Here is a 56,513-nt window from a genome sequence, read left to right on the forward strand (position 1 = left end):
TGGAAACCCACGGTCACGCCGAAACCGGTGATCAGGTAGGCGACCACGGCCATGGTGGCGTCGAGCGCCGTAAGGCCCCAGCCCCAGGCGATCGGCACTGCGACGACCAACGCGACGAACGGGAGGACCATGAAGGTCCACAGCGTGATCAGCGAGGAGGTGGACCTCGGGGCGTCGAACACCATGGGCTTCGGTTGACGCGGAACGGGCGCCGGCCTGACGGGGGTTCTTGTATCTGTACTCATGCGAGGGCTCCTCGGCGCGTCTCGTCGGCCTTGCCGTCGTCGCGCGGACGAGCGGTGCCGGACGGGGGGTAGCTAGCGAAAGACTGAACGAGCCGCGGAGTCTGGGCGGCCGGCCGCCGTGGACGCATCCGCACGGCGGGGCAATGGGCACATACCCCCGATCGGGCGGAGAAAACCCGCTCGTCGCGGGCTGCGTCGGTTAATCGTCACTCGGCGCCCTGACCGAGCTGGGCTCGATCGGGTGTACGGTCAAAGAGGTGGCCCGCACGATCGTTCGATACGAGCGCTGGGCCATGCTCTTGCGCGACCGATATTCGCGTGGCCGCTCAGCCATTTAGTTCATCCGAGGGAACCCGCTGAGCCGATTGTGAATGGCAGGGGCGAATCGTTCGGAGATTCTGCTTCACCGAAGCAACGGAGTATTTTGATGACGAGCCCGACGACTGTTGTCGACGACCGAAAGACCCTGTCCGGCAAGGAAGAGACCTGCGACGTGTGCGCGCACGAAACGGCGGCGCACGACCCCATCTCTCGTCGCTACTGCGCCGCCACGCTCGCGAACGCGCTGACCCGCCTCTGCATCTGTACCTGACCGGGCACCCGGCGGCTCACCGTTCGAACGGCCGCGGGATCAGCGTGTCCTGATCGAACCCGTCGACCGGCGCCGGGTCCCGGCCCGGCCGCCACAGGTAGAGCTGCTTCTCTGACGTGAACACCATCGTGTCGCCGTCCCAGAGCGGAGCCCGGTCCGGCACGGGACCACGCTTCCACACGGCGTCCGTGAGGTTCTCGCCCACGGTGAGCAGCACACCGTAGGGGGCGTCGGCCGGTCCGGCGGCGTCACCGAAGTACCGGCCGCTCGGGGAGAGCGACCAGCGCTCCAAGTCCAGACGCAGGTCCAGGTCGCACCGCTGCTGCGCCGGCTCCGAGGCCGGAGCCACCGAGTAGGTCAGGCAACCGGTCCGGGCCGACTGATCCCCGGTCGTCCGCACCTGTTCCAGCACGTACGCGTCGTTCAGCACGGACCCGGCCACGGCGGCCACGCCGTCCGGCCAGGTCGTTTCGCCACCGCCCCACGGGACGAATCCGAAGCTCGGTGCGGTGTAGCCGTCCTGCCCGAGCGTCCCCGTTGCGGGACGGCGCAGCACCACCTCGTCGCCGATGAGGAGATACGGCTGGGCGTCGGCCGGGACCTCGCTGATCGTTCTGCGCGCCGTGACGAGCCGGTCGTTCCGCAGCTCAGCCCGGACGAGCGACGCACCGGCTCGCCACACGACGCGGGTGCCGGTGTCGTCGACGACGTAGGTCCGCACCTCGTCGGCCACCACCTCGGTCGACGCGTCCGGCCTGATCCAGGTGAGCGTGCCGAACTGCAGACTGAGGAAGCCGCCCCGGAACTCGGTGACGGTGGCGTCGGTGATGTTCTCCCGCACGGTGATCGTGGTGTCGGGGGTCCGGATCTGCTGGCCGTCCTTGACCGCGAGATCGATCGGCCCGCCGTGGCCGCCCTGGGTGACGCCGACCGGCTCGATGCCGGACACGAACGGCGCGAGCAGCACCCCCGTGAGCACGATCGCGACGATCACCGCGACACCGGTCAAGCCGCTCCGGAGGGAATCAGTGGTCACCCGGCATTTCTACTTGCTCGGTTCAACCAGACGGTGGGCAGGCGGCCTGACCGGCCGCCCGAACGGCAGACGGAGGGACGGCGGCGCTGGCAGGCTGTCCACTCTGAGAAACGCTACGGGTGAGGTGACGCGGTGACGGCACGGCGCCGTGCCTGGTTGATCGCGGCATTCGTCGGTGTGCTGCTGCTCGCCGTCACAGCCGTCGGCGTGCTGTACCTCCGCGACGAGCCGATTCCCCGCCTCGCTCGTGCGTCGGCCGCGGCGCCGACGGCCTTCACTCCCTACGAGACCCGGTTCGAGCCCGACTGGCTCCCCCGCGGGTTCGCGCTGGAGCACCGCTGGTCGCAGACCACCCAGCAGGGCTACCTCGCGCAGCGCAGAGGCGACCACGAGTGGGAGCGGATCCAGATCCAGCTCGGCCCGCGCAACGGCACGCTGCTCGGTTTCCGTGCGCCGCGACAGCCCACCTGGAAAGGACTCGCGATCCCTGGTACGGCGTACCTGCTCTGGGAGTGGGCCCCCGGTGCACCGGCATTGGTCGAGGTGGGAAACCGGAAGGACGCCAGGGAGGTCGCACAACGGGTCGCCGCGTCCCTGCGGATCACCGGCCCGCAGCCGGTCCGGTACCCATTCACCGTGCGGCAGCCCGCCGGGTACACGGTGGAGATCACCAGCACGTTCCACGAGACCGGCGGGGAGGTCAGGTCCAGCGTGGGCTTCGGCCCCGGCGACCCGGACATCGACATCGGGGTGCTGGTCTACCCGTCCGAACCGCCGCTCATGTCCGCGAACACGACGGTGCGCGGACTTCCGGCCCGGATCTACCTCGCCGATCAATCCGCATCGGTCAATGTCCAACTCGCCCACGCCGTCGCCCAGGTGAATTGCCACCACCCGGACCAGCCCGCGGCCGATCTGCGTGCCGCGTGTGTTGCGACGGCCGAGACCGTTCGCCTGGTGGGTGACCCCCGCGACCCCGCGACCTGGCGCACGCCGCCGGTGCACCGCTGACCGGCCCTGGCAGGTGCGCGCCGGCCCTGCCGCCGTTCCCGTTGGAGACACCGCCGAGACTGACGCCTTACCGGGCGGTGGTCCTCCCGCGCTGGCCTGTCGTGATCGCAACGCCGACCCACGAGGCTGCGATGGTGACGGCAACCGCAGCCTGGACGAGGGGCGTGTACGCCTCCGGGAACCAGACGCCCTCGATGTAGTGGTCGAGGAACCCACCCGGCGCTAGATGCGGCCAGCTGCCGCGGGCACGCAACGCGTTCTCCAGCCGGGTGAGCGGGCAGGGGATGGAGACCATCAGCGTTGTGACGGCCCAGAGGACGGCCGGCACGTGCAGGGCGAGCACCCGCGGCCACCGCAAGGCCAGGCACCCGCCGAAAACGAGCAGCCCCAGGAAGGCGAAGTGCGCCACCATGACCACGCACGCCAGAACCCGGAACCCCATGATTCGACGTTAGCGGTGTCACCCGACCACCGGATCATTGCGAGCCAGGCACCGGCAACGGCCTACCCCGGGGCCTGCTGGGCTGGAATGCCCGTCAAGCGCCCGAACGCGAGGATCCGGCAGGCCGCAGTTGCCGGGTCATTCGCAAGATCATCTGATGGACCACCACGCCTACGGCAGCATTCATCGTGGCGAGCGCGGACGCACCGAGCAGCCCCACCTCGATGCTCATCACGTCGGTAGCGACGAGCACGACTGGCCAACCAACAGCAGCGGCCATGAGTGACGAGCGCCACCAACGTCCGAAAACCAAGCCAAGCAAAATCAGTGTCGGGATCACGGCGAGCCTTACCGCGGAAGTTGTACTAAACACTCAAAATGTACCGCGAGAACACCGCCACAGGGCTGTCCTCATCACACGAATTCACAGCTCAACAAGCCGAAAGGCCGCCGACTGATGTCGGCGGCCCACCCACAACTGGGCGAATATTGCGCGTATGCCCGATTGTGGAGCTGAGGGGACTCGAACCCCTGACCCCCACACTGCCAGTGTGGTGCGCTACCAGCTGCGCCACAGCCCCGTCCGGCCCGTTCCGGACCGACTGCTGAATAGTACACAACCAGCGGGCCAGACCCGCATCCGCCCTCGGCCGCTCGGCCGGCGAGCGACTAGTTCAGCTGCGGATCCGCCGGATAGAACGCCAGCGCCGCCAGCATCCCACCCTGCCGCCGCAACACCATCGACCACAGGTCTTCCGGCTGCGGCACGAACGCATCCCCCGGCAGCGCGTCCAGGACCAGCCACGCGCCCTGCGAGATCTCCGACTCCAGCTGGTCGGCGTCCCACCCGGCGTACCCGGCGAAGACTCGTAGCCGGTCCAGCGACCCGTCGAACGCGTCCGGGCTGGTTGACAGGTCCACGGTGCCGACGACCCCCTCGACGCGACTGAAGCCGTCCGGGGTGGTGCCGGGCCGCACCCTGGCCAGGCAGATCGCGGCCTCTGGCTGCACCGGACCGCCCTCGAAGACCACCTGTGGCTGTGCCGCGAAGTCCTGCCAGCCGTCGAGCACGTCCTCGACCTGCACCTCGGTGGCGCGGTTGAGCACCACACCGAGCGCTCCGCTGGGTTCGTGAGCGATCAGCAGCACGACCGAACGCTCGAAGTTCGGATCCTTCAACGAAGGAGAGGCAACCAGAAGGCGCCCCGTCAGGTCTTCCGCCGGCATGCCGGTGATCATGCCGAACCACCCCCGCCATCGTTCGCGCTAGTCGCCCTGGAGCGCCCGACGGAGCATGTCACTTCGCGCGCCCGCGCGCGAGCATCTCGTCACACACGTGACCAGTGCTAGCCCCTGTCCGGTCAATCGTCGATCTCTGGCTAGCCAGCCTGCGGGCAAGAAAAACGCCGACCCTCCGTTGGGAGGGCCGGCGACGCTATGTGACTTACTTCTTGAACACGTCCTTCACGCTCTTCGCGGCGTCCTTCAGGTGCTCGCCGGCCTGCTTCACCTTCGACTCCGACCGGTCCGCAGCACCTTCTGCCTGCAGACTCTCGTCGCCCGTGGCTCCGCCCCAGCGTTCCTTCGCAGTGCCCTTCAACTCCTGGGCCTTGTTCTCGGCCTTGTCGTCGAAGCTCATCTCGGACTCCCTTCCGATGACTGATGGTTAGGTACCCCGCGGCCACTGGGCTACACATCCGCCCCCCGTAAGGTCAGCCACATGCCGGTGCGTACCGGCGCTGGATGCTCACTACGGAGGACGCTTCATGACCACCGTGCGGCCGGACGTCGCCGTGATCGGAGGCTCCGGCCTCTACGCGCTGCTGGACGACGTCGATGAAGTGAGCGTGCAGACGCCCTACGGCGCACCCAGCGACCCGATCACGATCGGCACCGTCGAGGGCCGTGCGGTCGCGTTCCTTCCCCGCCACGGGCGTGACCACCGCTTCCCGCCGCACAAGATCCCCTACCGGGCCAACATCTGGGCCCTGCGGTCGCTGGGCGTCCGCCAGATCCTCGCGCCGTGCGCCGTCGGTGGGCTGCGACCGGAACTCGGCCCCGGCACGTTCGTGGTTCCCGACCAGCTGGTCGACCGTACGTCCGGCCGCCCGCAGACGTTCCACGACGTCGGCGCGGTGCACGTCTCGTTCGCTGACCCGTACTGCCCGACCGGGCGTGCGGCCGTGCTGAAGACCGCCGCGGCGACCGACGTCGCGCCGGTCGACGGCGGGACGATGGTCGTCGTCGAAGGGCCGCGGTTCTCCACCCGCGCCGAGTCGCGCTGGTTCACCGCGCAGGGCTGGTCGGTGGTGAACATGACCGGCCACCCCGAGGCAGTGCTCGCTCGCGAACTGGCCGTCTGCTACACGGCGGTGGCCCTGGTCACCGATCTGGACGCCGGGGTCGACGCCGGCGAGGAGGTCACGCAGGAGGAGGTGTTCCGCGTCTTCGCCGAGAACACCGATCGGATGCGCACGTTGATCCTGCGCACCGCCGCCGCGCTCCCCACCGAGCGGGAGTGCGCCTGCGAGCACGCCTTGGACGGCATCAACATCACGTTCGAGCTGCCGTAAGCCTCATTTGGACTCGCTGGCCGGAGTCGAACCGGCGTCTCCTTCGAGGTACTCCAAGGGCTCTGTCCACTGAGCTACAGCGAGAGGTCCGCCCAGTGTCTCGCATCGAGTGCGTTCTGTATGCACTCTGAGTGCAACTGGCCCTCAGCCGTCGGCAAACACGTCTTCTTTTCGGACGCCCGAGAGCAGGGCCATGGCCGCAGGCACCACCCGCACACCGCGCCGTCACCACCGTCGACCCGAACGTGCAACGAACGCCGCCGAGCACTCCGGACACGCACGACCACCTCCGTGGCTACTCCGCCCTACTCGCCACAGTTGTAGACGCCCCCACCGACAGGAACTACGCCGGATCCACCGGGGCGGGTGGACGCTTGCTCTCGAAGTCGGTGATGAACCGGCTGAGTAGTCCGACAAGCTGACGGACGTCGTCGGCGGGCCAGTCGCAGAGGACCGTGGCGAGATGCTCGTCCCGGCGCCGCCGCAGCACGTCGATCGCCTCGCGTCCGGCGGACGTGGGCACCAGCACGCAGGCCCGCCCGTCCGCCGGGTCGGGTTGACGCTCGACCAGGCCCCGGTCGACGAGCTGAGCGACCTGCCTGCTGACCGTCGACGGGTCGGCGTGCACGGCCTCGGCGAGCGCACCGGCCCGCTGGGGACGCTCGGCGAGCTGGAAGAGGAGCCCGTACGCGGCGGTGGCCGCTTCACCGACGCTGAGCGTCTGCTGGGCTTTGTGCCGCACCATCGCCCGGCCGAAGCGGGCGAGCTGGCGTCCCAGCTCGGTGACCGTCTCGTCGGGATGACACGACGTGGGGGCGGTGGACGGCGGCGCCGTCGCAACGACAGCGCTGGAGTCAGCCATGGCGGAATGCGTCTCCTCGGGCAAAAGCTTGCTTGGTACAACTGTAGTGGTGCAGTAGGCCGTCCGCTATGAAACTCGATGACACGCAGAAGCCCCGGCCGCGAGGGCCGGGGCTTCGTGGCGTGGAGGTGGCGGGAATCGAACCCGCGTCCACCGTCGCCTCAACAGGTCTTCTCCGGGCGCAGTTCGCTATGTCTCTACTCGGCCCCACCGGTCACGCGAACAAGCCGGTGCGACGAGCCCAGCCACTGTGAGATGTCCTAGCTGGCCCCGATAGCCGGGCCAGCAAGTAAGCCCTCTAGCTGATGCCAGGGTCCGGGCCGAAGGCACTCCCGGTCTGACAGAGTCGCTCTTACTTAGGCAGCAAGAGCGAGCTCGCGCTGATTAACATCGGCGCTTAATTGGTTGCAACGCATGGTTTACGAGCTCATCGTTGCCTTCCTCGGCCCGCTTCTCCTGTCTCAACGTCCGGTGTCGAGACCAATCACCCCCTGGTCGGTGTTCCTTCCATCCAGTCTAGCGTCGGCCCTTCAGGTTGCGCCCATAGGCACGGGCGATCTCCCGGTTGGCGTCCCGCTTGGCCATGTCCTGCCGTTTGTCCCACGCCTTCTTACCGCGCGCGAGCGCCAGCTCGACCTTGGCCCGACCGTCGGAGAAGTAGAGCGACAGCGGGACGAGCGTCAGCCCGCCCTCCTTGATCTTGCCGATCAGCTTCTCGATCTCCGCCCGGTGCAGCAGCAGCTTCCGGACTCGGCGCGGCGCGTGGTTGGTCCAGGTACCGGCCACATACTCCGGGATGTGGACACCGTGCAGGTAGACCTCACCGTCGTCGACCAGCCCGAACCCGTCGACGAGTGAGGCACGGCCGGCGCGCAGCGACTTCACCTCGGTGCCGGTCAGCACGATGCCGGCTTCCCAGGTGTCGAGCACGGTGTAGTCGTGCCGAGCCTTGCGGTTGGACGCGATGACCTTGCGTCCGGTCTCCCGCGGCATCGACCCTCCTGCCATTCGAAACGATCACGGGCCGACCGAGTGCGGCCCGGAGATCAATCCTACGGCGGACGAGAACTCGATTACGCGTCAGAGATAACCGAGGGGGTTGACCGGGTTGCCGTCCAGCCGCACCTCGAAGTGCAGGTGGTTGCCGGTCGACGCGCCGGTCGTCCCGACCCGGCCGATCACCTCGCCGCGGCTAACCCGCTGCCCGGTCCACACGAGGATCTTCGACTGGTGGGCGTAGCACGTGGACAGGCCGGCGCCGTTGGACAGGTCGCCGTGGTAGATGCAGGTGTAGTTGCCGTAGCCGCCGTTCCAGCCGGCCCGCGCGACGACCCCGGAACCCGCGGCCCGGATCGCGGCGCCCGCCGGTGCCGCGAAGTCGGTTCCGGCGTGCAGCTGCGAGCGGTGGTAGTACGGGTCGTACCGCCAGCCGAAGTCACTGGACTTCCAACCCGAGACCGGCATCCACAGCTGACCGGGGCGGCTCATCCGGGGACGGTGGCTGCGCGTCCGCGTCGGCCCTCCCCGCTCCCGCCGGGCCGTGGCGCGCAGCGCCTGGCCGATCCGGTACGACTCGGCTTGCGCCTCGGCGTATCGCGCCTCGCTCGCCCGCTGCTCCTGCCCGGCCACCCGGACGGCGTTCCGCCGCTGCGCCACCAGGCCGACCATCTCGGCCTGCGCCGCGTGCGCGGCGCTCTGCTCGGCGCGCGCGGCGGCGAGTGCCCGGCGGGCCTGTGTCCTGGCGACGTCGGCCTGACGCTTCTGCTCGGCGACGTTCGCCCGCTGCTCGGCCACGTCCTGCCGACGCCGTTCGACGAGATCGACGGCGCGCTGCTGACCACCGACCAGCCGAGTCGTGTAGTTCAGCCGATCGAGCAGCTCGTCCGGGCCGCCGACCGCTCCGAGCGCGGACAGCACCATGTAGGACCGCCCCTCATACGTCGAGCGGACGTACGTACCGAGGTCGTCACGTGCTTCCTCCACAGCGGCCTGTGCGGCGTCGAAGCGCTGCTGGGCGATTCGCAGCGCGTGGGCGGCCCGCGCCGACCGGCGCTCGGCCGCCGCCGCACGCACTTGCGACGCGGCGACCCGCCCCTGCGCGGACGCCACCCGGACCTGCGCTCCGGGAAGACGCTGGGAGGCGTCCAGAAACGCCGTCGTCGCCGACCGCGCCCTAGCGGTCGCGGTCTCCATGATCGCCGCGGCCCGGTGCAGCTCGCGTCGGGCTTCGGCCTGATCGGCCGGTGACGGCCCGTTCCGCGCCTGTACAACCGGTAGGTGGACGAGGAGCGCTGCTCCCACCGCGAGCACCATGCTCACCGCATACAAACGGCCACGCCTCACCGGCATCCGAACCCCCCGCGCGCCACTGCTGACGACCGGGCATACGGTACGGCTCGTCCGTTTAGTTCACAAAAGTCACTGCTCTACCGGCGCGTCACACCTTCACGTAGAACCGGAGCGTCGTCCAACCGGTGATGCCCGCGGTGAGCACCGCGACCAGGGCCAGCAGCGGCGCGGTCACCGCGATCTCGCTCCACCCGATCGTCGGGACGACGCTGTTCTGACCGAGCGCCTCCAGCGCGTCGTCGATCACGATCAGCTTCGCGATCGCCAGACCGATCGAGGCCAGAATCGCACCGATTAGGCCGGCCACCGCGGCCTCCAGGACGAACGGCAGGCGGACGTACCAGTTCGAGGCACCGACGAGCTTCATGATGCTGACCTCACGCCGCCGGCTGTAGGCCGCGACCTGGATCGTGTTACCGATCAGCAGCACCGCGGCGACACCCGAGACGAGCGAGACGACCAGCGAGAGGTTCTTGACCGCGTCGATCGCGTCGAAGAGCCTGCCGACGAGTTCCTGCTGGGTGGAGACGACGTCCACGCCGGGCTCGTCCTTATAGGCAGTGTCGATCGCGCCCGCGTTGGACGGGTCCGTCAGCTTGATCCGGAACGACTCCGGCAGCGACTCCGGCTTGGTGTTCTCCACCAGGTCGGGCGAGTCCGCGAACAGCTCCTTGAACCGCTCGTAGGCCTCTTCCTTGCTCTCGTACGTGACCGATTGGATCTCCGGGTCGTCCTCCAGCTTCTGCTGGAGTGCGTCCTTCTGTTCGGTCGTGACCGCGGTCTCGAGGAAGATCGAGACCTCGACCTGCGCGTAGAGCAGGTCCTTCGTCTTGTTGACCTCCGTGTACAACAATCCACCCGCGCCGAGCAGCGCCAGCGAGATCGCCGTGGTGAGGATCAGGGCGACCGTCATCGTGACGTTGCGCCACAGGCCAGTCGCAGCTTCGGTCAGGACGAACTTGGCACGCATGGATTCCTCAGGAGGATGGAGACCGCAGCGGGACGCGACGACCGCTGCCGGTAGGAGTCGGGGGCTTCAGCGGTAGGTAGCGGCCGCGCTCATCCGTACACACCGCGCGCCTGGTCACGGATGACTCGGCCGCGGTCGAGCTCGACCACGCGTCGGCGCATCTGGTTGACGATGTTCGAGTCGTGCGTGGCCATGACGACGGTGGTGCCGGTGCGGTTGATCCGGTCCAGCAGACGCATGATCTCGATCGAGGTGTCCGGGTCGAGGTTTCCGGTCGGCTCGTCGGCCAGCAGGACCAGCGGCCGGTTGACGAACGCCCGCGCGACCGCGACTCGCTGCTGCTCACCACCGGAGAGCTCGTGCGGGTAGCGGTTTTCCTTGCCCTCCAGGCCGACGAGGCTCAGCACCTCGGGCACGACCCGGCGGATCACCGAGCGGGTCTTCCCGATGACCTCGAGGGCGAACGCGACGTTCTCCGCGGCGGTCTTGTTCGGGAGCAGCCGGAAGTCCTGGAAGACGCAGCCGACGCTGCGCCGGAGCTGCGGCACCTTCCACGGGCGGATCGTGGCGACGTCCCGGCCGGCAACCAGCACCTTGCCGTTGGTCGGCGTCTCCTCTTTGAGGAGCAACCGGATGAACGTGGACTTCCCCGAACCCGACGGCCCGATGAAGAAGACGAACTCGCCCTTCTCGACGTTGACGTTCACGTCGTCGAGGGCAGGGCGACGCGACTTCGGGTACGTCTTGGTCACGCGGTCGAGGGTGATCACGGGGGCCGAGTCTAGCCACACCCACCTGGCGGGCAGGCTGGGCTACACAGCTCTCCTACGGTCTTGTTCAGAGTCGGGCAGCAGGCCAGGTCCTCCTGCGGCCGGATCCGCAGGTGGCGCCGCCGAGCGGCGTCCGCAGACCTCACAATCTCGTGTCCGGACGCGCCACCGTGACGGGGCATCCGGTGTGGGACAGGTGTGGCGGGACGGGGGCGTTCGGCTGTCCGGATGAATGCGCGCCGTCACTCTGCGCGGCGACCCGGCCGTCTCACACTCCGGACATTGCCACTGTCCTGTCATCGACGGCGCAACCCCGTCGTGTGCGGGTGTCCGCTTCGCCCCGCCGTGTCGACCTCGGAATAACGCTTCCCGGCAGTTCGGCGTGTCGAGAATTCTTAATGTGGCGATAAGAATCGGCTAGTGATAGCGATAGGTTCGCCGCTCGGTGCCGCGTCAGTGGCGTCCAGGAATCGCGTCGGACAAGCAGTTGGCCCGGCCGCATCAGGGCGGCCGGGCCAACTATTTCTCGCGCTATCGGTCGTGCTATTCACGATCAGGCTTGCGCCTGATCAGCTGCCCGGCTGAGGAACTCCGGGCCGTTCGGTCAGGCCCGCTTACGACGCCGGGTGACGACCACCATGGCGACACCGAGGCCGAGCACCAGGGCAGCGGCGGCGATGAGGCCACCGAGGCTGGCACCGGTCACCGGCAGGCTGTCCTCGCTGTCCGCGGCCGGCGAGACGCTCGGGGAAGCGTCACCACCCGGGGCAACGCTGGCGCTCACGCTCGGCGAGGCAGTCGGCTCAGCGCCGTCCTCGCAGGTGGCGAGGTCGAGGCTCTTCTCAGCCAGCTTCTGGTCGCGAACCGCGACAGCAACCTTGATCTTGGAGAACTCGAGCTCGCCTTCCTCGGAGACCTTGCCGACCGAGCCGGCGTCCTCCTTGTCGAGGTCCGCGGGCAGCGTCAGCTTCTCGCCGGCGTCGACCCGGAACTCCTCGGTCAGCGGCTTGTCGTCGTCGAGCTTGATGAAGACCCGGAACTTGACCGTCTTGTCGGTCGGGTTGACCAGCTCGATCGAGAAGGCTTCGCAGCTCAGGACGATCGAGGCGGACGGCTTGTCCGGGGCGGGCGTCTCGGACGGCTTCACGTCACCACAGGTGCCGGGCAGCGGGACGTCGACCCACTCCTCGTGCACGAGCGGCGTCTTGCCGTCCTCCTTGAAGGCCGGCTTGCCGTCCTTGTCGAGGAAGACGCCCTTGACGTAGATCTTCGCGACGTCGCGGCCGTCCTTGTCCTTGATGCCGCGGCTGCCCTTGGGCAGCTTCTGAGTGCCCTTGATCGACTCGCCGGCCTTGATCTCGTCAGCGATTTCGGTCTCGCTGCCGGTGGGCTCGAACGAGACAGTCAGCTTCTCGTCGTGCTCCTCGTCAAGGTTCTGCACCGTCCACTCGACGACGTACCGGCCGTCGACACACTCGGCGGTGCCCTTGACGTAGTTCTCGTGTGCGTTCGCCGGGGCGGCGGTCAGCGCCACCGCACCCATGGTCACCAGACCGGTCACCATCGTCGCGGCAAGGCCACGGCGAAGCGCACCGCGTAAGCCTCGGGCCATCTCAAGCACTTCCATTCCCTCGGTGGACATCAAAAGAACATCTGGGAACGACAAAGGACACGCCGCCGACGGCGTCCGCACATGGCGGACCCATTACGTCGTGCCCCCTAGTAGCCGCGATTCCCGATCCGACTCGCCGACCACTAGCCGGGAGGAACAGGCATTCGCTGCTGGTGCCAGACCATACGTTAACAATGCGATGTCACGCCATAGCTGTGCGAATGTTGTGAGCGAGATTTAAGAGGCGCGACGTGAGCATGGTTAAGGTGAGTACGACAACCATTAGGTCCTCGTTAGCAACCCTGGTCTCCTCACGTCACTCCAGCAGCCTCCGGTTTCGGCCGTTTACTGCAGGTCAAGGCCCCATTCGGTGGTCACGGAGCGCGTCCGCGGCCCGGCTTGGCGGGCCGGTCCGGGGGCCGCGCCCAACCTGCACGGAGATGCGGAAAGGTTGAGGCCCCCTGGCCGATCGGTGGATGTCCTACCCCCGGCACGAAAGGCCGCGGGCCGCCCTCCGGGGTGGAGAGCGGCCCGCAGCCGGGGGACGGCGTCCAGGTCAGGAGACGCCGGCCTCCTGCTGCTTGCGCCAGCGGATGCCCGCCTCGATGAACCCGTCGATGTCGCCGTCGAACACCGCCTGAGGGTTACCAACCTCGTGGTCGGTCCGGAGGTCTTTGACCATCTGGTACGGGTGCACGACGTACGAGCGCATCTGGTTACCCCAGGAATTGCCGCCGTCGCCGCGCAACGCGTCCATCTCGGCCTTCTGCTCCACGCGTCGCCGCTCGAGCAGCCGGGCCTGGAGCACCCGCATCGCGGCCGCCCGGTTCTGGATCTGGGACTTCTCGTTCTGGCAGGACACCACGATCCCGGTCGGCAGGTGGGTGATCCGCACCGCCGAGTCGGTCGTGTTGACGCTCTGGCCACCCGGGCCGGAGGAGCGGAAGACGTCGATCCGGATGTCGTTCTCCGGGATGTCGACGTGGTCGTTCTGCTCGACGACCGGCAGCACCTCCACGCCGGCGAACGACGTCTGGCGCCGGCCCTGGTTGTCGTAAGGGCTGATCCGGACGAGACGGTGCGTGCCCTGTTCGACCGAGAGCGTGCCGTAGGCGTACGGCGCTCTGACCGTGAACGTCGCGGACTTGATCCCGGCCTCTTCGGCGTACGACGTGTCGTAGACCTCGGTGCTGTAGTGGTGGCGCTCCGCCCAGCGGAGGTACATCCGCAGCAGCATCTCGGCGAAGTCGGCCGCGTCGACGCCGCCGGCCTCGGCGCGGATCGTGATCAGCGCCTCGCGTGGGTCATAGTCGCCGGAGAGGAGCGTGCGGACCTCGAGCTCCTCGATCGTGGTCCGGAGCGAGGTCAGCTCGGTGGCGACCTCCTGGACCGAGCCCTGGTCGTCCTCGGCCTCGGCCATCTCCAGCAGCAGCTGGGCGTCGTCGAGGCGTTGACGCAGGCCACCGACCTTGTTCAGCTCGCCCTGGACGAACGAGAGGCGCGAGGTCACCTGCTGCGCCCGCTCCTGGTCGTCCCAGAGGTCAGGCGCAGCGGCCGCCTCATTCAGCTCGGCGAGTTCACGCCGGAGCTTGTCGAGGTCGAGCACGCTCTCGACCGATGTCAGGGTCGTGTCGAGAGCCTTGAGCTCTTCGTGTAGGTCGACGGCAGCCACAGCAACCCAGCCTACGCGGTCAGGTGCCCTGCCCGCTTCACCGCCGCGTGCTCAGCCGCTCGTTACCGCGGCATGCGGCGACCTCGTTCCCGGCCGTGCGCGGCTCCCACCCCAATCGGCCCAGTCAGCCGCATGCGGCGACCTCGTTCCCGGCCGTGCGCGGCTCCCACCCCCGGCAGCCGCGCGCGGCCGGGAACGACCGGCCACCGTGGGATCAGCTCAAACCGGGTGCGCTGTCGAGCCACTTCAGGATCGACCGCTGGTACTGGATCGCGAACTCCAGCGTCGCCACCTGGAATGCGTCGTCCCGCTTCTTGACCTCCTTGAGCTCCTCCCGAAGCTCCGCCAACCGGTTGGTGTGCTCTTCCCGGCGCTCCGTGTACAGCTCCTGGAGCTGTTGCGGCTTGTGCAGCGACCCGAACGCCGCCCGCAGCATGAGCGGGTTACGTAGCTGGTCACGCCCCGCGTCCTCGCTCAGCCACTTCGCGAACACGCGCTTACCGGACGCGGTGATCGCATAGGGCTGAGAGGAGCGGGGGCCGGGTCTTCCGAGCCGAACGAACCCTCTCTCGGCCAGAACCGGCAACTCGCGGTATACCTGGCTCCGAGTAGTGGTCCAGAACGGACCCAATCTGTTCTCCGCAGTGGCCATGAGCTGGCCACCTGTCATCGGACCCTCGTGGAGCAGCCCGAGCAGGGCCGCCGCTGTCGCATTGAGACCTTTCTCCGCCATGCTAGCCACGGTGACACGATTCGGGCGGTCGCGCCATACGCCACGCCTTCCAAAGTGGAACCCATCACAAGTCGGACAGTTCGCAGGTCATCGGGGGCGCGGGCCATCCCCGGGAGCAAGCGCGGGGAAGCGTCGAGAAGAGCCGGTCACGGTCCGATCAGGCCCTCCAGCGTACCCGCGATGAGCTCACCGCAACCCGCTCCAAGCCGTCCGGTATACCGAACAGTCGTCCGAACGGGAGGACGACCGTACGCGTACAGACCAGCGTGATCTGATCATTTTGTACGCCCAGCTCCACGAAAACCCCCTCGTTCTGTATACCCGCGAGGTAGACCTGCAGCTCAGCGGCCGCATCGTCGTAGTGGAGCGGCGCCTGATCGGACGGAACCGGGCCCGTCGTGTACGCCCCGGCGTCGGCTGCGCCACCGGCCACCGCGAGCGCGGCACTGTCGCACCAGGCCTGGAGATCGCGCTGGGCGAGGAACGCGCTGGAGGCGGTCGTCGCGCCGGCGATCAGCAGGAGCGCGATCGCGACACACAGCAGGATCAGCGGCAGCGTGCTGCCCGCATCGCGCCGTGCGGACGCCGCCCGCCTCATCGCTGGCTTCATCGCTCGCCTCGCAGGTCGTCCAGCCGCACGACGTAGCGCGCCTCGACGGTGTTGCGGCCCGCGTCCAGCAGCGTGGGCACGCCCGGCAACCGATAGGTCGTTCGGACGCACAGCTCGTACCGGGAGCCTGCGGTGAGCGGCGGCGCCTCGCTCACCGGGCTAACAGTCGAGTCGACGGTGAGGCCGTCGGCAACCAGCGGTCCCTCGCAGCTCGCGCCGATCGGGCCCCAGTGCAGTTCGGCGTCGCCGGAGAGGCCCTGGTCGGCGAGCGCGAGCCGCACCGCGTAGGTCGCGCGGGCGGATGCGGTGGAGGGGTCGTCGGCCGTCGCGTAGGCGCGGCCGGCCTCGCGGGCGGCCTGGGTCACCGCGAACGCGTGGCGCTGGGCCTCGGACAGCGCGAGCACCACGTAGAGCAGCGGGGCCAGGAGCAGCACCCCGGCGAACACGAACTCGACGATCGCCGCGCCGCTCTCCCCCACCGGCCGCCGGCGCGACCCGGCCGGAGCGCGCGCCCGGCGGGAGTGCGACGGCGTCATGGCGGGGCGCCTTCCTCGACCGCACGGGCGGTGACGTGGAGCGGCAGCGCGTCGCCGATCGGGGCGAAGAACACCGGCAGCGCGCCGACGCACTCCACGCCGGCGAGCCGCAGGCCGCCCTCGCCGATCTCCTCCCGTCCCACGCAGGTGACCCGGGACGCGACGTCCCGGCCCGCGCCTCGGCGCAGCGTGAGCTCTGCCCGCGCGGCGCCCTGGTCGGAGCCGACGTCGGCGTTCGCGGCGAATCGCGCGCCCTCCGCCGCGCTCGCCGCGACGACGTTGCGCACGTAGAGGTAGACCGCTACCTGCAGCACGCCGAGCAACAGCATCAGCAGGACGACGCTGACCAGAGCGAACTCCACGGCGGCGGAGCCACGCTCACCAACGGGCGGCCGCACCGCTCACCGCCCGGTGTCGGAGACCACCTGTTCCAGCGCGCTCTGGACGGCCACCACGATCGCGTCCCGGAACACCGCGAACACCGCCGCGACCAGGCCCGCCGTCATGACCGTCACCATCACCCAGCCGGGAACGTCACCGGCGTCACCGCGAGGCCGCGCCACCCGGCTGAGCAAGAAGCAAATCGGCACCATGGGACGCCCCTCCGTGCGCTCGACATGGAATCCCAGGCCCCACAACGAGCGTAGAGACGCCCCCGGCCCCGGCGGGCACATCCGGCAAAACTGTGGATAACCGCAGGTTCGCCCAACGTGACATCCGGCCACACGAACACCCGCCCGGTACGTAACCGGGCGGGCGGTGGCGCGTTGGCTACTGCAGTTCCGACGGCCGCGCGACGCCGTTCTCGTCCAGGATCGCGCGCAGGGCGTCGGCGAGCCGGTCCGGCGGGATCTCGTCGTCCGGGCTCATCGGGCGGTCGGAGTGGCGGAAGCTGCGCTCCCATCCGTGGCGCCCGTCCGCGAACACCAGGACGCCGTCCTCGTCACCTTCCACCTGGGTAGCCCAGTAGCGGTCTTCCTGCTGACCGGTGAGCTGGCGCATGAACGACCCGAGCTTGCGGGACGTCCCCGGGCTTCCCGCCTCGCCCATCGCGGCGAGAAACGCGTCGACCAGGCGCGCCCGCTCGGCACGCTCCGCCTCGAAGCCGGGCTCGGCCTCGGCGAACCCGTGCTCTTCCTTCCGGACGTCGACCATGAAACCGGCCTCCTTCTCGTCGTCCCTGGTCTCCTGCCCGGACAGCCCGCGCCGAAACCTGGCGGCGGCTGCTCACACGACGGGCTCCACCCCGTGCCGCCAATCAGGCACAAGACGGATACACCGCAAAACGGCTAGAGCTAACGAACGGCGAGAGCCAGCATCAGGCCGATCGCACCGGCGCCGAGTCCGGCCAGCAGGCTCGCCAGCACGTTGGCCAGCGCCAGGAAGTGGGAGCCGCGGTCCGCCAGCCGCCAGGTCTCGTAGCTGAACGTCGAATACGTCGTCAGGGCTCCGCAGAACCCGGTACCGAGCAGGGCGGTCACCGCCGTGGACGCCGGCAGGCCCGCGAGGAAACCCAGCAGCGCCGACCCGACCATGTTGACGATGAACGTGCCCCACGGGAACTCGGAGTCGTGACGGGCCTGCACGGCCCGGTCGGTGAGGTAACGCAGCGGCGCGCCGACGGCGGCGCCGAGCGCGACCAGGAGAACCGTCACGGGCGCGCGGTGCGCCGGAGGGCGACGACCCGCGAGGTGGCCGTCACCCCGATCCACACCGCGACCAGCGCACCGACCACGGTCGCGAGGAAGTACGCGAACGCGGTGCCGACCGCACCAGCGGTAGCCGCGTGCCCGACGTCGACGACGTAGGTGGAGAACGTGGTGAATCCGCCGAGCACTCCGACGCCAAGGAACGGACGCAGCAGCCGCTGATTCGGGTACACCTCGGTGACCAGCACCATCAGGACGCCGATCAGCAGGCACCCCGAGACGTTCGTGATCAGCGTGGCCCACGCGAACTCGTCCGAGCGGTGCGGCCAGGCGGTGGCCAGCCCGTACCGGGCGAGCGCGCCGAGGACTCCCCCCGCCGAGACAGCGGCGAGAACCGGCCAGAGGCTCTTCTCCCCACCCACACCTGCACCGTAGCTGCCGCCGTCGATCACCTGCTCAGCAGGCTGATCGCCACCAGGCCCGGGTAGAGCGCGAACAGCACGGTGACCGGGAGGACGCCGAACACCACCGGCACCATCATCGCGATCTCCCGGCGGCCGCCGGACTCCAGCAGGGACCGCTTGCCGGCCTCCCGGGCGTCCGCTGCCTGGGCCCGGAGCACCTCGGCGAGCGGGGTGCCGCGGTCGAGCGCGACCACCAGGCCGTCCACGAACCGGACCAGCGGCTCCCAGGCGGAGCGAGCGGCCAACCCGTCGAGCGCGGTGACCAGGCCGACGCCCGACCGGCTCTCGTCGAGCACGCGGGTCAGCTCGCGGCCCAGCTCCCCGCCGCTGACCTGGGCGACCCGACGCAGCGCCGCGGCCGGCGCCTCGCCCGCGGTGACCGCCAGCGCGAGCAGCTCGGCGATCACCGGCAGCTCGGCCCGCAGCGCTTCGGTTCGGCGGCGGATCCGTACCGCGAGCCACCGGTCCCGGCCGAGGACGCCTGCCAGCGCGCCGACCAGCGCGAGCACCAGGGCGCCCGGCAGCCCGCCGAACGCTCCGCCCAGCGCGGCACCGACGACCGAACCGACGCCCGCCCAGCGCACCTGATCGGCGCGGAACGCGGGCACCGAGTCGTCCAGGCCCGCCGCCACCAGCCGCCGCTGGAGCGACGCGCCACCGCCGAGCACCCGGTCCAGCCGCTCCGCAAGCACCTCCACCACCGCCCGCCCCGCCGCCGCCCAGCCCGCATCCCGCCGGTTAGCCGCCGACCAGCCCGCATCGCGGCGGCCGACCGCCGACCGACCCGCCGCCGAGCCGCCCGGATCCGAGCGGCCACCCGGCCCGGCCGGGTCCCGGCGACCTGCCGGCGACGCCGCGCTCGTCACCACGGCTCGACTCACTTCGGCGCGGCCGAGGTAGGGCGCCAGCCGGTCGTCCAGCCGCGGACGCCGTGCCGGCGGCCCGCCCCACGTCACCAGCGCCAGTCCGAGCGCGAACACCAGCCCGAGCAGCCCGCCGACGCCGCTCACGTCAGCACCCGCCGCTCGGTCGGCAACCGCCCGATCCGGAGCATCAGCCGATAGGCGACCAGCGTCGTCGCGCCTCCGAGCGCCAGCAGCAGCCGCCCGGAGAACGTGTCGAACACCCGCAACGACGTGGACTGCATCGCCAGCAGGAGCAGCACCAGCCAGGGAGCGGCCACCGCGAGCCGCGCCGCGTTGACCGTCCAGCCCTGCCGCGCCTCCAACTCGGCCCGGATCCGCGCGTCCTCCCGCAGGAAACCGGACAGCGCCCGGAGCAGGTGCCCCAGGTCGGTGCCCCCGACCTCACGGGCGACCCGGAGCGCCTCGCAGATCCGGTCGGCCACCGGGTCGGACAGCTCCGACTTCAGGCGGTCGAGGCAGACCAGGAAGTTCCCGGTCGCCCGGTAGTCGGCCGCGAACCGGGCGAACGCCGGCCGCAGCGGCGCCGGGCCGCGCTCGGCGATCGCACCGACGGCCTCCGGCAACGACATCCCGGCCCGGATCGCGGAGGCCAGGTTGTCGACGACGTCGGGCCACGCGTCCCGGAGCTCGCGGGCGCGCGTCGTCCGCAGACGCCGCACCAGCGCACTCGGCGCCAGGAACCCGAACACGGCAAAACACACCCCCACCGAGCTGCTGCCGACGACCGTGTACGTCACGCCCAGCGCCACCAGCGCCGCACCCACCTGCGCGCCGAGCAACTGCGCCGGGCGGACGCCAGGTAGTCCGGCGGCGTTCAGCAGCGCCACCCGGCCGGGCGGACGGTAAGACCAGCGACGATGCCCGCGCGCAGAGCGTCCGCGAAGCAGAAGTAGTAAGCCGCAGCCGAACGCGAACCCCAGGACCGCACCCATGTCAGACCGCCATCAGGGCGGGCAGGTCGACGCCGACGCGGCTGTACCGGTCGCCGTGCGGCGGGAAACCGTCGGCGCGGACCAACTCTCCGCCGGACGTCGCGAAGATCGCTGCGGTTTCGACGCTGCCGTGTCCGCCGACCGCGACCACTTCCCGTACGCGGCGGTGCCCCGCCGCGGTGAGCTCCAGGTGGACGACGAGGTCGACGCAGGTCGCCACAGTCGGGACGACGAACGAGGGGTGCACGTTCGTACCGGCCAGCAGCGGCAGCGTGCACAGCTTCGTCACCGCCTGCCGAGCCGAGTTCGCGTGGACCGAGCACAGTCCGGGCAGGCCGGCGTTGAGCGCGATCAGCAGGTCGAGGGCTTCGGCCTGGCGGACCTCGCCGACGATCAGGCGGTCCGGACGCATCCGCAGCGCCTCGGTGACCAGGCGGCGCAGCGGGATCTCGCCGGTGCCCTCCAGGTTCGGCTGGCGGGTCTGCAGCGGGACCCAGTCGGGGTGGTGGCGCAGCTGGAGTTCGAACACTTCCTCGCAGCTGATCACCCGCTCGGTGGTCGGGATCGCGCCCGCGAGGCAGTTCAGCAGCGTGGTCTTGCCGGACTGGGTGCCGCCGCTGACGATCACGTTCAGACCGGCGACGACCGAGGCTTCGAGGAACCGAGCGGAGTGCGGTGTCAGCGTTCCGAGCGGTACCAGCTCGGACAGGGAGTGCGCGCGGGCGACGAACTTGCGGATGTTCACCGCCCAGTGCTCCCGGGTCACGTCCGGGATGACCACGTGAAGGCGCGAACCGTCCGGGAGCATCGCGTCGACGAACGGCGTGGACAGGTCGACGCGGCGGCCGGTGCGCTCCAGCGCCCGCAGGACCAGTTCCTCGACCTGGCCCGGCGCGAGGATCGTGGTGGTCAGCTCCGACCGTCCGCTGCGGGCCACGAAGACCCGGCCCGGACCGTTGACCCAGATCTCCTCGACCGTCGGATCGTCGAGGAAGCGTTGCAGCGGCCCGAATCCCGCGACCGCGTCGAGCACCACCCGCCGGACGTCGCGCGGGTCCGCCAGCGCCTCGGCGGCTCCGGCAGCCACCCGATCGGCCTGCGCGGCCAGCACCTCATCGATCAGCCCGCCGACGGCGGCCGGGTCCCCCATCGGGTCGACCCCGCGACGGCGCACCAGTTCACGTACTTCCCGGTCGATCTCGTCGGCGCTGGACACCCCACCTCCCGGCTCCCGCTCCTACCTCGACGGTAGCGAGCAGAACACCGGGAGTGACGGGGTTGTGGATAACTCCCGCGGGGCCGGTCGAAAGAATTCAGTCGATCGGGCTGCCGATCTCCGGGTCGTCCGCGCCGGGCGACACCATCGGCGGCATCGTCTCGTCCGGCGGCGTCATCGACTCGCCGGGCGTGGGCAGGTCGGGAAGCGTCGTGGGCGGCGTGCCCTGCGGGTCGCCCGGGATCGCGTCGTCCGGGCGGCTGGGCGTCGCGCTCGGCGTGCGGGTCGTGCTCGGCTTCGGCGTCGGCTTCGCCGACTCCACCACCGGCTTGGGGTCGGCCTCGTTGTTCGACGAGTCGAGGACGCCGGACCAGGCCACACCGGCGCCGACCGCCACCACCGCGACGAGACAGGCGACGATCAGGCTGACGATCAGCGGCCAGCGGCGCTTCTTCTCCTGCCGCGGCGGGATCGTGCCGGGAGGGAACGCCCAGCGCGGCGGGGACAGCGTGTCGTCGAACGACGGCGGCGGGCCGCCAGGAGCACCCCCGCCAGGAGCACCCCCGCCGGGACCGCCCGGACCGCCCGGACCGCCCGGACCGCCCGGACCGCCCGGGCCGCCCGGGCCGCCAGGCCCGCCGGGACCGGACGCTGCCGGGAAGATCGCGGTGGGCGGAGTCGTGGGCTGCGGAGTGGTGGGCTGCGGCGTGAAGTCGAGGTTCGCCGGCGGATTCTCGTGGCCCGAGGGGCCCGGGGAACCCGAAGGGCCGGAGCCACCCGCGCTCGCCACGATCGCGCCTGCGCCCACCCCGACCGGCACCGGCGCGGCGATCGTCAGCGTAGGGCTGGGGTGGCGGGCCGAGCGTGCGGTGAGCTCGTCGGGCGACGAGGAGGCGGCCAGCACACCCGGACGCGGCGTTGCGGGGAGCACCGAGGTGACCCGCTCGTCCGGCTCGACGGCGCCGTCCACCGACTCGACGACCGCCACCACCTGGAAGTGCGGTGTTCCCTCTGGCGCTGGTGTCGCGGCGGGGAGGCCGGCGAGCACCGGGGCCGCCGCGCGCAGGTCGGCGGCGAGCGACTCCGCGGCCGGGCGGCGCATCGGGTCACGGTGCAGGCAGGAGGTCAGCACACGACGGACGGCGTCCGGCACCGCGTCGGTCCAGATCGGGCGGGCCTTGACGTGCCGCTGCATCACTTCGGCGGACGAACCGCCGCGGTACGGCGTCGTGCCGGTGAGCAGTTCGTAGAGCAGGATGCCCAGCCCGTAGACGTCGCTGGCCGGGATCGAGGCGTGTCCCTGGACGACCTCGGGCGCGATGTACTCCGGAGTGCCGTAGCTCATCCGCGCCGGGCCGTGCACCAGCCGGGACACGCCGAAGTCGGCCAGCCGCACCGGACCGCCGTCGGCCGGGACCAGCACGTTCGCGGGTTTCACGTCCGCATGGACGACCCCGGCCGCGTGCGCGGCGGCCAGCGCGTCCGCGATCGTGGCCGCCATCAGCACCGCGGACGTCGGCGCGAGCGCACCGGCGATCGCGAGCGTGTGCCGGAGGTCGGCGCCGTCGACCAGGTCCATCACCAGGCTGATCTGGTCACCCTCGACGACCAGGTCACGCATCCGGACGACGGCCGGGTGGTCGATCGAGGTCAGGACCCGCCGCTCGCGGAGGAACCGGTCGACGACGTCAGCGTCGCTGGCTAACTCGGCCCGGATCTGCTTCGCGGCGACTTCCTCGCCGGTCTTGACGACGCGAGCGCGCCACACCGACCCGGTCGCGCCGCCGGAGATCTTCTCCACCAGCTCGTATCGGCTGCCAAGAGGCGTGGTCACGGCGGTCATCCCTTCGGTACGGGACGCTGGTCAGGGCGTCCGTTTACCGAGTATGCAAACCGGCCGCACTACCGGTCTCCCGGATTCGTGCCACATCCCTGCCGACAGTCAGCCACCCGACATGTGCGGGTACCGATGATCGGTCGGCGGGGCGAACGTCTCCTTGATCGTGCGCGGGGACACCCAGCGCAGCAGGTTCAGGATCGACCCCGCTTTGTCATTGGTACCAGACGCCCGCGCGCCACCGAACGGCTGCTGGCCCACCACCGCTCCGGTCGGCTTGTCGTTGAGGTAGAAGTTCCCGGCCGCGAACCGCAGCCGTTCGGTGGCGCGGACCAGCGCGGCGCGATCCCGCCCGAACACCGCGCCGGTCAGCGCGTACGGCGCGCTGTCAGCGGCCAGGTCCAGCACAGCGTCGAAACCGGCGTCGTCGTAAACGTGGACGCCGAGCAGCGGGCCGAAGTACTCGGTCCGGAACAGCTCGTGGGTCGGGTCGGTCCCGACCACCACCGTCGGCCGGACGAACCACCCGACGCTGTCGTCGGTGCCGCCACCCGCCAGGATCGAACACGACGGGTCGGCTTCGAGCTTCGCAAGCACGTCCCGCAGCCGATCGAACGCGCGTCGGTCGATCACCGCGCCGCCGAAGTGCCGGAAGTCGCGGACGTCGCCGTACTCCAGCTCCTCGACCGTCGTCGCCAGCCGGTCGCGGAGACCGCCCTCCCAGAGCGACCGCGGCAGGTAGGCCCGGGACGCCGCCGAGCACTTCTGCCCCTGGTACTCGAACGCACCCCGGACCAGCGCGGTGTGCAACGCGTCCGGATCGGCAGAGGGATGGGCGACGACGAAGTCCTTGCCGCCGGTCTCGCCCACCAGCCGCGGATACCCGGCGTAGCGGTCGAGGTTCCGCCCCACGCCCTCCCAGAGGTACCGGAACGTCCGGGTCGAGCCGGTGAAGTGGATCCCGGCCAGGTTCCGATCGCTCAACGCGACCTCGGAGACCGCGGCGCCGTCGCCGGTCACCAGGTTGATCACGCCCGGCGGCACACCCGCCTCCTCCAGCACCCGCATGAAGAAGTGCGCCGAGAGCTGCTGGGTCGGTGACGGCTTCCAGAGGACGGTGTTGCCCATCAGCGCTGGTGCGGTCGGCAGGTTGCCCGCGATCGCGGTGAAGTTGAACGGCGTGATCGCGAGGACGAACCCTTCCAGCGGACGATGGTCGAAGCGATTCCACGCGCCGCCGCCCGAGTTCGGCTGCTCGGCCAGGATCCGCTCGCCGAAGTGCACGTTGAACCGGAGGAAGTCGATCAGCTCACAGGCGGAGTCGATCTCCGCCTGGGCGACGGTCTTCGACTGACCGAGCATCGTCGCCGCGTTCAGAACGTCTCGCCATTTGCCCGCCACGAGGTCGGCCGCCCGGAGAAAAATCGCAGCCCGATCGGCGTACGACATCGCCTGCCAGGCCGGTGCCGCCTGGGCCGCAGCGGCGATCGCGTCCGTGACATCCGTGCGCGTAGCCTGCCGCAAGGTCCCGAGGAGGTGGGCATGGGCGTGCGGCTGAATCACCGGCACTTCGTCGCCACCACCCCAGCGGGCCTCGCCGCCGATCGTCTGGGTGAGGTCTTCGCGCTGGTCAGCGAGCTGATCCAGGGCCGACTGCAAGCTTCGACGCTCGGCACTTCCGGGGGCGTAGGTCCGGACCGGCTCGTTCACCGGCTCGGGTACCCGGGTGACACCGTCCATCTACGGTCACCTCCGGCTCGTCCAGTGGCGCAAACTCCACTGTATCGGGCTGTTTCCTCACAGTGCCGCTCGTATCCAGCGGCTTTGGGGATCAACCCTCGGTGGGGCAGACTGCCGGGTGCCCGCTCGTGCTACCTAAGATGCGCCTGAAGACCGTGTCCGCTCCTGCTCAGAAAGGAGTCGACGTGGAGTCCGGCCCCGCGCCCGCCCACCCGCTCACCGAACCCGGTCGAACTACCGTCCAGTTACTCGTCGCATCCTCGGCGGTGCTCGCGCTCGTGCAGCTCGTCGCCGCTACGTCAGTCGACGTCTACAACGGCGAGAGAGCAGGTTGGTGGGTCGCGATCCAGGGCGCGACCGTCGCGTTCGCCGCGGCTTTCGCCGGCGCGGCCGCCAGCGCGAACGGAGCCTGGTGGCGCCGCACCCAGCAGAAGGCCGGCAGCACCACGCCCGGCAGCCTCGGCACCGGTGTCGCCGCGGCCAGCGTCGCCGGTGCGGTGTTCTCGATGCTGTGCTGGGCGTCCACGTCCCTCGGCAGTGCGACGTACCCGATGGTCGTCGCGGTGTTCGTCGCCGCGCTGCTCGGTGGGGTGTTCGGTGGCGTCCGGGCGGGTGGCGCCGTGCTCGGCGGGCTCGTCGCGACGTTCGCCGCAACGCTCGTGAACCTCTCCGCGCAGGCGCTGATCGCGCTGTTCTCGCTCGCGCCGGACAACGACCCGGAGCGCGGGACGCCGCTCGTGGTCAGCGCGATCGACTGGGGCATCTCGTCCGCGGTCGGTGCGGTGATCGGCGTGTGGTGGCTGTCGCGGCGGCGCCAGCGCACCTGGTGGTCGCACTGGATGATCGTCGGGCTCTTCCCGCTCGCGCTGGTGGTCATCGGTGACCTCGCCGAGCTGCTCGCCTGGCTGATGGTCGACGACCCGGCCAAGGGCGACGCGCTGGCCCAGGCCGCGCCGGGGCACGGCGTCCAGCTGTTGGTGATGGGCGTGGTCGGTGGTTTGACCGCGTATATTGCCGGTCGGTCCCTGCGGGCCCACCCGGAGTGGCTGGCCCGCACTTCCAAAAGCACTGCGGGGGACGCCGTCCCGGCGGCCACCGCGGGCAATCCGGCCACGATCCCCGCGCCCCGCCCGGCCCCGGCTCCCACCCCGCCGCCCCAGCCCGCGTCCGAGGGCGCGGGGTCGGAGACCGCGACCGTGCCGCTGCCCACCGTCCCCCGTGACGTCGATCCGGCCGACCGGCCGACGGTGCCGATCCCGACCCAGCCCGCTCCCCCGACCCCGCCGGACGCGCCCCGGGCGAGCGCCGACACGCCACCGGCGCCGCCGGCCCGCAGCAGCAACGGCGTGATCCGCACCAACCTGACCGCGCTGATCCCGACCCAGAGCCAGCGGCAGGACACCCCCACCCAGAACTGAGAAGCGGATCGGTCCAGCTATAACAGGACCGATCCGCGTTTCATTCGCCGCCGAACAGCGTTCAGCGGGCGGGGAACGCCTCCAACAGAGCCGGCAGTTCCTGTACCGCGTACCACTCCAGCTCGTGGTCATCGGTGCCGTCGACCGTGAACTGGGCGTCCTCGTCGCCGAGGTCCGCGGCCATGATCACCTTCACGGCCGCGGCCACGTCCGGCTCCGCCTCGGCACCGTCGACGTGGACGGAGGCGAGCCGGTCGAGCGGGATCACCGCCGTGCTCCGCACCACCGCACGGTCGAGGTCCGGGTGCAGCGTCACCTCACGGTCGGGCACGTCCGCCGACAGCACCACGCGACGCCGCGGCGCCAGCGGATCGGCGTCCAGCAGACGCAACGCCGCCCGCGCGGCTTGCGTGAAGGCCGCGTATTCGAGAACCTCTTCGTCGTCGTCCAGGTACCACTCCCGCAGCGCGGGGGTCACCGCGAACGCCGTGAGCGGCGCCGGCCCCAGCTCCTTGTCGGCCTCGACCTGGTGGAGCATCGCCAACGTCGCCGGCAGGTAGATCCGCATCCCACTCCCTCCGGTCCGGCCTGGTGCCGTGACCGCACAAAGTGTCCTCTACGCGCCCGGCGATCGCGCGTGCGGCGGCAGCTCAGCTTCGGAAGTGTGTGGTCAGCGCCTGCAGCTGCTGGGCCATCCGGGTCAGGTCGGCCACCGCGACCTGCGACTGCGAGATCCCCTCGGTGGTGATCTGGGTCGCAGTCGCCAGCCCGGCGATGTTCGCCGCGATGCCACCGGCGCCGTCAGCGGCCGCCGACACGCTCCGGTTCATCTCGCTGGTGGTCGCGGTCTGCTCCTCCACCGCGCCGGCGATCGTCGATTGGAAGTCGTTGATCTGCGTGATCACCGCGCTGATCTCACCGATCGCCTGAATCGCGGCCTCGGTGTCGGCCTGGATCGCGCCGACCCGGGTGCCGATGTCCTCGGTGGCCCGCGCGGTCTCCTGCGCGAGTTCCTTCACCTCGTTGGCGACGACCGCGAACCCCTTGCCTGACTCGCCTGCCCGGGCCGCTTCGATCGTCGCGTTGAGCGCCAGCAGGTTGGTCTGCTCGGCGATGCTCGTGATGACCTTGACCACCGACGCGATCTCGGTCGAGGACTGGCCCAGCTTGCCGATCTGCGCGGTGGTCGTCTGCGCGACGCCGACGGCCTGGCTCGCCACCCGCGCCGCCTCGGTTGCGTTGTGGGCGATCTCTCGGATCGACAGCCCCATCTCCTCGGTGCCGCGCGCCACGGTCTGGACGTTGTCCGACACCTGCGCCGCTGCCTCGGCGGCACCCTGGGCCTGGCCCGACGCGTCCCGCGCCGACGCCTCGATCGTGCTGGAGGTCGACGACATCTGCTCGGCCGCGGCGGCCACCTGGAACGCCGAGTCGGACACCGACGCGATGACGTTGCGGACCTCGGTCTGCGCTTCGTCCAGCGCCCGTGCCATCTGGCCGACCTCGTCGTTGGACGCGACCTTCGCCCGCACCGTGAGGTCACCGGCCGCCATCGCCCGGAGCGCCCGCCGGACGCTCTGCAGCGGCTTGGTGATCGACAGGACGACGAACCGAGCCAGCAGGCAGAGCAGCAGCGCGGTCACCGCTGCCGTCGTCCAGAGCACGTAGTTCGCCTGCCGTCGGCTGCTCGCGGCGGCGTCCTCCTCCGCGCTGATCGTCCGCGCGAACAGCGTCCGCTCGTTCTGCAGGACCGCGCTGGTCAGGTAGTTGTCGACCGCGATCTGGGCCCAGGAGGTCTTGGCGCCCGCCGGGTCGACCGCCGCGCCCTTGACGAACCGCGTCACGACGGCCGTGTAGTCGGTGTACGCCGTCTTGATCCGCGCCACCGCACTCGCCAACGACTTCGGGAGTTCGACGCCTTCCAGCCGGGCGAGCAGATCGTCCGCCGCGGTGACCTGATCGGCGAGGATCGACTGCTGCGTCGCGGGATCGCTCCGGACGACGCTCTGCAGTGCGCTGCTCTTGAGCTCGGTCGCCTGGCGATCGAGCTGCAGTACCAGCGCGCTGGCCTCGTTGATGTCCTGCAGCCGCGTCGAGGTGTTCTCCGCTGTCCGGTTGCTCACGCTGGTGACGACCAGACACGTGGCGAGCGCGACGAGGCTCGCTCCGACCAGGACGCCCAGCTTGATCCGGACCGGGAGGTCGAAGAACCGGCCGAACACCGACCGGCGCGCCGGCGCGCTCTCCGGAGCGGCTGCGCTCATGAGGTGCTCCTTCAGGCCGCCAGTTGGTCAGCGGTGTAGTAGCCGCCGTCGACGAGAATCCGTTGGTAGTTCGACTTGTCGACATTCACCGGCTGGAGGAGGAACGTCGGGACGGTCTTGACGCCGTTGTTGTACTGCTTGGTGTCGTTCACCTCGGGGGTCCCGCCGGTGAGCAGCGAGTTCGTCATCTGGACGGCGACCTTCGCCAGCTCGCGGGTGTCCTTGTAGACGGTCTGGTCCTGCTGGCCGTTGACGATCAGCTTCACCGAGTCGAGTTCGGCGTCCTGGCCGGTGAGCACGGGAAGGTTCGAGCCGGAGTAACCCGCGGCCTTCACCGCCTCGAGGATGCCGCGGCTGATGCCGTCGTACGGCGAGAGCACCGCCTGGAGCCGGGCGGACCCGTAGTAGGCGGCGAGAATCCGGGTCATGCGCTGCTTCGCCACGGCGGCGTCCCAGCGCTGGGTCGCGACCTGGGCGAACGCGGTCTGCCCGCTGCGGACGACGAGCCGGCCGCTGCTGATGTACGGACGCAGCACGCTCATCGCGCCGTTGAAGAAGAACGTCGCGTTGTTGTCGTCCGCCGAGCCCGCGAACAGCTCGATGTTGAACGGCCCGCGTCCGCTCTTGAGCCCGAGCGCGGTGACCAGATACGTGCCCTGGAGGACGCCGACGCGGTAGTTGTCGAACGTCGCGTAGTAGTCGATGTTCTCGGTGTCGCGGATCAACCGGTCGTAGGAGATGACCGGAATGTCGGCGTCGGCGGCCTTGGCGAGCACGTCTTTGAGTGCGGTGCCGTTGATCGCGCCGATGACCAGCGCCTTGTCACCGCGCTCGACCATCGCGTCGATCTGCTCGATTTGTTTGTCGACGTCGTCGTCGGCGTATTGCAGGTCGGTGCGGTAGCCCAGCAGCGTGAACTGGCGCACCATGTTCTCGCCGTCGCCGACCCACCGCTCCGATTCCTTGGTCGGCATGGCCAGGCCGATCATGCCCCGGTCCGGGGCGCTGATCGAGTCGGCCGCCGAGTCGGAACAGCCGGCGACGACGAGCAGCGCGGCGACGAGCAGCGGCACGGCCCGATGAGGCAACAACGCCATACGGCACGGATCGGCCGCCGTTCGACGCACCTGAGTGCTTCGGAGAGTTCTACCCCGCGATGTCGTACGGCACGGCACGCAGGCGACGCGGCGCCGACTCCGGACGGAGCGCTGCCCACGACGTCCGCAGCGAGGTTTCCAGCACGGTCGACCGTCGCCGACCGTCCATCAAATTGGAACCGAGGACCGACAGGTCCTCCGGGCCGGGACCGAGCAGCGTGACCCGCGTGCCGGAGGCACGCAGCTGCTCCGCCTCCCGGAGCAGCTGCCGGGTGAGCACCCGGCGGACCCGCCGCTCCAGCCGCCCGGCGAACGTCGTGGGGGCGTCGTAGGCGAACGAGGCCATCGGCGTCAGGACGTAGACCTCGTCGAGGTCGCAGCCGGCCAGCAGGTCGACCGACGCGGTGGAGCAGGTGCCGCCGTCGACGTACCGGCGGCCGCCGATCTCGATCGGGGCGAACCAGCCGGGCACAGCGCAGGACGCGCTGACCGCGTCCGCGAGCGAGGCGTTCGGCGCGCCGTCGCGGCCGAACACGACCCGCTGACCGGTCTGGTAATCCATCGCCACGACCCACGGCTGCGGCCGCTCCGGCCACTCGTCGCACGGCAGCACCGAGCCGATCAGGCGCCGGACCCCGGTGTGGGCCGCGCGGCCGCGCGGCACCAGCCCGGACAGCGCCACGATCGGCGACATCGACAGCGGACGCCGCGCCGCCTGCCAGAGCAGCCCCGGCGAGCCCAGCGCGAACGCGGGCAGCGGGGGTCTCGGCCCGGCGCCGTCGATGTCCTCGTCGTAGTCGACCACCGGGTCGCCGTGAGCGGCCGCCCCCTGGTGGTGCCGGACGATCGACTCCACCGGCATCCCGCAGGCCAGTAACGACGCCAGTATCGATCCCGCTGACGTCCCGACCAGCGCGTCCACCGATCGGCAGTCGAAGCCCTCGGCGCGCTCCAGCGCCGCTAACGCCCCGGTGGCCCAGGCGAACCCGAGTACTCCGCCGGCGCCGATCACCAAGCCACGTCGCGTCATACCTTCGCCTCCGTCAGCTCGTCGATGGACTCCGCCAGCAGGCCGGCGAGCACATCGAGGTCCGGCACCGCGTCCCAGTCGGCGTTCAGGCCGTAGTAGACCTGCCCGTCGTAGGACGTCACCCCGATCGCGAGCGTCTGCCCGGCCGCGAGCGGCACGAACGGATAGATCTCGCGGAGTCGGGCACCGGCCACGAACAGCGGACGCTGTGGGCCGGGAGCGTTCGTGACGACCAGGTTGAACAGCCGGCGGGACAGGCCGGAGGCCGCCCGTGCCGCCATCGCGTTCAGGGTCGCCGGTGCGAAGCCGGAGAGCCGGACCAGAGCGTCCGCGCCGACCCGGCGACCGGGCTCGGCGTGTGCCCGCATCGCGTACGCGATCTGGGTCAGGCGGACGGTGGGGTTCTGCTCGCCGATCGGCAGATCGACCAGTGAGGTGGCGACGCTCGCCCCGACCTCGCCGCCGAACGCGGCCGGTGGGCCGCCGCGGACGCTGGTCGGGACCAGGGCTCGGAGGACACTGTCGGGACGGACCGGTGTTCCGCGGTACTGCAGCCACTGCCGCAGGGCACCGGCGACCGTCGCCAGCACGACGTCGTTGACCGTGACGTTCGGGCGGGACCGCAGCGTGCGGTAGTGCGCGAGGTCGGTCTTGGCGTCGGCGAAGCGGCGCTGCCGGCCCGGTTCGGCGTTGAGCGGGCTGGCCGGTGCCGGGCGGGCAGCCGTCAGCAGGCGGCCCGCACCGAGGACCCCGGTTTTGACGGCGCTGACCGCGTGCGTCGGGTGGCGGACGAAATCGACCGCGGAGTGCAGCACGAGCTCGGCGGGCCCCGGCTCCGGCGCCGGACGCCACACCGGGGTCACGCCGTCAGCCGTCGCGGGGCTGTCGTCGAGCAGGACGTGCAGCAGGTCGACGCCGCTGACGCCGTCCACCAGCGCCGGGTGTGACTTCGTGATCACCGCGACGCGGCCGTCGGCGAGCCCTTCGACGAGGTACAGCTCCCAGAGCGGACGTGACCGGTCGAGCGGCACGGAGATCAACCGGCCGACCAGCGTTCGCAGCTGGGCATCGGTGCCCGGGGTCGGTAATCCGGTGCGCCGAACGTGATAGGCAAGGTCAAATCGGGTGTCGTCCACCCACACCGGCTGCCCGAGACCCGCGGGCAGCGAGCGGACGCGCTGCCGGAACCGCGGCACGAGCGCGATCCGCTGCTCGACCCGGCGCCGGAGCGCGGCGACGTCCAGGCCCTGTGCGGACGGTTCGAGGAGCGCGAGGCCGCCGACGTGCATGGGTGTGGTCGGGGTCTCGGCGGAGAGGAACGAGACGTCCATCGGGTGAAGGCGATCGGGCACCGCTCCCACCTCCTCGGACGTCGCGCTGGCACCCCGGTGTGACACCGCTGACACTCTCATCGTGACATGGGTTACTCCCCAGTACCCACAATCAGGTGATCAGCTCCTGTCCTGCACCGATCCGGAACAAAAGGCAAGTGCCAATTCGGCAAGAGCCCGGCGTAGCTGCGATTTCTCGGCTACTTCGGCCAGTGTGCGGCCCTCCGCAAGCGCCCGGTCGACGGCCGGACGGTCGTAGGGCAGCGTGCGGGCGCCGTCGACCCCGGCGAATCGCTGCAGCGCCGTCGTGACCTCACGGGCCGGATCGCCCACGATCGGTCCGCGGCGGAGCCGGTTGACGACGACCTGGGGCTCGAGGATCGGTGCGACCTCCCGGAGCGACGCCAGGCCACGGATCAGCCGCTGCAGACCGACCGGGTCCGCGGTTCCGACCGCCAGCACGGTGTCGGCGGCCTCCAGCGCCGCGAGCGTGGCGCCGTTGCGGCGCGGAGCCGCGGTGTCATAGACCAGTTCCTCGTCCTGCTCGAGGCTGAAGCCGCAGTCCACGACCGTGAGCGTGGTCAGCGCCCTGGCCTGCCGGAGCAGCTCGGTCATCGCGTCCGGGCCGATCTCCGGCCAGCGCTCGGCGCGGCTGATGCCGGTGAGGACGCGAAGATGTGGAGTGACGGTCCGGGCGAGCGTTGCCAGCGTGCGAGCGTCGAGGCGGCCGGTGTCGGCCAGCCGGGCGGCTGACGCCAGCCCGGACGCCTCGTCGAGCAGGCCGAGGTGCTGCGCGACCACCCCGCCGTAGGTGTCCGCGTCCACCAGCAATGTGGGGACGCCGAGCCGCGCGGCTTCGTCAGCGAGGCCGACCGCGATCGTGGTGCGTCCGGGGGCGCCGGTCGGGCCCCAGACCGCGAGCACTTGCGGGTTGGGGTCTTTGCGGTCGCGGGTGGACACGATGTCCGAGGTGGGCCGGATAGCCGGCACCGTCCCGGGCTCGGGCCGCGCCCCGGGGCCGGGGCGCGCGGCGGGCTCGGGCCGCGCCCCGGGATTGGGGCGCGCCGCGGGGGCTGGGCGTACCGCAGGATCGGGCCGTGGGGCGGGGTTGGGGCGCGCCGGGGGCGCGGATCGGCCGGCGAGGCCGGGGCTGGGGCCACCGACGGCCCGGGCACCGCCGGGGCCCGAACCGGCTGGCGGCCGAGCACCACCGCCCGCACCGGCACCACCGCCCGGGCCGAGACGGGGTGGCGGGTGAACACCGCTGTCCGGGCCGGAGCCGGTCGGCGGGTGAACACCTCCGCCCGGATCGGCGCCCGGGTGAGGTCCAGCTGATGGGCGGGCACCGTGTGGGGCGGTGCTGCCGGGCCGGTGGGAGCTGGGGTCCGGGCGCCGAGGATCGTTGTCTTCGGGGGTGGCGCGGCCGGTCAGGCGGGGGCGGGCGGGCGGCGGGGTGCCGTGGCCAGGGGCCCGCACCGGCCACGGCTGGGGCGGTGGTTCCGGAGCGCGGCCCGGCGGAGTGCGGTGGTGCGCCAACGCTGCGGCGGCGGCCCGCAACGCCTCGGCCACTGCAGCCGGTGTGGCGCCCGTGGGCAGGACGTGCGCGATGCCCAGCGTGCGCAGCCGATCGCGCGCGGCTCCGTCGTCCGGATCAACGAGCCCCACGATCGCAACACCGCTCGCCGAGAGCCTGGTCAGCAGCGGCCGATCGAGATGGACCAGGTCAGCGGGCACTACCGCAGCCACCGCAACACCAGTGGCAGCCACCGCGAGCAGGTCCGCGGCCCCGGTGCAGCGGCGGACGACCGTGATACCCGAGCTGCCGCTCCCCCACGCGGCGACAAGCGCGGCCTCCCAGTCGTCGCCGTCGGTCACCACGGTCAGCACCGGCAGCGTCATCGATCCGCTCCCCACCGGCCCAGCGAAGCAGCCCGCTCCACTTCGCCCCCGCCACGCCCAGCGCCATCACCACCGTCGCTCCGGGCGCCCTCATCGCCCCCGCCACTTTCGTCACTGCCGCCGGTGCCGGCGCCCTCGTCGGTCGGGGCGGGCGGGGTGGCCGGCAGGCCTGTGCCGTCGGCACCGGCGGACGGCGCCCCATCCGACGGCGGTTCGCCGGACGGGGCTGCGTCGGACGGCAATCCGCCCGACGGCGCCCCCGCGGACGGCACCCCGCCCGACGGTGCGCCGGCGGACGGCACGCCGGCGGAGGGTGCGCCGGCGGACGGTGGGGCGCCGCATCCGTCGCCTGCGGCCCTCCCGGTCACCACGACGACGTCGATATCGGCCGTGCGCACCGCCCGCACCACATCGGCCGTGAGCTCGTCAGCCACCCGCACCACCAGCGCCGATCCCCCGCCGACCGCGGACCCGCGCACCGTGCTCTGCACGGTCACCGCCGCGAGCACCCGGGTCGTCTCCCCGCCGCGCGGCGTCGCGAACACGTCGACCCGGGCGCCGCGCCGTACCGTCGCCGGGACGTGCTGCGTGCTCACCGGGATGCTCACCTCGCTGCCGCAGACCCGGTCGATCAGCGCGGCACGCGGCAACAATTCTCCGGCCCCGACGTCCCGGGCCAACCGACGCCCGACCGGCTCCGGCCCATTCGCAGCCAAATATCGCGCGGCGTTCTCCGGTAACCGCACGCGCACGGCGACCAGGTCGTTCGACACCAACACCGTGCCGACGCCCAGATCACGCGCCACCGCCCAGACCTGCACGGTCCGGTCAGCCACCGCGAACAGCCGCGCGCCCGCCACCACCGAGCCCACCACCAAGACAACGCCGAGGACAACCCGCAGGTCGAGCCAGGAAGGGAGCCGCCGCCGACGAGCCGGCGGTGAGACCGGAGCGGACATCCGATTCCCTTCGGCCAGGCGCCACTAGCGCCGGAGGACGAGGATGGCAGGAACGGGCGACGCTGAACCTGGGTCGACGGCGAGAAACAATCGCCGTCGGCGTTTATCCGCGCTAATCGAGGCCACTAGATCTGCTCACATCGTCCCGTACCAGAAGCGACGCAGGTGCCAACTATCCACAGGTCCTAGTCGCTGTGGACGGGCCCAACCCGGGAGAGACATGGATGGCAAACTCAGGAGCGGGGTAGCGGGAGGTGACATGACGACCGAGCGGTTTCTCCAGCTCGCCGATGTCGCAGAAATCCTGAACATCTCGTCCTCGCAGACATACGCGCTGGTCAGGTCCGGCGACCTCCCTGCCATCAAGATCGGCGGGCGGGGTCAGTGGCGGGTGGAACGGGCCGAACTGGAGCGGTACATCGAGCGGATGTACAAGGAGACGCGCGATTTCGTCCGCTCGCACCCCTTCACGTACACCGACAACACGGAGGAAGAACTCAGCTGAACGGGTCATCGGGCGTGGACTGCCAGGAGAGCATCGAGCGGGATGCTGCGCACGGCGCGGACGGCGCCGACCCGACGCGCGTCCCCCGGTACGTGCTCCGCGAACTCCACAAAATCGCGTCCGACCCGATCGAACGTCCCGAACGCTGAGCGTCCCCCACGGAGTAACACCCTGATCGGCGCACGGTCACGCGCCAAGCGGCGCAGCGCGTAACGCAGGTCGAGCCGCGCTTCGACCGCGCCGGTCGTACCGGGCGCCGACGTGCGCCCCGGCAACCCACTCACGGCCACCACTGCGGTCAGCGGAATCAGGACGCTCCGCCCTGCGGGTCCGTCGAGCAGTATCCAATCCGGACCTACCCCGCACACGGTCCCGGTTATCCGCTCGGATTCCACCGAGACCTCGACCGGTGCTCCGAGCGCGCCACGCAGCCGGTCGACCAGGCCGATCAGCGCGAACTCACGGCGGCTGCGGTCAGCGGCCTCGGCCGACATCTCCTCCCGGCGCAGCGCCTCGAACTGCGCGTCCGCGTCGGCGAACAGCGATTCCCAGCGTCCGTCCACCGCTCCACTGTCGCCGATCACCACGCTCGGCGACCGAGATTTCCACAGTCAGCGATCAAGCCCTTGCGCCGAGCTACCTTCCAGCCGTTTCCTAATGCAAACGAAAGCAAACATAGGTAACAGCAAGGAGGGTGCCGTGAGGGTTCCCGTGGTGTGCCGTCCACCGGCGCTCGAGCCGCCCGCGGTGTCGCTCGTCCGACCCCCGACCGTGCAGGTTCGAGCGACGGTGCCGCCGGAGTTGCCGTTCGCGATCGACCGCCCACCGGAGCGTCCGCCGGAGGTGTCGTTCGGACCCCAGGCGACGCCCCGGCACGCGCTGCCCGACCCTGCGGCGCACGCTCGCGCGCTCGTCCTCGCGTTGCTCGAGGTCCTGAGCGGACGCCGTCCCGAGCGCCAATTACGGGCGCACCTCACCGAAGAGGCGTACGAGCGCCTCTCCGGTCGGCTGCATCGCGCCCGTGCCCGCGCCGCGGCCGGCACGGCAACGATCCCCGGGCCGGCCGCCCGGACGCGCATCCATATCGGCCGGACGCTGGTGTGCGAACCGGCCGACGGCGTCGCCGAGGTCACGGTGCTGGCCAAGGTCGGCACCCGCACCAGGGCCATCGCGGTGCGCTTGGAAGGACTGGACGGTCGCTGGCGCTGCCCCGTCCTCACGATCCTGTGACAGCGGTCTCACGAGCCGCCGAACCGATTGCATTTGGAAGGGCCATAGGCCTCGCAAATGCAATCCGCTTCGCCGTCATCGAGCTAGTCCGCCGCGGCGGCGGGCTCTTCGACCTCTTGGGGTTCGGTTCCGGCGTTTGGTTCCGGCCGCACCTGCACCTCGGTGATCGCTCGCCGCCGCACCGCCCGCACCTCGAACGACCAGCGATCCACGGTCACCGCGTCACCCGGCGAGCGCGGGATCCGCCCCAGCACCGCCAGGATCAGACCGGCCACGGTCGTGTAGTCACCCTCCGGCCGGTGCGGCAGCTCGATCGCGATGTCGACCAGGTCGTGCACCGGGAACGACCCCGGGAGCAGCATCGAACCGTCCTCGGCGATCTGCACCGACCGGACGTCCTTGTCGGTCTCGTCGTAGATCTCGCCAACGACCTCCTCGACGAGGTCCTCCACCGTGACGAGCCCGTCGATGTCGCCGTGCTCGTCGACGACCAGCGCCAGCTGGGTGCGCGCCGACGACAGCTCGCGCAGCGCGTCCGGAACCCGCATGCTGCCGGGCAGCGCCGGTACCTGGCGGATCCGGTCGATCAGCCGTCCCTCGTCGTCGAGCAGGTCGCGCAGGTGCACGACGCCGATGACGTCGTCCAGCGAGCCCCGCACCGCCACCGGCGCCCGGCTGTGACCGGAGTCGGCCAGCGCCCGGCGCGCCCGCGGAACGTCGTACTCGACCGGCAGGACGAACGCCTCGCGGCGCGGCACCAGGATCTCGCGCAGCACGCGGTCACCCACTTCCAGCGCGCCGACGATCATCGTCTGCTGGAGCGGTGTGAAGCCCTTGTGGGAGCTCACCATCTCGGTGACCTCCTCGCGGGTGACCTCCTCACGCTGCCGATCGGGATCACTGCCCAGCAGCCGGACGACGGCGTCGGTGGTGATGCCGAGCAGCCAGATCGCCGGGCGGCTGAGCGTCGAGAGGAGGTCGAGCGGGCGGGCGACCGCGAGTGCCCAGCCCTCGGCTCGCTGCATCGCGATGCGCTTCGGGGCGAGCTCACCGAAGACCAGCGTCACGAACGTCAGCAGGATCGTGACGATGACGATCGAGACCGGCCGCGCCGCGTTGCCGAGGAACCCGAGGGGGCCGACCAGCGGTTGCGCGAGCGATACCGCGGCCGTCGCGGAAGCGAGGAACCCGGCGAGCGTGATCCCGACCTGAATCGTGGCCATGAAGCGGTTGGAGTCCCGCGCCAGCTTGGCGAGCACCCGGCCACCGGATCCGCGGCGAGACAATCGTTGCAGCTGGCTCTCGCGGAGCGAGATCAGCGCGATCTCACTACCGGCGAAAGCGGCGTTCAGCAGGACGAGCAGAGCGACGAGTGCCAGTTGGGCACCGACGGAGTCCATGGTTCCTCTCGGGAGCCGAAAAGACCCACTCGGCAGCGGGCCGCGCCGGTGGGACCGGCGGGCCGGACGATGCGCCGCCAGCATCGGCGGCGACCGGGACCCTGCCGGGAGTTAACCCTACCAACGCCTACCCAGCGTTCCCCGCCGCGCAAACGCGGCGCAACCGCCGCGCTGAACGCCGCGCGGCGCCGCTGCGGACGGTGACCGTCCTGCGGCGGCGCCGCGCCGGGCGTCCGAATGAAAGACCTACGCGGGACCGCCCGGCGCACCGTGGCAGCGCTTGTACTTCTTGCCCGAGCCACACGGGCAGGGCGCGTTCCGCGACGGACCCGCACCGACCTTCTGCCCCGGCGACGCCGCCTTCCGGCCCCCGGACGTCCCGGACGACCCGGCCGCCGCACCCAGCGGCGATTCGGTCGCCACCGCGACACCGCCACCGGTGCCGGCCTCGCCGTCGATCGTCGGCGAGCTGTACTGCAGCGGCTGGTTCGACGGGCGCGGCTTGATCAGCCCCTGCACCTCGACGTGCCGCTCGATCGGCGTCTCCACGGTGGGCGAGTCGTCGGCCGACGGAGCCGGTGCGGGCGCTTCCTCGGTCTGGATCTCGGCGTGGAAGAGCAGCCGGATCGACTCCTCCTTGATGCCCTCCATCATCCCGTTGAAGAGATCGAAGCCCTCACGCTGGTACTCGACCAGCGGGTCGCGCTGGGCGTAGGCCCGCAGGCCAATGCCCTCCTGGAGGTAGTCCATCTCGTAGAGGTGCTCGCGCCACTTCCGGTCGAGCACCGCGAGCACGATCTGCCGCTCGGCGTCGCGCATGAGCTCGGAACCGAGCTCCTTCTCGCGGAGGTCGTACGCCGACTGCGCGTCCTCGGTGAGCCGCGCGATCAGCAGCTCGGCGTCGATCGCCTCGCGCCCGCCGACCTCCTCCTCGAGCTCCTCCAGCGTGAACGAGACCGGGTAGATCAGGTTGAGGCTCTTGAACAGCTCCTCGAGGTCCCAGTCCTCGGCGTACCCCTCACCGGTGGTGGCGCCGACGTACGCCTCGACGATGTCGTCCAGCATGTGCCGCATCTGCTCCTGCAGGTCGGCACCGTCCAACACCTGCTTGCGCTCGGCGTAGATCACCTGGCGCTGCTTGTTGAGCACCTCGTCGTACTTGAGGACGTTCTTCCGCGCCTCGGCGTTCTGCTGCTCGATCTGGGTCTGCGCCGACTGGATCTGGCGGCTGACCATCTTCGACTCGATCGGGACGTCGTCCGGGATGTTGAGGCGGTCCATGATCGCCTCGACCGCACCGGAGTTGAACCGTCGCATCAGGTCGTCACCGAGCGACAGGTAGAACCGGGACTCACCGGGGTCACCCTGCCGACCCGACCGGCCACGCAGCTGGTTGTCGATCCGCCGCGACTCGTGCCGCTCGGTGCCGAGGACATACAGGCCGCCGGCGTCGGTGACCTTCTCGGCCTCCTCCTCGACCTCTTCCTTGACCCGTTCGATCGTGGCCTCGAGCAGCTCGTCCCAGTCCTCGTCGTCCGGGGTGTGGCCACCGTTGCGCAGCTCGGCAGCGGCCAGGAACTCCGGGTTGCCGCCGAGCATGATGTCGGTACCACGGCCGGCCATGTTCGTCGCGACCGTGACCGCACCCTCGCGCCCGGCCTGGGCGATGATCTCGGCCTCACGCGCGTGGTTCTTCGCGTTCAGCACCTCGTGCCGGATACCGCGCCGGTTGAGCATCGTCGACAGGTACTCGGACTTCTCGACGCTGGTGGTGCCGACCAGGACCGGCTGGCCGTTGGCGTGCCGCTCGGCGATGTCCTCGACGACCGCCTCGAACTTCGCCGGTTCGGTCTTGTAGACGACGTCCGCCTTGTCGAGCCGGATCATGTCCCGGTGCGTCGGGATCGGCACGACGCCGACGCTGTAGGTCTTCTGGAACTCGCCGGCCTCGGTCATGGCCGTACCGGTCATGCCACCGAGCTTGTCGTACAGCCGGAAGTAGTTCTGCAGCGTGATCGTGGCGAGCGTCTGGTTCTCGTCCTTGATGTTCACGCCTTCTTTGGCCTCGATGGCCTGGTGCATGCCCTCGCTGTAACGACGGCCGTGCAGCACGCGACCGGTGAACTCGTCGACGATCAGGACTTCACCGTCGACAACGATGTAGTCCTTGTCCTTCTTGAAGAGCTCCTTGGCCTTCAGCGCGTTGTTCAGGTAGCCGATCAGCGGCGTGTTGACGGCCTCGTACAGGTTGTCGATGCCGAGCTGGTCCTCGACCTTCTCGACGCCCTCCTCGCTGATGCCGACCGTGCGCTTGCCCTCGTCGACCTCGTAGTCCCGGTCACGCCGCAGCCGCGGGACGATCCGGGCGAACTCGGTGTACCAGCGCGCCGACTGCTCAGCCGGGCCGGAGATGATCAGCGGCGTACGGGCCTCGTCGATCAGGATCGAGTCGACCTCGTCGACGATCGCGAAGAAGTGACCGCGCTGGACCAGCTCCTGGCCGGAACCGGCCATGTTGTCGCGCAGGTAGTCGAAGCCGAACTCGTTGTTCGTGCCGTATGTGATGTCGCACTCGTACGCGGCCTTGTGCGCGCCGGGCAGCGCGTTCGGCAGGATCGTGCCGACCGAGAGCCCGAGGAACCGGTGGATCCGGCCCATCCACTCGGCGTCACGTTGTGCCAGGTAGTCGTTGACCGTGACGACGTGGACGCCCTTGCCTGCCAGCGCGTTCAGGTACGCCGGGAGCACACAGGTGAGGGTCTTGCCCTCACCGGTCTTCATCTCGGCGATGTTGCCCAGGTGCAGCGCCGCGCCACCCATCAGCTGGACGTCGTAGTGCCGCTGCCCGAGCACGCGCCTGGCGCCCTCGCGAGCGACGGCGAACGCTTCGGGGAGCAGGTCGTCGAGCGTCTGGCCGTCCGCGTACCTCTCTTTGAACTGGTCGGTCAGTTCGCGCAGCTCCGCGTCCGTCAGGTCCGTGTACTCGTCCTCGATCGAGTTCACGGTGTCGGCTATCGCCTTGAGACGGCGAATGATCCGCCCCTCGCCGGCGCGGAGGATCTTCTCGAAGATCACGGGTTCGGTCAGCTCCCTCAGATGTCCTACCGCCATCGTAGGCGCGGGCGTGCGGCGGCGGGCCTCCCGCGCTACGCGGCCAGCCGTCCACCGGTCGGGGCACACGGCCAAAAACATGTCACAGCCCACCCAGTAAACCGCAGCGGCGAGCCGACGGTTCCCGGGAGCGGCAACCTGTGGGTCACCGGCGTCCGCGGAACTCCGAACAATAGTCGGGCCGGGACATTTTGCCGAAGATTTCCCCGTTTGCGCCGTACCCAGTGCTGCCCGCACCGGGTCGAGCGGCCAGGATGTCGGGGTGGACACCGTGGAGATCGCCGCCGGCCGCTTCCAACTGCGGCCGTGCCAGGCCGTCGACGCCGACTGGATCTTCCGCGCCTGCCAGGACCCCGCAATCCAGCGCTGGACCCGCGTCCCCACCCCCTACCGCCTCGACGACGCCGTCGCGTACGCCACCGAGTACGTCGAAGAATCCTGGAAGTCGGGTCGGGCGGCACCGTTCGGCGTGTTCGACGCGGTCAGTGGCGAGGGGCTCGGCACGGTCGGCCTGGTATCGATGGACCTTCCCGAGGGGCTCGCCGAGGTCGGCTACTGGGCCGCTCCCTGGGCTCGCCGCCGCGGCGTGGCGACCGCGAGCACGCTGGCCGTCGCCCGCTGGGCGTTCGGCGCGCTCGGGGTGGCGCGGCTCTGCTGGCTCGCCGAGGTCGGCAACGACGGCTCCCGCGCCGTCGCCGAGCGCGCCGGTTTCACCGTCGAGGGGGTTCTGCGAGATCGCATCCGGCGCCGTGACGGTTCCCGCGCGGATGCCTGGATCGGCTCGTTGTTGCCCTCCGACCTCTAGATCGACGCCGTCCGGCGAGCCACCGTGGGCGGGTTCCGCTCCGCCGTCGGGGTCCAGGCCCGTGCCCTCGCGTCCCCGCCGTAGACACGAAGCGGACGCCCGGCGCGCTGCCGAGCGTCCGCATGACGCTGTTGCATTTGCATTTGCTACGGCGGTGGAGCCCGCCGGCCGCTAGATCCCCAGGCAGATGACTCCGTAGTCGTAGCCTTTGCGGCGGTAGACGACGCTCGGCCGACCAGTGTCCTTGTCGTTGAAGAGGTAGAAGTCGTGCCCGACGAGTTCCATCTCGAAGAGGGCGTCGTCGACGGTCATCGGCTCACCGGGGTGCTCCTTGGTGCGGACGATCCGGCACGGACCGTCCTCCCACTCGTCGAGTACAGCGACCGACCCGTGCTCCTCCAGCGTGGGTTCCGAGCCGTTCGGCAGCGCCCACATCGGCGCCGGCAGCTCTGCGGTCGCTTCCGCCATCGCCGAGGCGACCGAGACGGGGGTGCGACGACCGTGGTGAACGCGCCTGCGGTCAGCGGCGCGACGGAGACGGTTCTCCAGCTTCGTGATCGCGAGGTCCAATGCGGAGTAGAAATCCGCTGCAGCGGCTTCGCTGCGAATCACCGGACCCCGGGTTTTGACGGTGATCTCGACCCGCTGGCAAGTCTGCGCTTGCCGACGGTTCGGTTCGTGGAACAGTTCGACGTCGATACGAATCAATTTCTGGTCGTAGCGCTCGACGCGAGAGAGCTTTTCACTCACGTTCTGCCGGTAGTGATCGGGCACCTCGACGTTACGACCCTTGACGACGATGTCCACACGTACCTCCACGCTTCCGCGAACTGGTCAGCCGGCCCGACTCCGGGCGGCTTTCTCAACGAGGTACCGGTCACCCTTGCCCGTCACACGGGGCGGGAGGGAACCGGTGAGCGGCGACCTCCCCTCGATGTCATCCATCTACTCAGGGCGAGAACTGCTGTGGAACCTGACGCTAACTCTTCGGGGTAGGGGTCGTCACCCCTCCACTCCGACCAATTCATCCGGTTTGCTCAAACCGTATGCTTGTCATGCCTGGTGACCGGGTTTTCGGTTCCATCAGAATGGAATCAGACACCGCGCGTGGCGACACGCTGTACGAGCAGTCTGCACCCACTCCGCAACTTTGGCGCTACCTATCGTGACGAACACCGTTCGCGTCGGGTACCCGACGCGAGGTCGCTGCGACGAGGGCCGCGGCCCGCACCACGAACCCGCCCGCCTCCGCCGCTCGGCAGGCCTCCGCGAGCGTCGCGCCGGTCGTGACGATGTCGTCGACCAGCACGATCGTGCTGCCTTTCGGAGTGCGGTGGTGCCGCCAGGGACGTGCGCCGACCGGCCGGAATGCCCCCGCGATGTTCTCGCGGCGCTCGGCGGCGGTGAGCCCTACCGAGTCGGACGGCGTGCGACGCAGCGTGAGCAGCGAGGCGGCACGCACCGGGTACCCGCGCTGACGCAGCGTGGCGGCGGCGCAGCGAGCCAGCCGAGCCATGTGGTCGCCGTGGCGTTCCCGGATCGCCGCTGCCGAGGACGGCACCGGCACCAGCACCACCGGCCCCGCGCCGCCGGGCCAACCCCCGGCGGCGGAGAGGGCCACCGTTACGGCCGCTGCCAGGCGGGCGCCGAGCGGGCGGGCCAGCGCACGGTGGCCACGCTCCTTGTAGGCGATCAGCGCCGAGCGCAACGCCCCGCCGTACACCCCCGCCGCGACGCAGATCGCCGGGCCGTCCCCACCCGGCCGGTCGCAGGCCGGGACGAGCGACGGCTGGGTGTGCAGCGCGGACCGCCCGCACACCGGGCAGAGCGGCCCGTCGGGGCCACGACAGCCCACGCACCGCACCGGCAGCACCAGGTCGAGCACGTCCCGCCACACGCCTCAACGGTGCCCGAACACCGAGGGCCCGCGGAACCCCCTGTGGACGACGCTCAGCCCGGGTAGAACGGCGCGACTCCGGCCACCTGCAGCGCCGGCGTCACGGAGTAGTTCGCCTCCGCGCTGTAGATGCGTCCGCTCAGCTCCAGCGGGATGATCGGCTCCGGGTTCTCGGTGGGGTCCGCGGTGAGCCGGACGACCGGCGTCGTCTTGAGCCGCGTCGTCTGGATACGCGCGGGCGAGCCGTCCACGGGCGCGAGGACGATCGACACCTCGTCGCCGGCGTTCCCCGGCCGGGTGACCGCCACGGCCGCGGTCACCGCGCCGTACCAGGAGACGTCCTTCGGCGCGCCCTCGACGGCCAGCGGTCGCGCTCGCAGCACCAGCGCGCTGCCGGTCGAGCCGGTGAGCATCCCGAAGAAGACCTGCGCGGAGCTGCCGGTCCCGTTGATGAACACCGCACGCACGCCGTCCATCGAGAGCCGGATGGCCGTGATGTTCCGGAGCCGCCGCCCGTTCGGCCCGATCACCTGGATCTCGGTCGGAGTCCGCGCGTTGCCGACCCCGACCTCGAAGAGGCGCCCGCCCACCGGGACGACGACCGTGACCGAGTTACCGCCCCAGGACGGGCGCCCGATCTGCGACGCCCGCAGCGTGGGCTGCATCGTGCCGGACGCGTCGGTGATCCAGAGCCGCTGGGAACCCGCCTCGTCACGAACGACCGCGAGCCGGGTGAGGTTCATCGAGACCGCCGCCGACCTCACGTTCTTGCCCTGGACCGACGTGCCGAGCCGCAGCGGCTTCTGATCGAACGACCCGGCGTCGCTCAGCACCTTCACCGCGCCTTTCTGGACGGCGAACGTGGGTAGGTTCTGCCGGTCGACGACGACCGGGTTGTAGCGCTTCCAGGCCGACTGGTCCTGGTTGGCGCTGAAGTCATCGACGTCCAGCGGGCGGCCACCGACGGTCAGCCGGACGCTGCCGGAGAACGACGCGCTCAGCGACCAGCCCACCTCGGCCACGAACGCGTTCAACGCGTCCTTGTCCAGCGACTCGGCCTGGGCCTCGAGTTCGACGATCAGGTCGCCGTCCTCGACCGCCACCCGACTGGTGCGCTTGATCTTCGGCAGCGGGTTCACCGCGACCGGCTTCAGCGCCGCGGACGGGCCGGCGAGCACGAAGTCGACGATCTGCGTCGCGAGGTCACCGCTGCTGTCCTCGTTGACGTACCGCCGCTCGGGGATGACCAGCTGCGGGTTGGTGCCGGTGACCGCGCTCGGCGCCGCCGCGTAGTACACCGTGGTCGGCGTGAACGAGCTGGCGAACTGGTCGTCCCGGACGATCAGCGGTGGCGGCTCGGCGAACAGCCACGTGCCCCCGATCCGCGCCATCCGGACCTGGACCTGCCACGCCGAGTTCTCCGCCTCCGCGAAGACACCGTCGCTGTCGACCGTGCCGATCAGGTCCGCGCTGAACAGCGCGGTGGTGGTGGCCGCGCCGCTGGCCATCTCCGCGACCGACGCCCGGACGTCGCCGCGGACGACGACCATCGACGGGTTCTGGCTGAACGTGTTCCGGAGGGCGGGCGTGGCGAGGAAGTGGTCGCCGAGCGGGCCGGGGTTGCGGGTGGCGCGCAGCGCGTTGACGTACGCGCTCACCGAGAGCGCGGCGTCCGCCCCGGGGCGGGGCAGCAACGTGTTGACGCTGTCGCTCTCCGGTTCGCCGCTCTGGACCGCGCTGGGCGCTGCGACGGGGACGGCCGGTCCGCTGTCGGGCACGCGGGCACAGCCGCCGAGGGCGCTGGCCAGCAGCGCTGCGACGACGACCGGGACCAGACTGCTACGCACGACGCTCCGTCTCTCCGTTCTCCTGCGGTGGTACTTCCGCCAGCTCCGGCGGACGAGGTGCCTCGATCGCGCGGGGATAGCGGCTGCCCGCGTCGGCCGGGGCCAGCGGCAGCGGCGCCGCCGAGAGCCGGACGCCCCGCCGCAGCGGCAGCGTCAGCCGGAACTGCGCACCGAGCCCCGGCCAGCCCCACACCTGCAGCCATCCGTCGTGCAGCCGGGCGTCCTCGCGGCTGATCGAGAGCCCCAGCCCGGTACCGCCGGTCTGCCTGGCCCGGGACGGGTCGGCGCGCCAGAAGCGGTCGAACACCGCCTGGGCCTCCCCCGGCCGCAGCCCGACGCCGTAGTCCCGCACGGTGATCGCGAGCGCGTCCGCGTCGCTGGCCAGCGTGATCCGCACCGGCCGGCCCTCGCCGTGCTCGATCGCGTTGCCGAGCAGGTTGCGCAGGATCCGCTCGACCCGGCGCGGGTCCACCTCTGCCACGACCGGCTCGTCCGGCATCCCGACCTCCAGGACCGAGCCGGTGCGGTCGGCCAGCTGGGTGAGGCCGTCGACGGTCCGGGTCACCAGCGTCCGCACATCGACGTCCTCCGGTTCGAGGACGGCGGCGCCGCTGTCGTAGCGGCTGATCTCCAGCAGGTCGTTGAGCAGCGACTCGAACCGGTCGACCTCATTGGAGAGCAACTCGGTGGAGCGCGCCAGCGCGGGCGGGAACGTGTCGGCGGCGGCGTGGATGACGTCGGCGGCCATCCGCACGGTGGTCAGCGGCGTGCGCAGCTCGTGCGACACGTCAGCGGTGAACCGCTGCTGCAGCCGCGACAGGTTCTCCAGCTGGACGATCTGCCGCTGCAGGTTCGCGGCCATCTGGTTGAACGAGTGCGCGAGCCGGGCCAACTCGTCCTCGCCGCGCACCACCATCCGTTCCTCGAGCAACCCGGCGGAGAGCCGCTCGGCGGTGCGCGCGGCGACCCGCACCGGCGTCACCACCTGTCTGGCCACGATCGCCGCGATCGCCGCGAGCAGCAGCAACAGCAGCGCGCCGATCGCGGTCAGCGAGTTCCCCACCAGCCCGACCGTGGCCACCTGGTCGTCCAGCGGGAAGAAGTAGTAGAGGTCGAAGCGGCCGGCCTGGGTCTCGACCGGCGCCGCGACCACGAGGAACGGACGCTCCGCCCGGTCGTCGATCGACGTCCGGGTGAACTGGTAACCGCGCTGTTTGCCGGACGCGATCAGCCGGGTGAGTTCGGCGGGCGGCCGGACGTCGTCCGGGTCGTAGCTGAAGACGTACTTCGGCGGGAGCCGCGGGTTGTCGGTCTGCTGCACCGCGACCGCGAAGCCGGCGCTGCGCGGAGCGCGCGCCGAAAGGTTGACGGCGGCCAGCCGCAGCGCGTTGTCCAGCTCCGGGTCGTCCGGACCGTTGAGCTCGGCCAGCTCGCCGCCCAGGTACGTCGCTCCGCTGGCCAGCTGGGCCAGCGCCTGTTCCCGCTCGGCCGCGACCAGGCCGTCGGTCACTCGGTGCACGACGAACAGCCCCAACGCCACGGTCATGACGCTGCTCGCCAGCAGCGTGCTGGTCACCACCCGGAGCTGCAGCGAACGCCGCCACCGGGCGAGCACCCGCGACGCCAGCCACCGCACCGCACGCCGGAGCCGTTCGTACCCGCGGCGGAGCGAGCCGGACCGTGCGGTACCCGGGGACGTCCCCGGGGCCACGGCAGTGCCGGGGACCACGGGGTCGTCGGGTCGGGCCCGTTGTCTCACCCGGTGCCCGCCTTGTAGCCGACTCCGCGCACGGTGAGCACCACCTCGGGGTGCTCCGGGTCCCGCTCGACCTTCGCCCGGAGCCGCTGGACGTGGACGTTCACCAGCCGGGTGTCGGCGGCGTGCCGATATCCCCAGACCTGCTCGAGCAGCACTTCCCTGGTGAAGACCTGACGCGGCTTACGGGCCAGCGCGACCAGCAGGTCGAACTCCAGCGGCGTCAGTGCGATCGGGGCTCCGTCGCGGGTCACCGAGTGCCCGGGGACGTCGATCTGGACCTGGGCTTGCGGCGGCCCGATCGTCAGCGTCTCCGGCGGCACCTCCTCGCCGCGTCGCAGCCTGGCCCGTACCCGGGCCACCAGTTCCTTGGGTTTGAAGGGCTTGACGACGTAGTCGTCCGCACCCGACTCCAGCCCCAGGACGACGTCGACGGTGTCGCTCTTGGCCGTCAGCATCACGATCGGCACGCCGGATTCCGCGCGCACCGCCCGGCAGACGTCGAGCCCGCTCATGCCGGGGAGCATGAGATCGAGCAGGACAAGATCGGGGCGGGTTTCCCGGAAAACCGTAAGTGCGGCTTCACCGTCCGCAACAAACGACGGGGAGAAACCCTCACCACGCAGCACGATTCCGAGCATCTCGGCCAGGGCAGGATCGTCGTCGACCACCAGCACACGCGCTCTCATGCCCACATGGTGGCACTCTCGGCAACGAGTTGCCCGGCCGCCGCCGTACAGACGCGCCGGATCGCTGTCGCGCGGGCGTGACAGGATGGCCCCCATCAGTTTCCGGGAGGGGGCGATACGCGGGTGAGCACGGTGACCGCACCGGCTCCACCGGTCGGGCTGCCCCCGCTGTCCGCCGGGCCGGGTTCCGGGCCGGTTCCGCTCCGGCCACTGTCGGTCGGCGAGATCCTCGACGGCGGCATGGACCTGCTCCGCAGGCACCCGGGCCCGACGCTCGGTGTCGCCGGCGTGATGGTCGTTCTGCAGCTGTTGATCAGCGTGCCGCTCTGGTGGGTTCTCACCAGCCTGCTCAGCCGCGACTCCGGCTCGCCGGGCACCGACATTCTGCTGCTGATCCTGACGCTGACCGCGTTCTCGGTGGTCGCGTCGCTGGGTTCGACGGTGTCGGCGGTGCTCACCAGCGCGTCGTGCGCGATCGCGGTGGTCCAGGAGACGGCGGGCGCCCCGACGTCGCTGGCCGTGTGCTGGGCTCGCCTGCGTCCGATGTTCGGCAGGCTGCTGCTGCTGGCCCTGGCGCTGACCGGGATCAACACGCTGATCGCGGCGATCCCGATCATCGGCTACTTCGTGCCGCTGTTCGGTGGCCTCATGCGGCTGTCGGTGCTGGTCCTGATCTTCGAGGGCGGCTCGATCGGTAGCGCGCTGAAGCGCGGCGTGCAGGTCGGGGGCGGCACCGGGGTCGGCCTGTTCCGGCAGCTCGGCATCCGGCTGCTGGCCGGCGTCGTCAGCGGCATCATCTGGTTCATCATGTTCTTCCCGCTGAGCGTCATCCTCGGCCTGGTGGTGGAGCTGATCGTCGGCGAAGATCCGCTGGTCACCGGCGACCACGGCGCGCTGCTGCTGCTCACGCTCTCGATCGCGGTGGCGTACTACCTGCCGCTGGTCGTCGTCTGGGCGTTCCGGTCCGGCATCGACACGCTGCTCTATCTGGACGGCCGGATGCGTACCGAAGCGCTGGACGTCGAGTGGGGGCTCGCGGCCCGGCGGTCCCGACTGAGCCGACTCCGCGGGGGACTTGTCCGATGATTTCAGCGCTCCCGCTCGAGCCGTACCCACGGCAGCCGTCGGCCGAGGAAGCGGCGGAGGAGCTGTCCAAGCAGATCTACCAGGACGAGAAGCCGTCCCTGATGGAACGGATGGCCGACTGGTTCCAGGAGGCGATCCAACGCGTGCTCGAGGGCGCGCGGGGGGCGAGCCCGGGAGGCAACCTCGGGGTGTTGATCTTCGCGCTGCTGATCGTGGCGGTCGCCGCACTGCTGATCTGGCGGTTCGGAGTACCGGGCCGGACCGCGAAGGTCCGGCGAACGACCGACCCGGTGACCCCGACCCGCAGCGCGACCGAACACGAATCCAGGGCGGACGCGTTCGCGGCCGAGGGCAAGTGGGCCGAGGCCGTGCGGGAGCGGCTCCGCGGTGTCGTAGCCGGGCTGGTGGCGCGCGACCTGGTCGACAACCGTCCGGGCCGCACCGCGCACGAGGTCGCCGCGGAGGCCGGTCAGGTACTCCCGACGGTCGCGGCCGACCTGGTCACGGCCGCCGAGCTGTTCGCCGAGATCTGGTACGGCGAGCGCACCGCCACCGCCGAGCACGACGAGCGGATGCGGACGATCGCCGCGCGAGTCGCCGCAGCGCAGCCGAGCGACGAGGCGCTGGTGGGAGCCGACAGCTGGGTCGCACCGGGCACCCCGAACGGGGTGCGTTCGTGATCACCACCGCGCAGCCGGTCGTCTCCGCGCGCTCGCCGTGGCGGTTCCGGGTCGGCTTGACGGCCGTCCTCGCCGCGCTCATCGCGCTGGCGGTCTGGGCGCTGATCAGCACCGCCCCGAGCCGCGAGCGCAGCAGCCTCGACCCGGAGGGCGCACATCCCCTCGGCACCCGCGCGCTCGCCGTCCTGCTCGGTAACCACGGCCACCCGGTAACCCGGGTGACCACCGTGGACGAGGCCATGGCCCGCGCCGACAGCGGCAACGTGACGGTCGTCGTCCCGTTCCCGTACAACCTCGCCGCGCAGAGCCTGCGCCGGCTGGCCGACCTGCCGGACACGGTCCGGGTGGTGTTCGTCCAGCCGGACGGATTCACGCTGGACGATCTCGAGGTGGGCGTGGAGGTCAGGAGCGTCGCGATCATCGACACCGTCGACCCGGGCTGCTCACTTCCCGAGGCCCGCTCGGCAGGCGACGCCGAGATGGGCGGCTACCGCTACGCCGGTACCGGCCTCGTCCGGTGCTACGGGCAGACCCTGGCCGTGCTCGACCGGCCGGGGAAGGCCGAGTTGGTCTTCCTGGGTTCGCCCGAGCCGCTCATCAACGACCGGCTCGCCGAGCGTGGGAACGCGGCGCTCTCGCTCGGCCTGCTCAGCGCCCAGCGGGACGTCGTCTGGCTGCACCGCACGACGCCGGAGCCGATCGCCGAGGACGAGGCCCGCTCGCTGGGCGACCTGCTGCCGACCTGGGTGCCCGCCACGGTCGGGATGCTGGCGGCGGCCGGGCTGCTGGCGGCGTTCTGGCGCGGTCGCCGGCTGAGCGCGCCGGTGGCCGAGCCGCTGCCGGTCATCGTCCGCTCGACCGAGACCGTGGAGGGCCGGGCCCGCCTCTACCAGCGCGCCCACGCCCGCCCGGAGGCCACCGAGGCGCTCCGCGGTGCCGCCCTGTCCCGGCTGTTGCCGCTGCTCGGACTGGGCTCGCGCCCCGAGCCGCGCGAGGTCTGCGACGCGGCGGCCGAACGTTCCGGCTGGCCGGCCGCGACGGTCGGGAAGCACTTGTACGGGCCGCCGCCGACCGACGACCGCGGTCTGGTGGTCCTCGCCGACGCGCTCGACGCTCTGCTGGCCGCTGTGGTGTCCCCGGCGGGCCCTCCGGCGCCGGCTGACCCAGCTGCACCGAACGACCCTGCTGCCTCCGTCGAGGCCAGCCCTGATGAAGGACGTCCGTCGTGACCGAGTACCCCGTCGACCTCCTCCGCTCCGCTCCTCGCGCGCTAGCGCGCGCTGCGATGCTCCCACTTTCGCGGATCAACTCAGTGGAGGCCGCCTCATGACCGATGCGCCCACACAAACCCCCGTCCCGCTCAGCGATGCCGCGCCGGACGCCGAGGCGGCCAGGGCCGCGCTCGGGCGGCTCCGCACCGAGGTGGGCAAGGTCGTCATCGGCCAGGACGCGGTGCTCACCAGCCTGGTGATCGCGCTGCTCTGCCAGGGGCACGTCCTGCTCGAGGGTGTGCCGGGTACGGCCAAGACACTGCTGATCCGGACGCTGGCCGCCGCGCTGTCGCTGGACGCCAAGCGCGTCCAGTTCACTCCGGACCTGATGCCCGGTGACGTCACCGGGTCGCTGGTCTACGACGCCCGCACCGCCGAGTTCGAGTTCCGCGAGGGCCCGGTCTTCACGAACCTGCTGCTCGCCGACGAGATCAACCGGACGCCGCCGAAGACGCAGGCCTCGCTGCTGGAGTCGATGGAGGAGCGGCAGGTCACTGTCGAGGGCACGCCGCGCCGGCTGCCTGACCCGTTCGTGGTGGCCGCCACCCAGAACCCGCTGGAGTTCGAGGGCACCTACCCGCTGCCGGAGGCGCAGCTCGACCGGTTCCTGCTCAAGGTCGACGTGCCGCTGCCGAGCCGAGAGGCCGAGTTGCGGGTGCTGGCCGCCCACCATCACGGCTTCGACCCGCGCGACCTGTCGGGGGTCCAGCCGGTGGCCACCGCAGCCGATCTCGCCACCGCCCGAAAGGCGGCCCGCGGCGTCCAGGTCGCCGACCCGGTGATGGCGTACGTCGTCGACGTCTGCCGGGCGACCCGCACGTCCCCGTCGCTGGCCGCCGGAGCGTCCCCGCGTGGTTCGACCGCGCTGCTGGCGACCGCGAAGGCTTGGGCCTGGCTGTCCGGCCGCGACTACATCACTCCGGACGACGTGAAGGCGCTGGCCCGTCCGACGCTGCGGCACCGCATCGTGCTGCGTCCCGAGGCCGAGTTGGACGGGGCGACGCCGGACGGCATCCTCGACTCGGTCCTGGCCACCGTGCCGACCCCGCGCTGAAATGATTACCGGCAGGGTCGTCCTGCTCTGCGTCGCCGGGGCGGTGGTGAGTGCGCTGCTGCCCTGGCACGCCGTGACCGCGCAGCTCTGGCTGCTCGTCCTCGCGCTGGCCTGTGCCCTGGACTGGTTCCTCGCTGGTGCCGCCGGGAAGGTGACGTTCCGCCGGCGGGGCGCCACCCACACCCGGCTCGGCGAGTCGGTCGTGGTGACGCTCGTGGCCACGAACAGCGGACGGCGCACGGTCCGGGCGTCGATCCGGGACGCGTGGGTGCCGTCCGCAGGCGCGACGCCGTACGTCCACAAGGCTGTTCTGAAGCCCGGGGCGACCGAGCGCCTCGACACGACGCTGACGCCGACCCGGCGTGGCGACCGGCCCGCGGTGGCGGTCACGGTCCGGTCGACCGGACCGCTCGGCCTGATGTACCGGCAGACCCGCCGCCGGGCGATACGGCGCCTCACCCCGGCCTGGACGGTGCGGACGCTGCCGCCGTTCGCGTCGCGCCGGTTCCTGCCGGAGAAGCTCTCCCGGCTTCGGCGGCTCGACGGGTCGCTGGCGGTGCGGGCCCGCGGTCAGGGCACCGAGTTCGACGCGCTGCGCGAGTACGTCGACGGGGACGACGTCCGCTCGATCGACTGGCGGGCGACCGCGCGGCGCAGCGAGGTCGTGGTAAGAACTTGGCGCCCGGAGCGTGACCGCCGCCTGGTGCTCGTCGTCGACACCGGCCGGACGTCGGCGGCCCGGGTCGGTGACATCCCGCGCCTGGACGCCGCGATGGACGCGTGCCTGCTGCTGGCCGCGGTGGCCGCGAAGGCAGGCGACCGGGTCGAGCTGTTCGCGGCCGACGTCGACCTGCGCACGTCGGTGCGGGGTAAGGGGCACGCGAGCGTCGTCGCGTCGATCGGGGAAGCGCTGGCGCCGGTCGAGCCGCGGCTGGTGGAGTCCGACTTCGACCTGGTCGTCTCGGAGATCCTGGTGCGGGCCCGGAAGCGCTGCCTGGTCGTGTTGTTCACCGCGATCGAACCGGCGCCGCTCGCCGAGGGCCTGCTGCCGGTGTTGAGCAGGCTCACCGACCGGCACACGGTCGTGCTGGCCTCGGTCGGTGATCCGGCGGCGGCCGCGATGGCGGTGCAGCGCGGCAACGCCGAGGCGGTGTACGAGGCGGCTGCGGCGGCGCGCGGAGACGCGGAGCGGCGCCGCATCGTGACCGCGATGCGTTCGCGGGGCGTCGAGGTGGTCGACGCCCCCGCGGACATCTTCGCGTCGACGGTCACCGACACGTACCTGGCGATGAAAGCCGCCGGCCGCCTCTAGCTCGACGCCCGCCGTGCGGGGCTCGTCCGCCCGGCGTGCGGGCGTCCCCCGGGCAGCGGGCCGTGCGGGCCGTCCGCCCGGCAACGGGCCGTGCGGCCCGTCCGCCCGGCAACGGGCCGTGCGGCCCGTCCGCCGGGCGGCGTGCCGACGCCCGCCGGGCGGGCTCGCCCGGGATGGCAGCGTGCCGGGCGGGCTCGCCCGGCACGGCAGCGTGCGTCAGCCGTTCTCGCCGACCCACTGCTCGGAGGCCTCGGCGGTGTAGTCGGTGATCAACCCGATCAGCCGGGCCTTCTCGGGCTCGTCGAGGAACGACGCGCGAACGCCCGCCTTGGCCAGCTCGGCGACACCCTCCGCGTCGAGCTTCAGCAGGTCGGCCGCGACCAGGTACTCCTTCTCCAGCGTGGTGCCGAACATCGGCGGGTCGTCCGAGTTGATCGTGACGAACAGCCCGGCCTCGACCATGCCCGGCAACGGATGCTCGGCCAGACTCGGCACGGCGCGGGTGCGCAGGTTCGACGTCGGGCAAACTTCCAGCGGGATCTGGTTCTCCGCCAGGTACGCGACCAGCTCGGGGTCACCGAGCGCGCTGGTGCCGTGGCCGATCCGCTCGGCGCCGAGCACCCGGATCGCGTCCCAGATCGTCTCCGGCCCGGTCGTCTCTCCGGCGTGCGGCACCGAGCGCAGGCCCGCCGCGCGCGCCGCGTCAAAATACGGCTTGAACTGCGGCCTGGGGACGCCGATCTCCGGACCACCGAGGCCGAAACTGACCAGTCCGTCCGGCCGCTGCTCCAGCGCGACCTTCAGCGTGTCCTCGGCGGCGGGGATGCCTGCCTCGCCCGGGATGTCGAAGCACCAGGCCAGCTCGATACCGAGGTCACGGCGGGCAGCGCTGCGGGCGTCCTCCAGGGCCTCGCAGTAGGCTTCCGGCGCCATGCCCCGGGTGGTGTGCGAGAACGGGGTCGCGGTCAGCTCGGCGTACTGGACCTCTTGCCGGGCCAGCTCGCGGGCCACTTCGTAGGTGAGGATGCGGACGTCCTCGGGGTCGCGAACGAGGTCGGCGACCGCGATATACACCTCGATGAAGTGGGCGAAGTCGCGGAACTCGAAGAACTTCTCCAGCGCGTCGACGTCGGCGGGCACCGTCGTGCTGCCCGCGTGCCGCGCCGCCAGCTCGGCCACCGCGTGCGGGGAGGCCGAACCGACGTGGTGGACGTGCAGCTCGACCTTGGGTAGACCGGCGACGAACGCTTCCAGGTTCACCATGGACGGACCTTACCACCACGTTGTCAAGGTTCCGATCCCCCTCGGCCGGCACCCGTGTCGCGGTGCGCGGTCGGCACAGACCGCGGACCGCGCCGCCCGCCCGGACACCGTGCCGGCGATCCCGAGAGCGGCGCCACGTCACCATCCCCGCAAGCCGCGCCACGCGCCATCCCCGCAAGCCGCGCCACGCGCCATCCCCGCAAGCCGCGCCACGCGCCATCCCCGCAAGCCGCGCCACGCGCCATCCTTGCGAGCTGCGCCCCGCGCGCTCCCGTACGAACCGCGCGCCGTGGCCACCCCCGCGAAACGGGCCCGCGCCATCCCGGCAAACCGCCCCGCGCCACGCGGCCACCCCGCGAGCCGCGCCACCCCGCGAACCGCGCCACGCGGCCACCCGCGCGAGCGGCGCCGCGTGGCCTTCCCTGAGACCCCGCGCCACGTGCCATCTCCGCAACCCGCGCCGCAGGTGGGCGCCTCGTTCAGACGACCGTGTTTCGGGGCGCCACACACTGGAGGGCGACCCGCTCGGAGGCGCCGCGCCCGGGGACGCCGCGCTGGAAGGCGCCGCACTCGGAGGCGCCGCGCCGGAAGGCGCCGCACTCGGAGGCGCCGCGCCGGAAGGCGCCGCACTCGGAGGCGCCACGCTGGAAGGCGCCGCACTCGGAGGCGCCACGCTGGAAGGCGCCACGCTGGAGGGCGCCACGCTGGAAGGCGCCACGCTGGAGGGCGCCACGCTGGAGCGCGCCACGCTGGAGGGCGCCACGCTGGAGCGCGCCACGCTCGGGGGCGCCACGCTCGGGGGCGCCACGCTCGGGGGCGCCACGCTGGAGCGCGCCACGCTCGGGGGCGCCACGCTCGGGGGCGCCACGCTCGGGGGCGCCACGCTGGAGCGCGCCACGCTCGGGGGCGCCACGCTCGGGGGCGCCACGCTCGGGGGCGCCACGCTGGAGGGGCGCCACGCTCGGGGGCGCCACGCTGGAGGGGCGCCACGCTCGGGGGCGCCACGCTGGAGGGGCGCCACGCTCGGGGGCGCCGCGCTCGGGAATCGCGCTTGGGGATCGCGCTTGGCTCCCACTAGGCGGGACGGCGCCCAGCATGCGGGAGTTCGCCATGGCGGGAAGTCCGATCTCCGCGACTTAGGTCCGAAACCTGCTATGTCGGGCGCCGGTTTTCGACCGGTTCGCGCCTGATGACTGCTTCCGCAGGCAGGGCCACCGCGATGGGTGGAGAGTTTTAGGCGTGATAGCGCCGAAAATTCTCCACCCATGAGGTGGGACTGACTTCTCAGAATCTGGCTGCGGATTCCGAAGCCAAACGCCGGAATGCCGCGCAGGGCGTACACCCGTCGCGCCACGCAGGGTGGCACGGCATATCGCGCAGGACATTGGCGCGGCGCGCCAGACACGCGCCGCGGCACCTACGCGCCGCCTGGGACGCCCCGCCGCATGCAGCCTTCACACCGCGCGCGGCACTCCGCCGCGTGGACGGCTCCCCACGCGAAGCCGCGCGCCGCGTGGCCGGCTCCCCACGCGAAGCCGCGCGCCGCGTGGACGGCTCCCCCCGCGAAGCCTCGCGCCGCGGGGAGCGCCCGCCACGTGGGGCTGGCGCGGGGGCCGGGTGCTGCTGCAGTGCGCGCGGGCCCCGCTGCGGGAGCCAGGCGGTGGCCCCGCCACCGGCGGGGGTTGGGGCACCCCGCCACGTGGGGCTGGCGCGGGGGCCGGGTGCTGCTGCAGTGCGCGCGGGCCCCGCTGCGGGAGCCAGGCGGTGGCGCGGCCGCTGACGAGGTTGAGGCGCCCCGCGGCGTGGAGCCTGCGCGGCGTCGGGTGCTGTTG

At 71.1% G+C, this 56,513-nt stretch carries 54 protein-coding genes, 2 tRNA genes, 1 other RNA gene and 1 pseudogene; 13 read left to right on the top strand and 45 right to left on the bottom strand.

The window, feature by feature from the left end:
* Nucleotides 1-185, bottom strand: a pseudogene (locus BUB75_RS41570) (acyl-CoA desaturase); the annotation flags it as partial.
* A gap of 487 nt (nucleotides 186-672) precedes the next feature.
* Between BUB75_RS41570 and BUB75_RS46860 the strand changes: the two are divergent.
* Nucleotides 673-837 (top strand): RGCVC family protein, encoded by a 165-nt coding sequence (locus BUB75_RS46860; protein WP_178380118.1) that lies wholly within the window; start codon nucleotides 673-675, stop codon nucleotides 835-837.
* Between the two features lie 16 nt (nucleotides 838-853).
* On the opposite strand, the gene BUB75_RS41575 is transcribed toward BUB75_RS46860, so the two are convergent.
* Entirely contained in the window at nucleotides 854-1,873 is a 1,020-nt protein-coding gene (locus BUB75_RS41575) for a hypothetical protein (RefSeq protein ID WP_143175757.1), read from the bottom strand.
* Between the two features lie 132 nt (nucleotides 1,874-2,005).
* On the opposite strand from BUB75_RS41575, the gene BUB75_RS41580 reads away from it, so the two are divergent.
* A complete protein-coding gene (locus BUB75_RS41580) occupies nucleotides 2,006-2,884 on the top strand; it encodes a hypothetical protein (protein WP_073265968.1) in 879 nt (292 codons plus the stop codon).
* Between the two features lie 67 nt (nucleotides 2,885-2,951).
* Here BUB75_RS41580 and BUB75_RS41585 read toward each other — a convergent pair whose 3' ends face one another.
* From BUB75_RS41585 to BUB75_RS41605, 5 genes are all read right to left on the bottom strand, one after another.
* Nucleotides 2,952-3,326: a DUF2784 domain-containing protein gene (locus BUB75_RS41585; protein ID WP_073265970.1), complete on the bottom strand. Its 375-nt coding sequence runs from the start codon at nucleotides 3,324-3,326 to the stop codon at nucleotides 2,952-2,954.
* Between the two features lie 94 nt (nucleotides 3,327-3,420).
* Nucleotides 3,421-3,666 carry a hypothetical protein gene (locus BUB75_RS41590; protein WP_073265972.1) on the bottom strand — a complete coding sequence of 82 codons (246 nt, stop codon included), beginning with the start codon at nucleotides 3,664-3,666 and terminating at the stop codon, nucleotides 3,421-3,423.
* A 168-nt stretch (nucleotides 3,667-3,834) separates the two neighbouring features.
* Nucleotides 3,835-3,907: transfer RNA gene (locus tag BUB75_RS41595), tRNA-Ala, on the bottom strand.
* 88 nt (nucleotides 3,908-3,995) lie between these two features.
* Nucleotides 3,996-4,565 carry a YqgE/AlgH family protein gene (locus BUB75_RS41600; RefSeq protein WP_073265974.1) on the bottom strand — a complete coding sequence of 190 codons (570 nt, stop codon included), beginning with the start codon at nucleotides 4,563-4,565 and terminating at the stop codon, nucleotides 3,996-3,998.
* Between the two features lie 205 nt (nucleotides 4,566-4,770).
* Nucleotides 4,771-4,965 (bottom strand): CsbD family protein, encoded by a 195-nt coding sequence (locus BUB75_RS41605; RefSeq protein WP_073265976.1) that lies wholly within the window; start codon nucleotides 4,963-4,965, stop codon nucleotides 4,771-4,773.
* A 127-nt stretch (nucleotides 4,966-5,092) separates the two neighbouring features.
* Here BUB75_RS41605 and BUB75_RS41610 point away from each other — a divergent pair, with 127 nt between their 5' ends.
* A complete protein-coding gene (locus tag BUB75_RS41610) occupies nucleotides 5,093-5,899 on the top strand; it encodes an S-methyl-5'-thioadenosine phosphorylase (protein ID WP_073265978.1) in 807 nt (268 codons plus the stop codon).
* Between the two features lie 8 nt (nucleotides 5,900-5,907).
* On the opposite strand, the gene BUB75_RS41615 is transcribed toward BUB75_RS41610, so the two are convergent.
* The 22 genes from BUB75_RS41615 to pruA form a co-directional block, all read right to left on the bottom strand.
* Nucleotides 5,908-5,983: transfer RNA gene (locus BUB75_RS41615), tRNA-OTHER, on the bottom strand.
* A 259-nt stretch (nucleotides 5,984-6,242) separates the two neighbouring features.
* Nucleotides 6,243-6,761, bottom strand: coding sequence for a MarR family winged helix-turn-helix transcriptional regulator (locus tag BUB75_RS41620; RefSeq protein ID WP_084742435.1), 519 nt, complete (start codon nucleotides 6,759-6,761; stop codon nucleotides 6,243-6,245).
* A gap of 120 nt (nucleotides 6,762-6,881) precedes the next feature.
* Nucleotides 6,882-7,253: a transfer-messenger RNA gene (gene ssrA, locus BUB75_RS41625) on the bottom strand.
* Between the two features lie 24 nt (nucleotides 7,254-7,277).
* The gene (gene smpB / locus BUB75_RS41630) at nucleotides 7,278-7,754 is read right to left on the bottom strand and encodes an SsrA-binding protein SmpB (RefSeq protein WP_073265980.1); all 477 of its coding nucleotides are present in this window, start codon (nucleotides 7,752-7,754) and stop codon (nucleotides 7,278-7,280) included.
* A gap of 87 nt (nucleotides 7,755-7,841) precedes the next feature.
* Nucleotides 7,842-9,074 (bottom strand): M23 family metallopeptidase, encoded by a 1,233-nt coding sequence (locus tag BUB75_RS41635; RefSeq protein ID WP_084742436.1) that lies wholly within the window; start codon nucleotides 9,072-9,074, stop codon nucleotides 7,842-7,844.
* 124 nt (nucleotides 9,075-9,198) lie between these two features.
* Nucleotides 9,199-10,080 carry a permease-like cell division protein FtsX gene (gene ftsX, locus BUB75_RS41640; protein ID WP_073265984.1) on the bottom strand — a complete coding sequence of 294 codons (882 nt, stop codon included), beginning with the start codon at nucleotides 10,078-10,080 and terminating at the stop codon, nucleotides 9,199-9,201.
* Nucleotides 10,081-10,169: 89 nt separating this feature from the next.
* Nucleotides 10,170-10,850: a cell division ATP-binding protein FtsE gene (ftsE, locus tag BUB75_RS41645; RefSeq protein WP_073265986.1), complete on the bottom strand. Its 681-nt coding sequence runs from the start codon at nucleotides 10,848-10,850 to the stop codon at nucleotides 10,170-10,172.
* 604 nt (nucleotides 10,851-11,454) lie between these two features.
* Entirely contained in the window at nucleotides 11,455-12,492 is a 1,038-nt protein-coding gene (locus BUB75_RS41650) for a hypothetical protein (RefSeq protein ID WP_218618095.1), read from the bottom strand.
* A gap of 526 nt (nucleotides 12,493-13,018) precedes the next feature.
* Nucleotides 13,019-14,134: a peptide chain release factor 2 gene (prfB, locus tag BUB75_RS41655; RefSeq protein ID WP_073265989.1), complete on the bottom strand. Its 1,116-nt coding sequence runs from the start codon at nucleotides 14,132-14,134 to the stop codon at nucleotides 13,019-13,021.
* A 214-nt stretch (nucleotides 14,135-14,348) separates the two neighbouring features.
* Nucleotides 14,349-14,867: a PadR family transcriptional regulator gene (locus BUB75_RS48705; protein WP_073265991.1), complete on the bottom strand. Its 519-nt coding sequence runs from the start codon at nucleotides 14,865-14,867 to the stop codon at nucleotides 14,349-14,351.
* Nucleotides 14,868-15,024: 157 nt separating this feature from the next.
* Entirely contained in the window at nucleotides 15,025-15,477 is a 453-nt protein-coding gene (locus BUB75_RS41665) for a pilus assembly protein TadG-related protein (protein ID WP_084742438.1), read from the bottom strand.
* The gene (locus BUB75_RS41670; protein ID WP_084742439.1) at nucleotides 15,474-16,013 is read right to left on the bottom strand and encodes a TadE/TadG family type IV pilus assembly protein; all 540 of its coding nucleotides are present in this window, start codon (nucleotides 16,011-16,013) and stop codon (nucleotides 15,474-15,476) included. Before BUB75_RS41670 ends, BUB75_RS41665 begins: the two co-directional genes overlap by 4 nt.
* A complete protein-coding gene (locus BUB75_RS41675; RefSeq protein ID WP_218618096.1) occupies nucleotides 16,010-16,375 on the bottom strand; it encodes a TadE/TadG family type IV pilus assembly protein in 366 nt (121 codons plus the stop codon). Before BUB75_RS41675 ends, BUB75_RS41670 begins: the two co-directional genes overlap by 4 nt.
* 39 nt (nucleotides 16,376-16,414) lie before the next feature.
* Complete coding sequence (locus BUB75_RS41680) at nucleotides 16,415-16,606, bottom strand: hypothetical protein (protein WP_073265997.1); 192 nt, start codon at nucleotides 16,604-16,606, stop codon at nucleotides 16,415-16,417.
* 178 nt (nucleotides 16,607-16,784) lie between these two features.
* Nucleotides 16,785-17,168 (bottom strand): hypothetical protein, encoded by a 384-nt coding sequence (locus tag BUB75_RS41685; protein ID WP_073266000.1) that lies wholly within the window; start codon nucleotides 17,166-17,168, stop codon nucleotides 16,785-16,787.
* A gap of 140 nt (nucleotides 17,169-17,308) precedes the next feature.
* On the bottom strand, nucleotides 17,309-17,668 hold the full coding sequence (crcB, locus tag BUB75_RS41690; RefSeq protein WP_073266002.1) for a fluoride efflux transporter CrcB: 360 nt from the start codon (nucleotides 17,666-17,668) through the stop codon (nucleotides 17,309-17,311).
* Nucleotides 17,665-18,084 (bottom strand): fluoride efflux transporter FluC, encoded by a 420-nt coding sequence (locus BUB75_RS41695; protein ID WP_218618097.1) that lies wholly within the window; start codon nucleotides 18,082-18,084, stop codon nucleotides 17,665-17,667. The genes crcB and BUB75_RS41695 overlap by 4 nt, the downstream gene beginning before the upstream one ends.
* A gap of 26 nt (nucleotides 18,085-18,110) precedes the next feature.
* On the bottom strand, nucleotides 18,111-19,136 hold the full coding sequence (locus tag BUB75_RS41700) for a type II secretion system F family protein (RefSeq protein ID WP_073266006.1): 1,026 nt from the start codon (nucleotides 19,134-19,136) through the stop codon (nucleotides 18,111-18,113).
* Nucleotides 19,133-19,879 carry a type II secretion system F family protein gene (locus tag BUB75_RS41705; protein ID WP_218618098.1) on the bottom strand — a complete coding sequence of 249 codons (747 nt, stop codon included), beginning with the start codon at nucleotides 19,877-19,879 and terminating at the stop codon, nucleotides 19,133-19,135. The genes BUB75_RS41700 and BUB75_RS41705 overlap by 4 nt, the downstream gene beginning before the upstream one ends.
* A gap of 106 nt (nucleotides 19,880-19,985) precedes the next feature.
* Nucleotides 19,986-21,200, bottom strand: a complete 1,215-nt coding sequence (locus BUB75_RS41710) for a TadA family conjugal transfer-associated ATPase (protein WP_218618099.1) — start codon at nucleotides 21,198-21,200, stop codon at nucleotides 19,986-19,988.
* Between the two features lie 97 nt (nucleotides 21,201-21,297).
* Complete coding sequence (locus BUB75_RS48355; protein ID WP_178380119.1) at nucleotides 21,298-23,034, bottom strand: serine/threonine-protein kinase; 1,737 nt, start codon at nucleotides 23,032-23,034, stop codon at nucleotides 21,298-21,300.
* 108 nt (nucleotides 23,035-23,142) lie between these two features.
* Nucleotides 23,143-24,777, bottom strand: coding sequence for an L-glutamate gamma-semialdehyde dehydrogenase (gene pruA, locus BUB75_RS41720; protein WP_073266012.1), 1,635 nt, complete (start codon nucleotides 24,775-24,777; stop codon nucleotides 23,143-23,145).
* 185 nt (nucleotides 24,778-24,962) lie between these two features.
* Here pruA and BUB75_RS41725 point away from each other — a divergent pair, with 185 nt between their 5' ends.
* Nucleotides 24,963-26,195, top strand: coding sequence for a hypothetical protein (locus BUB75_RS41725; protein ID WP_073266014.1), 1,233 nt, complete (start codon nucleotides 24,963-24,965; stop codon nucleotides 26,193-26,195).
* A gap of 61 nt (nucleotides 26,196-26,256) precedes the next feature.
* Here BUB75_RS41725 and BUB75_RS41730 read toward each other — a convergent pair whose 3' ends face one another.
* The 7 genes from BUB75_RS41730 to BUB75_RS45915 form a co-directional block, all read right to left on the bottom strand.
* Entirely contained in the window at nucleotides 26,257-26,763 is a 507-nt protein-coding gene (locus BUB75_RS41730) for a DUF6912 family protein (RefSeq protein ID WP_073266016.1), read from the bottom strand.
* An 82-nt stretch (nucleotides 26,764-26,845) separates the two neighbouring features.
* Nucleotides 26,846-28,459, bottom strand: coding sequence for a methyl-accepting chemotaxis protein (locus BUB75_RS41735; protein WP_073266018.1), 1,614 nt, complete (start codon nucleotides 28,457-28,459; stop codon nucleotides 26,846-26,848).
* A gap of 11 nt (nucleotides 28,460-28,470) precedes the next feature.
* The gene (gene chvE / locus BUB75_RS41740) at nucleotides 28,471-29,556 is read right to left on the bottom strand and encodes a multiple monosaccharide ABC transporter substrate-binding protein (protein WP_073266020.1); all 1,086 of its coding nucleotides are present in this window, start codon (nucleotides 29,554-29,556) and stop codon (nucleotides 28,471-28,473) included.
* A gap of 49 nt (nucleotides 29,557-29,605) precedes the next feature.
* Complete coding sequence (locus BUB75_RS41745; RefSeq protein ID WP_084742440.1) at nucleotides 29,606-30,586, bottom strand: patatin-like phospholipase family protein; 981 nt, start codon at nucleotides 30,584-30,586, stop codon at nucleotides 29,606-29,608.
* A complete protein-coding gene (locus BUB75_RS41750; protein WP_178380120.1) occupies nucleotides 30,583-31,938 on the bottom strand; it encodes a WS/DGAT/MGAT family O-acyltransferase in 1,356 nt (451 codons plus the stop codon). Before BUB75_RS41750 ends, BUB75_RS41745 begins: the two co-directional genes overlap by 4 nt.
* 99 nt (nucleotides 31,939-32,037) lie before the next feature.
* Nucleotides 32,038-33,816 (bottom strand): CpaE/TadZ family protein, encoded by a 1,779-nt coding sequence (locus tag BUB75_RS45910; protein WP_143175759.1) that lies wholly within the window; start codon nucleotides 33,814-33,816, stop codon nucleotides 32,038-32,040.
* The gene (locus tag BUB75_RS45915) at nucleotides 33,813-34,775 is read right to left on the bottom strand and encodes an SAF domain-containing protein (protein ID WP_143175760.1); all 963 of its coding nucleotides are present in this window, start codon (nucleotides 34,773-34,775) and stop codon (nucleotides 33,813-33,815) included. The genes BUB75_RS45910 and BUB75_RS45915 overlap by 4 nt, the downstream gene beginning before the upstream one ends.
* A gap of 259 nt (nucleotides 34,776-35,034) precedes the next feature.
* Here BUB75_RS45915 and BUB75_RS41765 point away from each other — a divergent pair, with 259 nt between their 5' ends.
* A complete protein-coding gene (locus tag BUB75_RS41765; RefSeq protein WP_073266031.1) occupies nucleotides 35,035-35,280 on the top strand; it encodes a helix-turn-helix domain-containing protein in 246 nt (81 codons plus the stop codon).
* 5 nt (nucleotides 35,281-35,285) lie between these two features.
* Here BUB75_RS41765 and BUB75_RS41770 read toward each other — a convergent pair whose 3' ends face one another.
* A complete protein-coding gene (locus BUB75_RS41770; protein WP_073266087.1) occupies nucleotides 35,286-35,843 on the bottom strand; it encodes a hypothetical protein in 558 nt (185 codons plus the stop codon).
* Nucleotides 35,844-35,979: 136 nt separating this feature from the next.
* On the opposite strand from BUB75_RS41770, the gene BUB75_RS41775 reads away from it, so the two are divergent.
* A complete protein-coding gene (locus tag BUB75_RS41775) occupies nucleotides 35,980-36,510 on the top strand; it encodes an Rv3235 family protein (protein WP_218618100.1) in 531 nt (176 codons plus the stop codon).
* An 83-nt stretch (nucleotides 36,511-36,593) separates the two neighbouring features.
* Here the strand turns inward: BUB75_RS41775 and BUB75_RS41780 are convergent, their stop codons facing one another.
* Both BUB75_RS41780 and secA read right to left on the bottom strand, forming a co-directional pair.
* Entirely contained in the window at nucleotides 36,594-37,910 is a 1,317-nt protein-coding gene (locus BUB75_RS41780; RefSeq protein ID WP_073266032.1) for a hemolysin family protein, read from the bottom strand.
* A gap of 246 nt (nucleotides 37,911-38,156) precedes the next feature.
* Nucleotides 38,157-41,021 carry a preprotein translocase subunit SecA gene (gene secA / locus BUB75_RS41785; RefSeq protein ID WP_073266034.1) on the bottom strand — a complete coding sequence of 955 codons (2,865 nt, stop codon included), beginning with the start codon at nucleotides 41,019-41,021 and terminating at the stop codon, nucleotides 38,157-38,159.
* A gap of 262 nt (nucleotides 41,022-41,283) precedes the next feature.
* On the opposite strand from secA, the gene BUB75_RS41790 reads away from it, so the two are divergent.
* Nucleotides 41,284-41,826, top strand: a complete 543-nt coding sequence (locus BUB75_RS41790; RefSeq protein ID WP_073266036.1) for a GNAT family N-acetyltransferase — start codon at nucleotides 41,284-41,286, stop codon at nucleotides 41,824-41,826.
* A 171-nt stretch (nucleotides 41,827-41,997) separates the two neighbouring features.
* On the opposite strand, the gene hpf is transcribed toward BUB75_RS41790, so the two are convergent.
* From hpf to mtrA, 5 genes are all read right to left on the bottom strand, one after another.
* Complete coding sequence (hpf, locus tag BUB75_RS41795) at nucleotides 41,998-42,633, bottom strand: ribosome hibernation-promoting factor, HPF/YfiA family (protein ID WP_073266038.1); 636 nt, start codon at nucleotides 42,631-42,633, stop codon at nucleotides 41,998-42,000.
* Between the two features lie 349 nt (nucleotides 42,634-42,982).
* Nucleotides 42,983-43,723, bottom strand: a complete 741-nt coding sequence (locus tag BUB75_RS41800; RefSeq protein WP_073266040.1) for a ComF family protein — start codon at nucleotides 43,721-43,723, stop codon at nucleotides 42,983-42,985.
* 53 nt (nucleotides 43,724-43,776) lie between these two features.
* Complete coding sequence (locus BUB75_RS41805; RefSeq protein ID WP_073266042.1) at nucleotides 43,777-45,570, bottom strand: LpqB family beta-propeller domain-containing protein; 1,794 nt, start codon at nucleotides 45,568-45,570, stop codon at nucleotides 43,777-43,779.
* Nucleotides 45,563-47,329 carry an MtrAB system histidine kinase MtrB gene (mtrB, locus tag BUB75_RS41810; RefSeq protein WP_218618101.1) on the bottom strand — a complete coding sequence of 589 codons (1,767 nt, stop codon included), beginning with the start codon at nucleotides 47,327-47,329 and terminating at the stop codon, nucleotides 45,563-45,565. The genes BUB75_RS41805 and mtrB overlap by 8 nt, the downstream gene beginning before the upstream one ends.
* Nucleotides 47,326-48,015 (bottom strand): MtrAB system response regulator MtrA, encoded by a 690-nt coding sequence (gene mtrA / locus BUB75_RS41815; RefSeq protein WP_073266045.1) that lies wholly within the window; start codon nucleotides 48,013-48,015, stop codon nucleotides 47,326-47,328. Before mtrA ends, mtrB begins: the two co-directional genes overlap by 4 nt.
* A gap of 132 nt (nucleotides 48,016-48,147) precedes the next feature.
* On the opposite strand from mtrA, the gene BUB75_RS41820 reads away from it, so the two are divergent.
* The 5 genes from BUB75_RS41820 to BUB75_RS41840 all read left to right on the top strand — a co-directional run bounded on the left by BUB75_RS41820 (nucleotide 48,148) and on the right by BUB75_RS41840 (nucleotide 53,418).
* Entirely contained in the window at nucleotides 48,148-49,101 is a 954-nt protein-coding gene (locus BUB75_RS41820) for a hypothetical protein (RefSeq protein WP_143175761.1), read from the top strand.
* Nucleotides 49,098-49,781 carry a DUF4129 domain-containing protein gene (locus BUB75_RS41825; RefSeq protein ID WP_073266051.1) on the top strand — a complete coding sequence of 228 codons (684 nt, stop codon included), beginning with the start codon at nucleotides 49,098-49,100 and terminating at the stop codon, nucleotides 49,779-49,781. The genes BUB75_RS41820 and BUB75_RS41825 overlap by 4 nt, the downstream gene beginning before the upstream one ends.
* Complete coding sequence (locus BUB75_RS41830) at nucleotides 49,778-51,010, top strand: DUF4350 domain-containing protein (RefSeq protein WP_073266052.1); 1,233 nt, start codon at nucleotides 49,778-49,780, stop codon at nucleotides 51,008-51,010. The genes BUB75_RS41825 and BUB75_RS41830 overlap by 4 nt, the downstream gene beginning before the upstream one ends.
* Nucleotides 51,011-51,107: 97 nt before the next feature.
* Nucleotides 51,108-52,106 (top strand): AAA family ATPase, encoded by a 999-nt coding sequence (locus BUB75_RS41835; protein WP_073266053.1) that lies wholly within the window; start codon nucleotides 51,108-51,110, stop codon nucleotides 52,104-52,106.
* Between the two features lies 1 nt (nucleotide 52,107).
* Entirely contained in the window at nucleotides 52,108-53,418 is a 1,311-nt protein-coding gene (locus BUB75_RS41840) for a DUF58 domain-containing protein (RefSeq protein WP_073266054.1), read from the top strand.
* 216 nt (nucleotides 53,419-53,634) lie between these two features.
* On the opposite strand, the gene BUB75_RS41845 is transcribed toward BUB75_RS41840, so the two are convergent.
* Nucleotides 53,635-54,681 carry an adenosine deaminase gene (locus BUB75_RS41845; protein WP_073266055.1) on the bottom strand — a complete coding sequence of 349 codons (1,047 nt, stop codon included), beginning with the start codon at nucleotides 54,679-54,681 and terminating at the stop codon, nucleotides 53,635-53,637.
* 62 nt (nucleotides 54,682-54,743) lie between these two features.
* On the opposite strand from BUB75_RS41845, the gene BUB75_RS48965 reads away from it, so the two are divergent.
* Complete coding sequence (locus tag BUB75_RS48965) at nucleotides 54,744-55,871, top strand: pentapeptide repeat-containing protein (protein ID WP_073266057.1); 1,128 nt, start codon at nucleotides 54,744-54,746, stop codon at nucleotides 55,869-55,871.
* The last annotated feature ends 642 nt before the right edge of the window (nucleotides 55,872-56,513 follow it).

It is taken from the genome of Cryptosporangium aurantiacum (genome assembly GCF_900143005.1).
Lineage (GTDB): Bacteria > Actinomycetota > Actinomycetes > Mycobacteriales > Cryptosporangiaceae > Cryptosporangium > Cryptosporangium aurantiacum.

Excerpts from the sequence above, each read along its gene's own strand:
- BUB75_RS41635 (WP_084742436.1), bottom strand. The coding sequence starts at position 9,074 with ATGGTGCTCGCGGTGGGAGCAGCGCTCCTCGTCCACCTACCGGTTGTA.
- chvE (WP_073266020.1), bottom strand. The coding sequence starts at position 29,556 with ATGGCGTTGTTGCCTCATCGGGCCGTGCCGCTGCTCGTCGCCGCGCTG.
- BUB75_RS41680 (WP_073265997.1), bottom strand. The coding sequence starts at position 16,606 with ATGGTGCCGATTTGCTTCTTGCTCAGCCGGGTGGCGCGGCCTCGCGGT.
- BUB75_RS41650 (WP_218618095.1), bottom strand. The coding sequence starts at position 12,492 with ATGTCCACCGAGGGAATGGAAGTGCTTGAGATGGCCCGAGGCTTACGC.
- BUB75_RS41600 (WP_073265974.1), bottom strand. The coding sequence starts at position 4,565 with ATGATCACCGGCATGCCGGCGGAAGACCTGACGGGGCGCCTTCTGGTT.
- BUB75_RS45915 (WP_143175760.1), bottom strand. The coding sequence starts at position 34,775 with ATGTCCGCTCCGGTCTCACCGCCGGCTCGTCGGCGGCGGCTCCCTTCC.
- BUB75_RS41840 (WP_073266054.1), top strand. The coding sequence starts at position 52,108 with ATGATTACCGGCAGGGTCGTCCTGCTCTGCGTCGCCGGGGCGGTGGTG.
- secA (WP_073266034.1), bottom strand. The coding sequence starts at position 41,021 with ATGGCGGTAGGACATCTGAGGGAGCTGACCGAACCCGTGATCTTCGAG.
- BUB75_RS46860 (WP_178380118.1), top strand. The coding sequence starts at position 673 with ATGACGAGCCCGACGACTGTTGTCGACGACCGAAAGACCCTGTCCGGC.
- BUB75_RS41620 (WP_084742435.1), bottom strand. The coding sequence starts at position 6,761 with ATGGCTGACTCCAGCGCTGTCGTTGCGACGGCGCCGCCGTCCACCGCC.
- BUB75_RS41845 (WP_073266055.1), bottom strand. The coding sequence starts at position 54,681 with ATGGTGAACCTGGAAGCGTTCGTCGCCGGTCTACCCAAGGTCGAGCTG.
- BUB75_RS41780 (WP_073266032.1), bottom strand. The coding sequence starts at position 37,910 with ATGGACTCCGTCGGTGCCCAACTGGCACTCGTCGCTCTGCTCGTCCTG.
- mtrA (WP_073266045.1), bottom strand. The coding sequence starts at position 48,015 with ATGAGAGCGCGTGTGCTGGTGGTCGACGACGATCCTGCCCTGGCCGAG.
- BUB75_RS41610 (WP_073265978.1), top strand. The coding sequence starts at position 5,093 with ATGACCACCGTGCGGCCGGACGTCGCCGTGATCGGAGGCTCCGGCCTC.
- BUB75_RS41670 (WP_084742439.1), bottom strand. The coding sequence starts at position 16,013 with ATGACGCCGTCGCACTCCCGCCGGGCGCGCGCTCCGGCCGGGTCGCGC.
- BUB75_RS41745 (WP_084742440.1), bottom strand. The coding sequence starts at position 30,586 with ATGACGCGACGTGGCTTGGTGATCGGCGCCGGCGGAGTACTCGGGTTC.
- BUB75_RS41765 (WP_073266031.1), top strand. The coding sequence starts at position 35,035 with ATGACGACCGAGCGGTTTCTCCAGCTCGCCGATGTCGCAGAAATCCTG.
- BUB75_RS41825 (WP_073266051.1), top strand. The coding sequence starts at position 49,098 with ATGATTTCAGCGCTCCCGCTCGAGCCGTACCCACGGCAGCCGTCGGCC.
- BUB75_RS45910 (WP_143175759.1), bottom strand. The coding sequence starts at position 33,816 with ATGACGCTGCCGGTGCTGACCGTGGTGACCGACGGCGACGACTGGGAG.
- ftsX (WP_073265984.1), bottom strand. The coding sequence starts at position 10,080 with ATGCGTGCCAAGTTCGTCCTGACCGAAGCTGCGACTGGCCTGTGGCGC.
- BUB75_RS41730 (WP_073266016.1), bottom strand. The coding sequence starts at position 26,763 with ATGCGGATCTACCTGCCGGCGACGTTGGCGATGCTCCACCAGGTCGAG.
- BUB75_RS41835 (WP_073266053.1), top strand. The coding sequence starts at position 51,108 with ATGACCGATGCGCCCACACAAACCCCCGTCCCGCTCAGCGATGCCGCG.
- pruA (WP_073266012.1), bottom strand. The coding sequence starts at position 24,777 with ATGGACGGTGTCACCCGGGTACCCGAGCCGGTGAACGAGCCGGTCCGG.
- BUB75_RS41685 (WP_073266000.1), bottom strand. The coding sequence starts at position 17,168 with ATGGTCGACGTCCGGAAGGAAGAGCACGGGTTCGCCGAGGCCGAGCCC.
- BUB75_RS41585 (WP_073265970.1), bottom strand. The coding sequence starts at position 3,326 with ATGGGGTTCCGGGTTCTGGCGTGCGTGGTCATGGTGGCGCACTTCGCC.
- BUB75_RS48705 (WP_073265991.1), bottom strand. The coding sequence starts at position 14,867 with ATGGCGGAGAAAGGTCTCAATGCGACAGCGGCGGCCCTGCTCGGGCTG.
- BUB75_RS41665 (WP_084742438.1), bottom strand. The coding sequence starts at position 15,477 with ATGAAGCCAGCGATGAGGCGGGCGGCGTCCGCACGGCGCGATGCGGGC.
- smpB (WP_073265980.1), bottom strand. The coding sequence starts at position 7,754 with ATGCCGCGGGAGACCGGACGCAAGGTCATCGCGTCCAACCGCAAGGCT.
- BUB75_RS41735 (WP_073266018.1), bottom strand. The coding sequence starts at position 28,459 with ATGAGCGCAGCCGCTCCGGAGAGCGCGCCGGCGCGCCGGTCGGTGTTC.
- BUB75_RS41605 (WP_073265976.1), bottom strand. The coding sequence starts at position 4,965 with ATGAGCTTCGACGACAAGGCCGAGAACAAGGCCCAGGAGTTGAAGGGC.